The sequence below is a fragment of the Streptomyces sp. NPDC059788 genome, from assembly GCF_042732265.1.
GTDB lineage: Bacteria > Actinomycetota > Actinomycetes > Streptomycetales > Streptomycetaceae > Streptomyces.
Genome location: NZ_JBHWHY010000001.1, coordinates 216,536 through 266,375, shown reverse-complemented (window position 1 = coordinate 266,375; position 49,840 = coordinate 216,536). Strand labels below are relative to the sequence as shown.

The 49,840-nt window shown below is 66.8% G+C and carries 52 protein-coding genes and 2 pseudogenes; 14 read left to right on the top strand and 40 right to left on the bottom strand.

Annotated elements, in window-relative coordinates:
* The 13 genes and pseudogenes from ACFV57_RS01440 to ACFV57_RS01380 all read right to left on the bottom strand — a co-directional run.
* A pseudogene (locus ACFV57_RS01440) lies at nt 1-318 on the bottom strand (hypothetical protein); the annotation flags it as partial.
* 305 nt (nt 319-623) lie between these two features.
* Complete coding sequence (locus ACFV57_RS01435; protein ID WP_385224445.1) at nt 624-1,550, bottom strand: hypothetical protein; 927 nt, start codon at nt 1,548-1,550, stop codon at nt 624-626.
* Nucleotides 1,551-1,697: 147 nt separating this feature from the next.
* Nucleotides 1,698-2,027, bottom strand: a complete 330-nt coding sequence (locus ACFV57_RS01430) for a hypothetical protein (protein ID WP_385224443.1) — start codon at nt 2,025-2,027, stop codon at nt 1,698-1,700.
* Nucleotides 2,028-2,072: 45 nt separating this feature from the next.
* On the bottom strand, nt 2,073-2,717 hold the full coding sequence (locus ACFV57_RS01425) for a hypothetical protein (RefSeq protein ID WP_385224441.1): 645 nt from the start codon (nt 2,715-2,717) through the stop codon (nt 2,073-2,075).
* Between the two features lie 358 nt (nt 2,718-3,075).
* Entirely contained in the window at nt 3,076-3,453 is a 378-nt protein-coding gene (locus tag ACFV57_RS01420; protein ID WP_385224439.1) for a hypothetical protein, read from the bottom strand.
* Nucleotides 3,454-3,875: 422 nt separating this feature from the next.
* Nucleotides 3,876-4,592, bottom strand: a complete 717-nt coding sequence (locus tag ACFV57_RS01415; RefSeq protein ID WP_385224437.1) for a VWA domain-containing protein — start codon at nt 4,590-4,592, stop codon at nt 3,876-3,878.
* Nucleotides 4,593-4,813: 221 nt separating this feature from the next.
* Nucleotides 4,814-4,945: pseudogene (locus tag ACFV57_RS01410) on the bottom strand (bifunctional DNA primase/polymerase); the annotation flags it as partial.
* An 18-nt stretch (nt 4,946-4,963) separates the two neighbouring features.
* Entirely contained in the window at nt 4,964-5,815 is an 852-nt protein-coding gene (locus ACFV57_RS01405) for a hypothetical protein (protein ID WP_385224436.1), read from the bottom strand.
* 125 nt (nt 5,816-5,940) lie between these two features.
* Nucleotides 5,941-6,219, bottom strand: coding sequence for a hypothetical protein (locus ACFV57_RS01400; protein WP_385224434.1), 279 nt, complete (start codon nt 6,217-6,219; stop codon nt 5,941-5,943).
* Between the two features lie 468 nt (nt 6,220-6,687).
* On the bottom strand, nt 6,688-7,188 hold the full coding sequence (locus ACFV57_RS01395; protein ID WP_385224432.1) for a hypothetical protein: 501 nt from the start codon (nt 7,186-7,188) through the stop codon (nt 6,688-6,690).
* Between the two features lie 58 nt (nt 7,189-7,246).
* Nucleotides 7,247-8,212 (bottom strand): hypothetical protein, encoded by a 966-nt coding sequence (locus ACFV57_RS01390; protein WP_385224430.1) that lies wholly within the window; start codon nt 8,210-8,212, stop codon nt 7,247-7,249.
* 696 nt (nt 8,213-8,908) lie between these two features.
* Nucleotides 8,909-9,211: a hypothetical protein gene (locus tag ACFV57_RS01385; RefSeq protein WP_385224428.1), complete on the bottom strand. Its 303-nt coding sequence runs from the start codon at nt 9,209-9,211 to the stop codon at nt 8,909-8,911.
* A gap of 118 nt (nt 9,212-9,329) precedes the next feature.
* Complete coding sequence (locus ACFV57_RS01380) at nt 9,330-9,821, bottom strand: single-stranded DNA-binding protein (RefSeq protein ID WP_385224426.1); 492 nt, start codon at nt 9,819-9,821, stop codon at nt 9,330-9,332.
* A 12-nt stretch (nt 9,822-9,833) separates the two neighbouring features.
* On the opposite strand from ACFV57_RS01380, the gene ACFV57_RS01375 reads away from it, so the two are divergent.
* Complete coding sequence (locus ACFV57_RS01375; protein ID WP_385224424.1) at nt 9,834-10,076, top strand: hypothetical protein; 243 nt, start codon at nt 9,834-9,836, stop codon at nt 10,074-10,076.
* A 191-nt stretch (nt 10,077-10,267) separates the two neighbouring features.
* Here ACFV57_RS01375 and ACFV57_RS01370 read toward each other — a convergent pair whose 3' ends face one another.
* From ACFV57_RS01370 to ACFV57_RS01300, 15 genes are all read right to left on the bottom strand, one after another.
* Nucleotides 10,268-10,585 (bottom strand): hypothetical protein, encoded by a 318-nt coding sequence (locus ACFV57_RS01370; RefSeq protein ID WP_385224422.1) that lies wholly within the window; start codon nt 10,583-10,585, stop codon nt 10,268-10,270.
* A gap of 449 nt (nt 10,586-11,034) precedes the next feature.
* Nucleotides 11,035-11,364, bottom strand: coding sequence for a hypothetical protein (locus ACFV57_RS01365; RefSeq protein WP_385224420.1), 330 nt, complete (start codon nt 11,362-11,364; stop codon nt 11,035-11,037).
* A 346-nt stretch (nt 11,365-11,710) separates the two neighbouring features.
* Nucleotides 11,711-12,175: a hypothetical protein gene (locus ACFV57_RS01360; protein ID WP_385224418.1), complete on the bottom strand. Its 465-nt coding sequence runs from the start codon at nt 12,173-12,175 to the stop codon at nt 11,711-11,713.
* Nucleotides 12,168-12,500: a hypothetical protein gene (locus tag ACFV57_RS01355; protein WP_385224416.1), complete on the bottom strand. Its 333-nt coding sequence runs from the start codon at nt 12,498-12,500 to the stop codon at nt 12,168-12,170. The genes ACFV57_RS01360 and ACFV57_RS01355 overlap by 8 nt, the downstream gene beginning before the upstream one ends.
* Nucleotides 12,497-12,928 carry a DUF6195 family protein gene (locus tag ACFV57_RS01350; protein WP_385224414.1) on the bottom strand — a complete coding sequence of 144 codons (432 nt, stop codon included), beginning with the start codon at nt 12,926-12,928 and terminating at the stop codon, nt 12,497-12,499. Before ACFV57_RS01350 ends, ACFV57_RS01355 begins: the two co-directional genes overlap by 4 nt.
* Nucleotides 12,925-13,158, bottom strand: a complete 234-nt coding sequence (locus ACFV57_RS01345; protein ID WP_385224412.1) for a hypothetical protein — start codon at nt 13,156-13,158, stop codon at nt 12,925-12,927. Before ACFV57_RS01345 ends, ACFV57_RS01350 begins: the two co-directional genes overlap by 4 nt.
* A complete protein-coding gene (locus ACFV57_RS01340) occupies nt 13,155-13,811 on the bottom strand; it encodes a hypothetical protein (RefSeq protein WP_385224410.1) in 657 nt (218 codons plus the stop codon). The genes ACFV57_RS01345 and ACFV57_RS01340 overlap by 4 nt, the downstream gene beginning before the upstream one ends.
* Complete coding sequence (locus ACFV57_RS01335; protein WP_385224408.1) at nt 13,804-14,745, bottom strand: hypothetical protein; 942 nt, start codon at nt 14,743-14,745, stop codon at nt 13,804-13,806. The genes ACFV57_RS01340 and ACFV57_RS01335 overlap by 8 nt, the downstream gene beginning before the upstream one ends.
* Nucleotides 14,742-15,029, bottom strand: a complete 288-nt coding sequence (locus ACFV57_RS01330; RefSeq protein WP_385224406.1) for a hypothetical protein — start codon at nt 15,027-15,029, stop codon at nt 14,742-14,744. Before ACFV57_RS01330 ends, ACFV57_RS01335 begins: the two co-directional genes overlap by 4 nt.
* 211 nt (nt 15,030-15,240) lie before the next feature.
* Complete coding sequence (locus tag ACFV57_RS01325; RefSeq protein ID WP_385224404.1) at nt 15,241-16,497, bottom strand: hypothetical protein; 1,257 nt, start codon at nt 16,495-16,497, stop codon at nt 15,241-15,243.
* 146 nt (nt 16,498-16,643) lie between these two features.
* The gene (locus tag ACFV57_RS01320; RefSeq protein ID WP_385224402.1) at nt 16,644-16,835 is read right to left on the bottom strand and encodes a hypothetical protein; all 192 of its coding nucleotides are present in this window, start codon (nt 16,833-16,835) and stop codon (nt 16,644-16,646) included.
* Entirely contained in the window at nt 16,832-17,206 is a 375-nt protein-coding gene (locus ACFV57_RS01315) for a hypothetical protein (protein ID WP_385224400.1), read from the bottom strand. The genes ACFV57_RS01320 and ACFV57_RS01315 overlap by 4 nt, the downstream gene beginning before the upstream one ends.
* A gap of 646 nt (nt 17,207-17,852) precedes the next feature.
* Nucleotides 17,853-18,152, bottom strand: a complete 300-nt coding sequence (locus ACFV57_RS01310; protein WP_385224398.1) for a hypothetical protein — start codon at nt 18,150-18,152, stop codon at nt 17,853-17,855.
* A 117-nt stretch (nt 18,153-18,269) separates the two neighbouring features.
* Nucleotides 18,270-19,016, bottom strand: coding sequence for a hypothetical protein (locus ACFV57_RS01305; protein WP_385224396.1), 747 nt, complete (start codon nt 19,014-19,016; stop codon nt 18,270-18,272).
* On the bottom strand, nt 19,013-19,636 hold the full coding sequence (locus tag ACFV57_RS01300) for a hypothetical protein (protein ID WP_385224394.1): 624 nt from the start codon (nt 19,634-19,636) through the stop codon (nt 19,013-19,015). The genes ACFV57_RS01305 and ACFV57_RS01300 overlap by 4 nt, the downstream gene beginning before the upstream one ends.
* A gap of 279 nt (nt 19,637-19,915) precedes the next feature.
* Between ACFV57_RS01300 and ACFV57_RS01295 the strand changes: the two genes are divergently transcribed.
* Nucleotides 19,916-20,326 (top strand): hypothetical protein, encoded by a 411-nt coding sequence (locus ACFV57_RS01295; protein ID WP_385224392.1) that lies wholly within the window; start codon nt 19,916-19,918, stop codon nt 20,324-20,326.
* Between the two features lie 305 nt (nt 20,327-20,631).
* Here ACFV57_RS01295 and ACFV57_RS01290 read toward each other — a convergent pair whose 3' ends face one another.
* The 5 genes from ACFV57_RS01290 to ACFV57_RS01270 form a co-directional block, all read right to left on the bottom strand.
* On the bottom strand, nt 20,632-20,877 hold the full coding sequence (locus tag ACFV57_RS01290; RefSeq protein ID WP_385224390.1) for a hypothetical protein: 246 nt from the start codon (nt 20,875-20,877) through the stop codon (nt 20,632-20,634).
* 415 nt (nt 20,878-21,292) lie between these two features.
* Complete coding sequence (locus ACFV57_RS01285; RefSeq protein ID WP_385224388.1) at nt 21,293-21,745, bottom strand: Pycsar system effector family protein; 453 nt, start codon at nt 21,743-21,745, stop codon at nt 21,293-21,295.
* Nucleotides 21,746-21,921: 176 nt separating this feature from the next.
* Nucleotides 21,922-22,176, bottom strand: a complete 255-nt coding sequence (locus ACFV57_RS01280) for a hypothetical protein (RefSeq protein WP_385224386.1) — start codon at nt 22,174-22,176, stop codon at nt 21,922-21,924.
* 165 nt (nt 22,177-22,341) lie between these two features.
* Nucleotides 22,342-22,479 carry a hypothetical protein gene (locus ACFV57_RS01275; RefSeq protein WP_385224384.1) on the bottom strand — a complete coding sequence of 46 codons (138 nt, stop codon included), beginning with the start codon at nt 22,477-22,479 and terminating at the stop codon, nt 22,342-22,344.
* Nucleotides 22,480-22,727: 248 nt separating this feature from the next.
* Complete coding sequence (locus tag ACFV57_RS01270; protein ID WP_385224382.1) at nt 22,728-23,114, bottom strand: hypothetical protein; 387 nt, start codon at nt 23,112-23,114, stop codon at nt 22,728-22,730.
* A 787-nt stretch (nt 23,115-23,901) separates the two neighbouring features.
* Between ACFV57_RS01270 and ACFV57_RS01265 the strand changes: the two genes are divergently transcribed.
* Nucleotides 23,902-24,699 carry a hypothetical protein gene (locus ACFV57_RS01265; RefSeq protein WP_385224381.1) on the top strand — a complete coding sequence of 266 codons (798 nt, stop codon included), beginning with the start codon at nt 23,902-23,904 and terminating at the stop codon, nt 24,697-24,699.
* A 360-nt stretch (nt 24,700-25,059) separates the two neighbouring features.
* Here ACFV57_RS01265 and ACFV57_RS01260 read toward each other — a convergent pair whose 3' ends face one another.
* Nucleotides 25,060-26,751 carry an RNB domain-containing ribonuclease gene (locus ACFV57_RS01260; RefSeq protein ID WP_385224379.1) on the bottom strand — a complete coding sequence of 564 codons (1,692 nt, stop codon included), beginning with the start codon at nt 26,749-26,751 and terminating at the stop codon, nt 25,060-25,062.
* Nucleotides 26,752-27,227: 476 nt separating this feature from the next.
* On the opposite strand from ACFV57_RS01260, the gene ACFV57_RS01255 reads away from it, so the two are divergent.
* From ACFV57_RS01255 to ACFV57_RS01210, 10 genes are all read left to right on the top strand, one after another.
* The gene (locus ACFV57_RS01255) at nt 27,228-27,470 is read left to right on the top strand and encodes a hypothetical protein (RefSeq protein WP_385224377.1); all 243 of its coding nucleotides are present in this window, start codon (nt 27,228-27,230) and stop codon (nt 27,468-27,470) included.
* 187 nt (nt 27,471-27,657) lie between these two features.
* Nucleotides 27,658-28,065 carry a hypothetical protein gene (locus ACFV57_RS01250; protein ID WP_385224375.1) on the top strand — a complete coding sequence of 136 codons (408 nt, stop codon included), beginning with the start codon at nt 27,658-27,660 and terminating at the stop codon, nt 28,063-28,065.
* Nucleotides 28,062-29,219, top strand: a complete 1,158-nt coding sequence (locus tag ACFV57_RS01245; RefSeq protein ID WP_385224373.1) for a hypothetical protein — start codon at nt 28,062-28,064, stop codon at nt 29,217-29,219. Before ACFV57_RS01250 ends, ACFV57_RS01245 begins: the two co-directional genes overlap by 4 nt.
* Complete coding sequence (locus ACFV57_RS01240; RefSeq protein ID WP_385224371.1) at nt 29,216-29,509, top strand: hypothetical protein; 294 nt, start codon at nt 29,216-29,218, stop codon at nt 29,507-29,509. The genes ACFV57_RS01245 and ACFV57_RS01240 overlap by 4 nt, the downstream gene beginning before the upstream one ends.
* 138 nt (nt 29,510-29,647) lie before the next feature.
* Complete coding sequence (locus tag ACFV57_RS01235; RefSeq protein ID WP_385224369.1) at nt 29,648-30,343, top strand: hypothetical protein; 696 nt, start codon at nt 29,648-29,650, stop codon at nt 30,341-30,343.
* Between the two features lie 792 nt (nt 30,344-31,135).
* The gene (locus ACFV57_RS01230; protein WP_385224367.1) at nt 31,136-33,511 is read left to right on the top strand and encodes a DNA topoisomerase; all 2,376 of its coding nucleotides are present in this window, start codon (nt 31,136-31,138) and stop codon (nt 33,509-33,511) included.
* A gap of 49 nt (nt 33,512-33,560) precedes the next feature.
* Nucleotides 33,561-34,166 carry a hypothetical protein gene (locus tag ACFV57_RS01225; protein ID WP_385224365.1) on the top strand — a complete coding sequence of 202 codons (606 nt, stop codon included), beginning with the start codon at nt 33,561-33,563 and terminating at the stop codon, nt 34,164-34,166.
* A 94-nt stretch (nt 34,167-34,260) separates the two neighbouring features.
* A complete protein-coding gene (locus ACFV57_RS01220) occupies nt 34,261-35,160 on the top strand; it encodes a hypothetical protein (protein WP_385224363.1) in 900 nt (299 codons plus the stop codon).
* A gap of 42 nt (nt 35,161-35,202) precedes the next feature.
* The gene (locus tag ACFV57_RS01215; RefSeq protein ID WP_385224361.1) at nt 35,203-37,506 is read left to right on the top strand and encodes a hypothetical protein; all 2,304 of its coding nucleotides are present in this window, start codon (nt 35,203-35,205) and stop codon (nt 37,504-37,506) included.
* A gap of 44 nt (nt 37,507-37,550) precedes the next feature.
* A complete protein-coding gene (locus tag ACFV57_RS01210) occupies nt 37,551-40,859 on the top strand; it encodes a hypothetical protein (protein WP_385224359.1) in 3,309 nt (1,102 codons plus the stop codon).
* Nucleotides 40,860-41,522: 663 nt separating this feature from the next.
* On the opposite strand, the gene ACFV57_RS01205 is transcribed toward ACFV57_RS01210, so the two are convergent.
* From ACFV57_RS01205 to ACFV57_RS01195, 3 genes are all read right to left on the bottom strand, one after another.
* Nucleotides 41,523-41,972 carry a hypothetical protein gene (locus tag ACFV57_RS01205; protein WP_385224357.1) on the bottom strand — a complete coding sequence of 150 codons (450 nt, stop codon included), beginning with the start codon at nt 41,970-41,972 and terminating at the stop codon, nt 41,523-41,525.
* 617 nt (nt 41,973-42,589) lie between these two features.
* On the bottom strand, nt 42,590-43,183 hold the full coding sequence (locus ACFV57_RS01200) for a DNA-binding protein (RefSeq protein WP_385224355.1): 594 nt from the start codon (nt 43,181-43,183) through the stop codon (nt 42,590-42,592).
* A 269-nt stretch (nt 43,184-43,452) separates the two neighbouring features.
* A complete protein-coding gene (locus ACFV57_RS01195; RefSeq protein ID WP_385224353.1) occupies nt 43,453-44,484 on the bottom strand; it encodes a hypothetical protein in 1,032 nt (343 codons plus the stop codon).
* A 1,049-nt stretch (nt 44,485-45,533) separates the two neighbouring features.
* On the opposite strand from ACFV57_RS01195, the gene ACFV57_RS01190 reads away from it, so the two are divergent.
* A complete protein-coding gene (locus ACFV57_RS01190) occupies nt 45,534-45,869 on the top strand; it encodes a hypothetical protein (RefSeq protein WP_385224351.1) in 336 nt (111 codons plus the stop codon).
* Between the two features lie 876 nt (nt 45,870-46,745).
* Here ACFV57_RS01190 and ACFV57_RS01185 read toward each other — a convergent pair.
* From ACFV57_RS01185 to ACFV57_RS01175, 3 genes are all read right to left on the bottom strand, one after another.
* The gene (locus ACFV57_RS01185; protein WP_385224349.1) at nt 46,746-47,294 is read right to left on the bottom strand and encodes a DUF1062 domain-containing protein; all 549 of its coding nucleotides are present in this window, start codon (nt 47,292-47,294) and stop codon (nt 46,746-46,748) included.
* A 211-nt stretch (nt 47,295-47,505) separates the two neighbouring features.
* A protein-coding gene (locus ACFV57_RS01180; RefSeq protein WP_385224636.1) for an IS5 family transposase occupies nt 47,506-48,395 on the bottom strand; the annotation gives its coding sequence in 2 pieces (ribosomal slippage) (nt 47,506-48,042 and nt 48,045-48,395; 888 coding nt in all).
* 195 nt (nt 48,396-48,590) lie between these two features.
* A complete protein-coding gene (locus tag ACFV57_RS01175; RefSeq protein ID WP_385224347.1) occupies nt 48,591-48,920 on the bottom strand; it encodes a hypothetical protein in 330 nt (109 codons plus the stop codon).
* Nucleotides 48,921-49,840 lie beyond the last annotated feature (920 nt).

Below are 49,840 nucleotides of genomic sequence, written 5' to 3'. Positions count from 1 at the left end.
CGGGTAGCTCGGGTGGTCGGAGCACACCACGGCACACGTCCAGGAGCCGGAGTGGCGCTTGCGCGGCATCGGTTCCTCCTCGACGCCCTCAGGCAGAGTGTCCTTCCGGAACTCGATCGGCACCACGACGACGCGGTAGGCCTGGTCGGTGCGCGGCTGCTGCCAGGGCAGTTCGACGAGCAGGTCCTTGGGCCACTCGTCAATGGTCACGGGCAGAGTTGACAGGTAGTGGTTCAGTGAGCCTGCGGGGGCCTGGGCCAGCCGGGCCTGCTCCTGTTCTTCGGTCTCGATGAAGCCGATGCGGCTGAGGAAACTCATAGTGGTCTGTTCTCCTTGATCAGCTCTTGGCCGGGACAGGCGACGTGGAAGGGGCGTAGGCAAGTTCGTCGGGTTCGCCGTCCCACCCAGACGCTTCTGTTTCCGGCCGGGGCAGGCCCCGGACGCGTCGATGGCCCATCCCGGAAGAAGATCGGGCCGATGGGGGGGCGTTGTGTACGGCCTGCCGGGCCGTGTCCCGGATCATGCGGATGCCGATGGCGTTGATGGCCAGCCGGAGGGTGGTGTCGTTACACAGCCAGGAGCCAGAATGACGCTTATGCGGCAGCGGCTCCTCCTCGACGCCCTCAGGCAGAGCGTCCTTCCACGTGGATGGTGTAGCCGGTGTTGTTGAAGGGGCGGACGGTCTCGGCGGTGAACTGTGCTTGCTGCGGAGTCATGCAGGTCACCGTCCGGCGGCCGGGCCCGGAACCGTTGTAGAGAGTGACGCTGTAGTGGGCGTCTGCGGGGACGCCGCCGGGGACGGCCTGAAGGGTGGGGCCAAACCCGCGTGCGGCGCGTTCGGCGTTTGCGACGGGGATGCAGCCAAGGCAGAGGAAGGTTTCCTGGCCGGTGGCATCGTGGGCCCATACGGCGCCGTAGGCCAGACAGGTGGTGCGGGTGCAGCGGATGCCTGCGGCGCAGCGGGCTCGTATATCGGTACGGTGGGCGACTTCCTGGGCGACATGCGCGGGCACGGGGGGCTGGTCGTCGCCAGTCGGTCGGGGAATGCGGGCGCCGGGGGAAAGGCCCCACCGTGCGGCAAGGCCCAGGACGGCCTCGCTGGCCACGTGTTCGTGGCGGGTCCAGCCGCTGTGGGTTGCGTCGACGAGATAACGGCATCGGTCCTCGATGTCGCCGAACAGGACGCACCGCAGGTCGTCGTTGTTCGCGGAGGCGGCGGCAGCCGCCGCTCGGGCCGTGTTGGCGGTCTTGAGCAGCTGAGTGCTGGGGGCGGTCAGAGCGCGTTCGGCGGTGGTGAGGAAACTGAGTGCGTAGGGGGTTTCCAGGTGTTCGGCAACACCCGGGCGGGTGAGGAGCCGGGAGGCGGCCGCGAGAGCGCGGGGGATGCGGATGATGGCGTAGGCGACGTCGTCGGCGGTCGCGTTGGGGTTGGTCAGGATGCGGCCGATGGGCGCTATCCGGTAGGCCAGGTGGTACAAGCGGTGGACCTGCCGGTCGGTCTCCTGAGCGGTGCGGGCGCGGGCTCGCCATTCGTCGAGGATCGTGGGCACGTACGGCTCCTGAAAGAGGCTCATATCCCCCGGCGATCGCGCGGGGTCTGTTCGGCGCCGGAGTGGCCGGAGTCGTCACGGGGAGGGTGCAGTCATGGAGAGGCCCCGGCTGCTGTGCGGGGCGGTGGCCGGGGCCTGAGGGTGGGGTCAGCCCTGCTGGTTCGACCGGGGTGCGGCGGGCCGCTGCGGGGTGGGGGCGTCGGTGTCCTCGTAGCGGGCGTTCAGTTCGGCGGGCAGGAACGCCCAGTCGGTCGCGGGATTGGTGTAGCGGACGACGGCGACGCGGCCCGGCCGGGGCGTCGCGTCTGTGTCGCTTGTGTGGACGGTCGGGCCGAGGTAGGTGATGTGGCCATGGCCGTAGGGCTCGGGGATCGTCTGGCCGGGCGTGATCTCTTCGCCGGTGGTGACGTCGACCAGGCGGAAGCCGGAGTTGGGGTCGGTGAAGGCGGGGATAGTTCGGGCGGTGAAGTTGTTCATGCTGCGCTGCTCTCTGGGCTGGAGGTAGGAGGCGAGAGGAGGGCGTCACTGATTGTCTTCTTGGGTGCGGGGAGCCGTGTCGGTGCGGGGGCCGATCCAGTAGAGCAGCGAGTTTTCGCGTTCGCCGGTCTCCTTGGGGCTCAGCTCCGGCCCCGGCTGTTCGTCCTCTTCGTCCTCTTCGTCGTCGGGGTCGTGGCTCTTGTAGGGGTAGGGGCTGTCGGGGCTGTCGGGGCTGTCGGGGCTGTCGAGGAAGGCTTCGGTGACGAACCGGCGATCGTGGTCGTGGTCGAGTTTGATGTACAGGCGGAGGCGTTCGAAGGCGGCGTGGGCGGCCTGTTCGGCTTCGGTGCGGGTGTAGAGGGGCTCCGGTGCGGCGCCGGGGGCGATGCCGGTGGCCTGTTCGAAGCGGTGGATCGCGTCGGCGGCGGCGCGAGCTGCCTGGGCGGGCTGGTCGGCGGCTGGCTTGAGCAGTTGTAGGGCGTCGAAGAGCTGCTGGCCGGTCTGGGTCCACGGCGAGGTGGAGGTGTTGTCGTTGTGGAGGGCGAAGTAGCCGTACTGCCACATGTCGTGGAGAGAGGCTGCGAGATGGTGGGTGGCCTCGTGGCCCGGGACCGCGCGGTAGGCGGCCAGGGTCATGCGTGCGCGAGTGGCGATGGCCTTGGCGGAGCGGGGGTAGGTGAGCCGGGTCATGGGTCTGGTCTCCCTCTTCTGGGGCGGTCCGGGGCGCCGGGGTGAGGTGAGGCGTAGGAGGGACCTGTCATGGTGGGCCCTAGCTGTGGCCGGGCTGGCCGGTTGCCTGGGGCCGCCGTCGTCCGATCCCGCCACGTAGCTTCATCCGGTCACGGAGCAGTAGCCGGGACAGTCCGGGCGGCAGGGTTCCTCTTCAGGGCCGAGGAAGTTGCCGCCGAACACGCAGGACTCGGACCACTCGGTGACGACCTGGCCGAGGGCGCGTCGCTCGTCGGCGCGCAGGAGCTCGCCGACATTGACACGGCGGTGCAGGGTCCGGGGCGGGCCGGGGTAGGGGACGGGCAGGTTCGCTGGTGAGTCAGGGGCGGCAAGCCGTCGAGGACTCCGCGTCGCAACCCTGGCTGCAGGCGGACGGGGTCACTTCCATGAGCAGGGCCCGCACGGCGTTGGTGCCCGTGGCGCGGCGGGGCTCCTTCGCGTCGTTGCCGTCGATGACTTCGGCGCGCAGGATCTTGCCGCTGGTACGGCCGATGATGATGGAGCCGAACGCGCCGTGCGGGCCGACCGCGTTGAGGATGATGCGGCGGGTGCGGCCGCGGGGCTGGTCCCAGGTGGGGCGCAGCCCCTTCGCCTCGGCGAGGTGCACGATGCCTGCCGTGTACACGGTGACTCCGGTGAGGTCGATCGCTTCGGCTGCGCCGGGGACCTGTTCGACAGCGGCGAGGGTGGTGTTCATGATGGTCGGCTCCGGGGGTGTGAAGGGGAAAGGCGGCGGGGTGCGCGGTGGCCCGGAGCCGGGCAAGTACGGCAACCGACGCGCATGCGCGCGGGCCGGGGTCCGGTCAGGGGATGATGTCGGCGACGAGTGTGGTGGCGTTATTGACGTAGCAGTGTTCGCTGGCGGGGAGTCTCGCGCGGGCCGTGTCGACGGCCAGGTCGACGAAGCTGCGCACGGTGGTGGTCGGTAGTTCGTCGTCGAATTCGACGACCAGGTCGGGCCCTCCCCCCCCGGGGGCCCGGGGGGCACGCCTGGAATCGAGGCCTTATCGAAGGCGAAACGGTGGGAGAAGCAGGGCGCCGGTACCCGCGGGCGCTGTGTACGCCCGCGGGTGCTGGGATGGTGTCGCCCCGGAGGCCCGGAGCCACAGGGAAGCAGGGTCAGCGCAGGATGCCCTGTGCTTCGGCGGCCGCGAGGTAGGGGCCGAACTGCGCGGTGATGCCGTCGTAGAGCGCATCATCGGTCAGACCGTGAGGGTCGGGCGCGTGAAAGAACCCGGTGTTATCGATCCCGCCCGGAAGGTCGTCGATCGCACGCAGGAAGTCGACCTGGTTGCCGAAACCGACGAACGACCAGAACAAGGGCAGCTTCTTGGCGTCGATCAGGGCCTGCACGGCGGCCCTGCGGTCGTCCGGTCCGCCATCGGTCTGGAAGAGCACGAAGCCGGGCTCGGTGGTGTCGGACCCCTGGTAGTGTTCGATGACCGCCCGGATTGCCGCCTCGTAGTTGGTCGTTCCCATGTGCCCGAGCTGTGCGTGGGTGTCGTCGATGCGGCCCGCGTAGTTGCCCAGGTCCAGTTCCGTGGTGCCGTCGACGGTGCTGGAGAAGAACACGACGGGCACGGTCCCATCGTCGTCGAGGGCCTGGGACAGGCCCAGAGCACGCTCACCGAGGTACTGCATCGTGCCGTCCCTGTAGAAGCGCCGCATGGAGCCCGAGCGGTCCAGCACCAGGTATACGGCTGCCTTCCGGCCGCTCAGGCCATGTTTGGTCAGGCTGACTGCGGCCCGCTTGGACAGGTCCGGCACGCTGGTGCGGGTCGCAGGCTGGGCTGCGGGAGCCGAGGCCCCGGAACGGCCAAAGAGCTTGTTGAACATGTTCCTCCGATCAGGGGGTGGCGCCACCGCCGGGGCGGCGGGGCACCGCGTCGTGGTGCGGCCGGTGGCCTGTGGTGCCGGCTCGCACGAAAGTGTCCTGCGGTGTTAGCCGTCCGTGTCCCGGGCATCTTGCACGCGCTGCGCCACACGGCCGCAGGCCGAAGACTGCGACATCAGGACACCGAGATGAGAGCCCCGCGGCCGCTGAGCTGCGAGTCGGCACCGGCGCGGGAGCACCAGGATTCGCCGTGCAGGACGGGGCGCTTGTCGCCGGGCCGCAGGGGGAAGACGTGCCACCCGCGGTCGGCGGCGGCCAGGGCCGCGGCGAGCAGGGGAACCTGCGGGAGATCCACGGTCAGGGGGGGCGGCCATCAGGCGGCCTCCTTCACATCGGCGGGGGTCAGGTGCTGGGCGACGATGCGCTGGTGCCAGCGGATCGCCCAGTCGGGGCAGTTGGCGCAGTTGATGTGCCGGGTCTCGTGTCCGGGCAGCGGGGCGGAGCGGCGGGCGTCCTCGGACCAGGCCATCGAGTCGGCGGAGGTGAGATCGCCGGCGTACTGGGCCAGGCCGAGGGTCTTCACACCGAAGCCGTGCAGCCGGTAGCCCTTGCCGGCGAAGTGCTCGACGATCTCGCGGATTTCGCTGGTGGCCTGGCGGCGGCAGACGGAGCCGAGGCCGACGACGGGCAGCTGGCTGAGGTCGATACCGGCGGCGGCATACATCTCGTCACAGGCCTGGTAGTCGGCGAGGGTGTTGCCCTGCAGGACCGCGATGAAAGGAACCTCGGGGGCCATGGCGGTGAGTTCGAGGTAGTTCTTGACGGTGAGCCGCTGGTGGATGCGCACGGCCATCGTCAGGTCCTCCTCGGCCTCATCGGGTTGCAGGCCCCGGGCCTGGCGGGTGCCGTGGAAGACGGCGCCCCGGGCTCCAGCGCCGCCGCGGATGACGATGTCCTCGCACATCCAGTCCTGCGGCGCGACCCACCGGCACAGGTCCGGTCCCAACCCGTCCAAGTAGCGGCGGATCTCCGCGACGTACTGCTCAGCGGTCAGGGTCCAGCGGCCGCGGCGCTGCAGTTCGGTGAACCCTCCGCTGTCGATGCAGTACGGGTGAAGGGCTTGCGGGACCGGGCTCTTGCGCTGGGCGAGACGGACTCGTGAGACGAAGAACGTGACGCCGCCGAACAGGGCGCGAAGCCTCGCGTCCCACAGCCAGTTGGTCATGTGGGTGCCGAGATACAGCTCGGCCCGCCGGCCGGATACCCTCCTCGGCCGCCGCGGGACACGGCCACAGGTGCCGGAGCAGGCGAGCGGGGGAACCTGCGGAAGGCGCATGGCTAGGGGCGCGCTCATACGGCGGCCAGGTAGGCGTGTCCGGCGCGGGTGAGGCGCACGGGATCGGTCCGGCCGTTGCCCACGTCCACATAGCCAGCGGCATCGAGCGGGTGGAAGGTGCGATCGGCCACCACGTACGTGGTGCCGTCCAGGCGCCAGCGGCCACACGGTGCGGACACGAACGCCACGCCGTCGCCGGCGTCGCGTTGGGCGATCTCGCGCAGCAGGCGGAGTGCGGCCGGTTTCAACGTCGGCGCAAAGTCCGCTCGCGGGCAGGGAGCGGGTTGGGTCATGCTGGAGACCTCCAGTGCTCTCTGTTGAGTTGTGCTGGCAGGCGAGAGCGGCCCCGGTTTCATTGGCGTGAGGTTGGGGGGGCGCTCTCGTGTGCGCGAAGGTTCTGAGCTTGCGCGGTGCTTCCGTCAGCGACCGCGGCGGGGGTGGGGGGCGGGTTTCGGGGGCGGCGCCGCAGTTGCTCCGAGTACATGGCCACGTCTTCCACAGCGTGGGTCAGGTTGGTGGTGCGCGGGTGCGAGGCCCGGTCCGTTGTCGGCTCATGGCCAGGCCTGGCCGGGTGGGTGGTCAGTAGATGAGCCAGGCGGGCATTGGCGATGCGGGGGTCACAGATGGGGTCGACAGCAGCCGTGAGTTCACCGTGTCCGGCGCAGCCCCTGGTGGGTGAGCGCACCGTACGGCGGCGGCCGGCAAGCCCCGCAAGCGGTGACCGGTCGCGGCCCGGGAGCTGCGCGGCACGTTTTCCGCTTTCACCCAGCCGCGTTCGCGGCGGCCAGGCGCTCGGTCAGCGCGAGGACCTGGGCGAGTTGCTCGGGCGTGAGGTGATACCGGCTGGTTTCCCTGTTGTGCGTCTGACCGGAGGCGTCCGCGGAGGTGATCTTCACGGACTTGAGGCCTGCGAGCCGCTCACGCTCGGCCGCCCTGGCCCTGTCCTGCTCCATATCGTCCCACAGAACCGCGGCAACCTTCGCGGTCTTGCCGATCTTCCAGCCGTCGGCGCGGCGGACACTCTGGCCGTCCGGGGCGGTGATGGCGATGGTGCCGACGCGGTCGCCCCACATGCCGGTGAACAGGACGGTGTGGCCGGTCGTCGTGACGGTCTGGACGCGGACAGCGTTTTTGTGCCTTTTGGCGAGGGCGGCGATCTCGATAGCGAAGGCGCTGCGCGGGTCGGCGAGCGGGGTGTCCAGGTCGGGCTTCTCGTGCACGATGCTGTTTCCTGTCTCTTCGAGGTGGGCCAGTGCGGGCACGCGGTGCTGTGTCGGCCGGCCAGCGGGGCCGGGCGATGATTGTCGGGACGGACGGGGGTCAGGCAACTGGCTGCTGGGAGCGGGCGTCGACAGTCTTCTTCGGCTTCGGGACGCGGCAGGCGCCAGGGCCTTCACAGCAGGCGGCCCCGCCGGGGTTGTCCCATTCGCAGTTCGGGCACCGCCAGAGAACGCCAGCCACGAACGCCGCCTCGCGGATTGCCTGCTCCTGGCGGTCATCGGCGGCATCGAGCAGCTTGTTCAGCAGATCCGGCTTGGGAGTGCCCTCGGTACTGTCATCCAGCACCACGGTGTCTTCGACCTCCACGCGCAGCGGCACTGTGCCGTCGGGACGAACCAGGCGGTCTTCCGCGGAGTCTCCGTGTACGGAGACGCGGACGGCACCGGCCTCGTAGTCGAGGTACGCAAAAACCAGGACGCCGTCGATCTCGAGGCAGGGGAGGTCGTTGTCGTCGGTCTGCGGATGAAAGATGGCATCCCGATTTGCCTGCTCGCTCGCACCCTCATCGGGAAAGCGGTAGTCGAGCGGCACGATGCGGGTCCGGCCACGCTTGGTGATGTCCTCCGCGTAGAGTTCGTATCCCTCATCCGGCCTGATTTGGTTGTCGCGCTCGCCGTAGTAGAGCCGCACGGCCTCGCGGTCGTCGGTAGGCGGCTGGTCGGGGACGCCTTCCTCGCCAACGAGGTTGTCCCAGACCCCGCGCACGTACGTGGCGAGAGCGACCAGCGCGGAGTCCTCATAGGCATAGAGCGTCAGCTCGTTCGTGTTCCGGTCCCAGCGTTGCAGCACCCAGGCCTGGCCCACCGGGCGCGGGCTGATGAATGTCACCACTTCGGGGGAGGGAGGCTGCCGGTCAGCATGCTCGGCGATCATGGCATCGCGTGCGCGGTCGAGGGCGTCCTGCTGGTGCTCGGAGAGATCGCTGGGGTCGATTTCCTCCCACAGCTCCACAGCCGTCTTCACAAGGCACTCGATGTCCTGCGGGTTGAAGCGTGCAGCAATCACAGGGCTCTCCTCGAAAAAGAGGTAGGGGGTTGTGGCTCAGATTCAGCACTGCCGTCGCTCCTGTTCATCGCGAGAAGAGCGGCGTGATTGTCTTGGTTCTCGGGTGGGCTGGGCTGGTGGGTGAAGGGCCTACAGGTGCCTGAGTGATCGGCACCCAATTCGCAGTCGGAGGGGAGGAGCAGCCACTCAGCGTGTCTCGCTGTAACCGCACTCGGGGCACGTGTGCGTGACCTTCTTGAGTTTCCTGTTCTCGCGGACGCCGTAGGCGTTCGACTCCATGTCGCTGACGCAGTTCGGGCAGTTCATGGCTCGGCCCCTGGCGTGACGAGGATGCTGTTCAACGCCAGATCCGGATCAGCTCTGCTGATCCCCCTTGTGCACACTGCCTTCACGGGGCAAGTAGGGCAAGCCACGATAGAGAAAAACACAGCACCCCGGCGCAGCCGCTGCCCGAAGGCAGAGCGCACCGGGGTGCTCGGGAAACCGGAGCCGCGGAGATCTCCAGGGACACACCACAGGGATCATCTGCAGCGTTCAGGAATCGAACCTGTTCCGCGGTCGGTCTGCACGGTGTGCCCACTGACGCACGCCGAGGATCAGTCGGCGCACTGCGGATTCGAACCGCTCCGTGCAGAAGTCTGCGGCGGGCCTGTCGTCGATCGCGCGGATCAGCCGTGTGCCCCCGGAGGGGCGGATTTACGAGCGGTGGGCGGCGGTGTTGGGGCATGTGACGCCGTCGGATGTCCCCTTGCCCGAGCAGACGGTACAGCGGGTGTTGAGCATGTCCAACAGCAGTGCGTTAAGGGCCTGGACAGTCACGGCGTGGGTGCGCTGGTCACGGTCGTGCCTGATCGCGGCGGCATCCAGCATCTTGCGGGCGAAGAGGTCGATGGCCTCGCGGACGCCTCCGACGCTGCCCAGGTCCAGGGCGGCGATCTCGGTGTCTAAGGGTCGCCGACGAGGGCGGTGGGCGGGGACGGTCGAGGTGGTGGAGCTCAACGCGGCCTCCTGTTCGGGCGAGTTGGGTGGATGATGCCGGGGTCGGAGGATCCCTCGGCGGGCTGGGGGCAGGTGAGCTCGACCAGACCCGCCGGGATGGGTGAAGTTCTATAGACCGTCAGGCGGCCTGAAAGGGCAGGTGCTCGTCCTGCACGGCGCTGGCGTGCGCGACGGCCGGAGCGGCAGCCGCGACCGGAGTGGGAGCCTGTGCCTGCAGGTTCTGGTTCTGGGCCTCGGCCTTGGTGACGCGCTCGGCCAGACGGGCCTGGGTGGTCGCACGCGACTCCAGGAAGGAGATGTTCTGGATCTCCAGCTTGGTCTCGAAGACCGCCACCCCCTTCTTGATGTAATGCTTCATGCGCGGCTCGTAGCCGAGGGCCACCAGATCACCCCGGTGCACATGCGCGAAGGGGCCGATGCCCGTGGTCTGGGCGCGGACGAAGGCCTCGAACGGCAGGGCGTCGGAGATGCGGTTGCCCTGGGAATCGGTGTAGCCGCGCTCCACGAAGACGGTGAGCATGACCTTCTTGGAGCCGTCCTTGTTCTCGAAGACCTTCGGGTCGTTCGCCGCGCGGCCGATGACGGATGCGGTGCTGTTCGGGTTCGACATGGTGGATTCTCCTTGAATACAGCCCAGCGCGCGTCGACGCCGTCGGTGCGCGCGGTTGGATGGGTTGAGCTGGGATATTCAGTTGTCTGGCATGCCACCATCCGGATCGGCTTCACCGATCAGATGATGTTCTCTTTCAATGCTTCATCCGGATCAGCTGCGCTGATCGAACGCTTCGCCATTCCGGGTTCCGAATCGGCTTCGCCGATCAGACTCGTGGTTCTCGTTGCTTTACCGGCCACTTCCCCGACGTGATGTTCGGATGTCCTGCAGCCCGGTTTCTGCCTGACCCGCTCTGACGGTGTCGCCGGTCTTGCAAGCAAGCCGGTACGAGTGTTCGAGATCCGCGATCTTGGCCCGGTGGAGTCTTGCGATGGTGAGCCAGAACACCAGGACCATTGCGAAGACCATGAGAGCGCCCACGCGGAACTCAGGGGCGGGAGTCTTTACAGCGTCACCCGCACTTCGTAGGCCGTCGAGCGGTAAGGCCCAACGGTGAGTACGTTCACGGGCGTCACGAGACCTGCCCACTCCAGGCGAGCCGTCAAGCCCGAGTGCTCGGACCAGTCCTTGATGAAGACGTTCCCGAGCTCGGGCGTGAGACCATAGCCCTGCAGGCTGATCGAGATGGGCTCGGCGGAGCCTTTGGCCTTTTCGAGTTTCAGCACACGGTTCTTGTCGTCGTGCACGAGCGCTCCAGTCAGCTCGATGCAGCCGAAGTCGACGGTGACGTCGTGCTTCACGGTGATTGTGGACTCAGCCATGGTGGTCTCGCTCTTCTCGTGAGGTGGATGGTGGACGCCCGGCGGGCGCGATCAGCTGATGCGCCCGCTTTCGCATGCTCCGTGGGCCTGAAACACGAGCGATAAGGCGGGGGGGGCGGCAGGCTGGTGGCGCTTCGTGGTCACGGCTGGCCCCCCTGGGGCACGGCGCGCAACCGGGCGGCCAGGTTGGTGTCCTGACCCTCAAGCAGCGCCAGGGCCTGCTCGATGCACTGCTCGGCCGTCAGGCGCCGGCGGCGCTCAGGCTGGGTTCCGGCGCACAGGGGCGGTCAGCGGAGCAGCAGGGCCCGCGTCGTCCCGGTCGCCGGTGCCGTAGGTGCGGGCGGGGGTAGTTGGGGGCCGTGCAGTGCCAGACCCCGCCTCGATCCGCTCAGCCTCGATCCGCCCGGTCACGGTCGAGCAGTCCGGGCACGGCGGCGGAGTGACGGATGTTACGGGCGGCTCCCGTCGTCGGCGGGCAGCTCGGCGAGCAGGGCGGCGCTGCCGGGTCCACCTGCGAGGCCGGTGCTCCGGCAGTGCCCGCAGTAGCCGGTGCCGTCGGAGTGGGCGGCGCGGTGCGTGTCCAGCTCATTCCGTACCAGGTCGGTCACCCAGTCGAGCTGGCCGGGCTGGATCGGGAGCGGGTGCTGCTCGCCGGTCGCCGGGTCGGTGACCGTGACGATCATGGGCGTAGCGCCCTCCGGGTCAGTCGGGTATTCGTCGGCGAGCTCGGCGAGCGCCTGGGCAAAGTCGGCGGCGGCCGTGGTGCTCTCGGTGTTCATGCGTCGGCTCCCGTTCGCTGGGTGATCTCTTCGTCGAGCAGGTACGTCTCGCTGTCATGCCACCATCCGGATCAGCTGCGCTGATCGAATGCTTTGTCATTCCGAGTCCCGAATCGGCTTCGCCGATCAGGCTCGCGTTTCTCGTTGTTCTACCGGCCACTTCCCCGACCAGGCCCCGCCTGGAGGCCGTGGTGCACTGGGGCGGTCACGCCTTGTCCTCTCATGTTGTGGTACGCACCCAGACGCGGCCGCGGCCGACAAGTTGCCGGAGGAGCGGGCCATCAGGCAGCCTCCTCTCGGCAGGTGGTGCCGGCTGGAGCCGTAGCCCCGGCCGGCAGGACGGTCGTCACCAGGCCCTCCCGATCTCGCGGAGGCCGCCGGTGCGCTCCCGCACTTTCTGCACGGCCTCTCCGTCAGCGAAGGGATCGGTGTCGAGGCGGGCGCGGGCGACCAGTTCGCCTTCCACGTGATCCAGAGAGTGACTGAGCCAGGCACGCCCCTTGCCATCGATGTAGATACGGCGGCGCCGGTCGTCCGGGTCGTCGGGGCGGTTGCCGTTGGCAGCCTGCTCGACTGCTGCGACCCATTCCGGCTCGGGCAGCGGCTGCTCCCAGCGCCGGGCGTCCTGGCGGGCCTGGTCGCACAGGTCGCGCACGGCGCCGAGGCAGCTGCTCAGGTGGGCCATCTCCTCGGCCACCGTCGGCTCCTTGCCGACGTATTCCTCCAACTGCTCGATCAGCCAGCGGATATCGGCGAGGAGCAGCCCGGCCTCAAGGCGTTCCTTGATCTGTGTGAGGCGGTCGTCAGCCACGGCGGTCTCCTTCGGCGGCCTGTGCCATCACATAGCGCTGGCACTCCCGCGCGTCGGTGACGGCGGCGAAGGTCCGTACTCGGGGGCGTCCGTCGAGGCGCCACTTCACCTGCCAGCGGTTGCCGGCCCAGACCTTGCGGATCGCGGTGATCCGCCCCTGCGCGACGAGGTTGTACGGCCACGTGATCAGCTCGAAGGGGAAACGGCCTTGCTCGGGGGCGGTGAACCGCAGATGCCGGTACAGGCCATCGGCGTGCAGGACGGTCATCGCGTGTCGTGCCGTGTCGCGGGCGAACCGCTCGGCGATCTCGGGGTACTCGCTCATCGCCCGTCACCGCCCTGAGCGGCGTTCGCGAGGTCCGCGGCCGTTTCGAGCAGGTAGCCGAGGTGGACCAGGTCGCGGACTTCGTCGACCTGGTCGCGCCCGCACGTACCGCACGGCTGCACCAGGGCGAAGGACGCCATCTCGTCGCCGGTGGTGTAGCGGTAGCGCAGGTACTCGCCGCGGTCCTCGCCCAGGCTCGCCGTGGCCTGCTCGGTGTTCGCAGGCAGGCGCTCCGCGCCGGTGTACTGCCACTGAAGCCGGGCGGCGGCCTCATCACCGAGGACACGGCCGGCCCGGTCGTCGGCATCGACGAGGAACCGGGCGCGCGACTCTTTGAACATCGCGTCGCCCCAGGCTTCGCCGTCCGCCTCGACCTGGGCGAGAGCACGGCTGGCGAGGTCGGCAACGGTCAGGGGACCGGTCGTCATCGGACACCTTCCTTGCGGGTGTAGTAGCGGCGGCCGGGCGTCTCATGAAGGGCGAGGAGGCCGTCACGGTGGAGTCGCGCCAGGTCACGGCGCACGGTACGGATCATCGGGGCGGGCCATCCGGCGGCGCGGTAAAGGCGCATCACACGGCGCGTGGTCCACTCGCCCGGCTGTTCGGCGACCGCCTGGGCCAGCAGCAGACGGCGCGTCGTTTCGTTGAGAGCGTTCACCAGCCACCCCCGAGCTGCGGCGGGACATCGCGGGTGGAGGCCAGGCCCTCGATGACACCTGCGATCGTCGCCGCGGGCTGGCTCCGCAGGGCATCACACCACATGCGGTCGACGTCACCGCCGGTCCTTACCAGGTCGCGGGCAGCCGTGTAGGCGGCCATGAACATTCCCGGGTCCTCCGACGCGGCGCAGCGGACGCTGGCCAGGGAGAACGCGGCATCGGCGGTGCGATCTTGATGGTGACGGGGCATGCTGCCCTTGGTGGTGCGGACCATCAGTGCCAGCCGCTCTCGGGCGTCGATGGGTGCGGCCGTCGGCGACGTGGTGCGGGTGGACTCGTCCTTACTGTGCGGGCAGTCGTGTTGCGGGCTCTTGCCGAAGGACGAGCAGCAGCAACCCGGGCGCTGGCACACCGGGCAAACAGGCTGAGTGAACTCGCCCGACGTGCGAGGGTCCTTCCCGGCCCCGTCGGCCAGGCGGCGCAGCACGTCGGCGACGGCCTGTATCGAGTGCGACTCGGTACGCGTCTCCGCCTCGCCGGCGTCAAGCACCAGCGCCGAAGGGTTAGCATCGTCATCCAGCAGTTGTCGGCGCACCTCGTCGCGAACAGTGGTGATACGGAACGGCCCATCAGCGGGCGTCTCCTCAGCCACGGTCGGCACCCCTTTGGCGGGCGTCCTGCCTGGCCTTCATACGGGCTTTGATCTGCTCGTCAGTCGGCCGCACCCACGTGTGGCCACCGACCTCCGTGTACCGCCGATCGTGTGGGCGGCGGGCCATGTCACAGCGGGCGCAGGCGTACGGCTCGGGCAGGAGGGCAGGGCGGGCAGGAATGGGGGCACCAACCCCCGTGCACGCCACCGTGCGCACTCGGTCAAGCTCGGCCAGCAGTTCGGAAATCGCCTCGGGGGCGTCTGCGACGAACAGCGCCAGATCCTGCAACCAGTCGGGCAGCGTCGCGACAACGCCGCCGTTCCGCGCCTTCACCTGGTAGTGCGCACGATTCTTGCCGTCGCCTTCGACGTACTCGGCCGTCCACGGGGGGCCGAACCAGTCGTTCGGTACGGATGCCCGGATCTTCGCCTCACGCTGCGGGGGCAGACTGCCTGCTCGGAGGGGCGAGGCGGCGGCAAGGGTCTCCCGCACCCGCTGCAAACGCAGCGACAGTTCGATGACGCGCCGGCGGGCGCTGTCACGCTCGCTCTTGGCGCTGATCGCGTCGATGAGCAGGCCTTGTAACGCTTCCTGCAACCCCCGGGCGCGAGCGGCGTAGCGGTCGGCCGCTCCGCCGGTGGACAGTGCTCGTGTGCGGGCGAGCTGCCAGGCGGTGCGGTAGCGGGCGCACGCCGACTCCAGCTCGGCGATCCGGGCGCGAGTGCGCCCGCCGTCGGCCAGCAGCACCCGGCAGAGGTAGCGCAGCCGTGCATCCGGCGTCGCCAGGTCGTGGCTCTCCTCCGAGATCATCACGTGCTCGGCCGCCGTCAGGGGCTGGGCGCGCAGCGATTCGGCCAGTGCCGCGGGAGGCATCTGGCCCGGTCCTGCAAAGCGTCCGGCCCGCACCTCGGAGTTAGCGTTCATGTCCTTCATGCCGCACCGCCCATGCCACCCGTATCCGCCGGAGCGTCGAGCAGTGCCCATGCCCGGACCGGCACCTCGTCGATGACGGCGTTTATCGACACGAACGGGCGCGGGTCGCCGTGCCGGAACGGTGCGGTGGTGGCCGATTCGCCGAGCACATGCGCCAGCGCTTCGACGCCGGCCGCCGACTCGTGGTGCACAGACACGCGCGGGCGCGCTGGATCGAGGCAGGTCACCGAGACGGTGGGAGGCAGGACCGGGCTGGTCTTGATGATCGACTCGGCCACTGCCATGGCGGCCAAGTACCGCCGACGCTGGATCTCAGCGTCAGGCGGGGCCGTACTCTGGATGTTCACCGCGGAGCCTCATTTCTCGCGTAGTGGGTGGTGGGGTGAATCGGAAGGGGCCGCGGCCGGCTGCATCCGGTCGTGGCCCCGCAGCCGTCATCCGGGCGAGGGGGATGCCCCTGCAGACCTACTTCCGGATCGACTGCGTCGATCCAGATCAGTCACCAGCCAGCGCCTGCTCGCGATAGAGCTCGCTGATCCGGGCAACGGCTCCAGCTGGAGGTTGGTAGACCGGCGGCAGTTTGCTGATCGCAATGCCGAGGTCTCGGGTATCCGGCAATAGCGCGGGCCGCGGTATCACTGCCCCATGGGCGGTGCTCAGGTAGAGCTCGGTCGCGCGCTCGATACGCCTGTTGCGGGTCAGCACTCTGCCGATGCCGTTGACCTCGTCGAGACCCAGGTAGAGGGTCACCGCCCGGTTGAGCGTCCGGCGCATGCGATCTTCGACGGTGCAATGCACGTTCAGATCGATGGTGTCCTTGTATCCGCGCAGCACCGCGTCGAAGACGCCCTCAATGCTGTCTGGAAGCTGCCAGCCGGGGAGATGCCCCAAGGTGCCGTCGGTCTCGCGGTCGCCGGCGCCGAGCAGACGGTTCCAGTCGTCGCGTCGGCGCTTCCACTCGTCCTTCCGGATCTCCTTCGGTCGGTCACCCTGGTTCTGGTAGTGGTAGTCGACGAAGAGGGGCCGGCCGTTGGCTTCGAGAGCCATGAGCGCGTGGGTGTACGCGCGGTTCCCGGAGAAGGGGTAAGCCAGCCGGCGCGTGCCGCACTCGTCAGCGACTTGGCCGAAGACAATGCTGAAGTGCAGCGGGTCGTGGAACGTCACGCGGTCATCGAGCCCGGCCTGCTCATCGAGCCAGAGCTTCCGGGCTCGGTAGACGAGGCAGTTGTGCAAAGGACCGCCCATGTCGCGTTCGCGTACCTCGGCGTCGTCGACGACGCGGGCGACGTTCCTGGCGATGATGCGTACAGCCAGCTCGCGGAAGACCTCGCGCATACGCTTGGAGATCATGCGGGTGAGTTCGAAGAGGTCGGGCGCGTACGCGGTCAGCCGCATCCCGTCGTACAGCTTGATGCTCATCGGGTTTTCCGTTCTCGGGATGCTCCTAGAGCTGTCAGCAGCTGGAGCGAGATGGTTTTGAGCGATTTCTGTGACCGGTGTGCTGGCCAGGGCAGGGCAGACCTCCGGGCCACGAATCACTTGAGGCAGCGCATGATGTTCTTGGGCCGGCGGGCCGGTCGGGGCGTCCAACTCAGCTGTCTCAGCGCCCAGGGCCTGGTGGCGGCGGGCGGTCCGCGGCACCCGCACCGCCCCGACCACGCCGTCCCGGCGCTTCGGCCTGCCGGCGGCCCGGGCGGACAGCACGGCCGTCGCGGTGGCGTAGGCGTCGATCGGGTCGGACTTGCCCTTCAACCGCCGCGTCTTGCAGTCCGGGTCCGGACGGTTACGTCCACGACGGTGCCACCGGCTGCAGCCAGCAGCCGGACAGACTCCGCGCCATAGGCGCCTGAGTCCCCCGGCCGCACCGGGCCGGGGCACCGGAAGCAGGCGACGTCACCTCAGCGCTCCTCGCTGATCTCGATCAGGTGGGTACGGATCGCGCCCATCGGGTCCGGCGCCTGCACCCGCAGGCGCACCGGCTCGCCGGGCTCGGGCGGGATGGGTTCGGCAATGAGGATGTCGCCGTACCGTGTGCCGGCCTTCTTGTTCAGCGCGGAATGGATCAGTGTGCGCAGCTCGATCGGGCTCATCGGCTGGCTCCCTTCATGGCGGCGCGGTACGTGGCGAGGGCCTTGGTGTGGTGGTCCAGCTCCGCGACGATGTTCTCGACGATGTTGCGGACCTGGTCGGTGCCGCCGAACGTGCCCCAGTGCTTCCAGCTCTTGCGTTCGGTTGGTTGGAAGCGGTCGATGGTGTCGAAGGAGAAGACGTCCTTCGGAGCACCGACGGCCTTCGCCTCGGTGCAGCGGTCGATGATGTAGTAGGCGTTTGAGCCCAGCAGGATGTGCCAGGCAACGATGTGGTGGTAGCCGTGGTTGACGGCAGGGTCCGCGAGGTGCTGCTTGCCGTCGCGCCATTGGACCGAGCCGCCGTAGCGGCTTTGGAAGACGGGGATATTCATGTTTATCCTCGGTGGCGGTGTCGGGAGTGGTGAGCGGGATGTAGAGGCGGCGGCCGTCGAGCGAGCACTTGGAGGAGAATCCGATCAGGTGCGCGGTGCGGTTTGGGTAGATCAGCTCGGCACCGATTGCCTGGACGCAGGCCCAGTCGTTGATCTCGTTCACGGCGGTGCCGGTCTTCGCGTAGTCGTCGAAGATCACACCCATGCGCTGCTTGGCCTTAGCCTCCGGCTTCGGGCTGACACGGGCGGCGACGACGAAGTTCGGGAGCATCTCGAGCAGGGCGTGAAGATCGGGTCCGTGGAAGCACTTGCTGTACCCCTCCTTGGCGTCGGGGTGGTTCTTGTAGAACTCGAACTCGCCTTCCTCCAGCCAGACCTAGGTGACGTGACCTCCACGCGTCCGGTGCGGAGATCACGTCGTTCTCGACAAGGTCACCGGTGCGGAGGTGGGCGGTGGTCCAGAGCTGTCGGGCCGTGGTCAGTTCTCCGGTCGGTAGGCGTGGGCTGCGGAGTAGCGGGTGAGCCAGCCCTCGACAATTGAACGCAGGCGCGTGTGCTCGGACTGGTGGTAGTTCTTGAAGTCGCCGATCTTGCCGGCGAGCAGGCAGGAGACGTGGGGGTCGCCGGCCGCGACGGGAACGTTGTTTCAGTCGGTCGCGCCGAGCTGCTCGAAAGCTGCGGTGCGGTCGTCGATCTGCTGTACGGCGGCATAGTCTTTGCCGTCAGCGACTTCCAGGCGGGCGACGAGGTCCCGCGGGTTGCCGTCTCCGTGCACGGCCCACCACTGGGAGTTGTCGGCGGTGCAGCGATACGCGGCCCACTTTGTCTCGGTCTGATTGCAGTCGACCATGTAGCCGAACCCGCTGATGGTTTCCTCGGGCTTGAGCACTCCGACGTTGTACTTGTAGCGGCCGGGCAGCTCGAGGGCGCACTTGCGCCAGTTCACGCCGTCGAGCGCGGGTGCCTGGGTCTTGCTGGTCGCGGATGCCCTCTCGTCGCTTCGTGCTGGCCGGGCAGCCACCGCTACGCCCCCCCGAAGGGGCGGACGGAAGCAGTCCGGAGTTCAGGTGGGGTTCTTGTCAACGGGCACGCGGGCGTCGTTGAAGCAGTGGGCGACGGCCGGCTCGCCGGGGTGGTAGTCGATCGACTTGATCCGCCAGTCGGCCGGGTCTTCCTGGGTGCCGTCGGCGAAGGCCCGGTTCGCGGTTGCCATGGCCTCGTTGTCGTTGACGAGGTAGCTGTACTCGCCGCTGCACGGGTTGTAGTCGTTGATGTACGTGAACATGAACGAGCCGTCGGCGGAGTACTGGTCGAGGTCGAAGTCGGGGCCTTCGTTCGCCAGAATGTCGAGGCCGTCTCCCGTGTGCTCCAGGAACATCGCCCGGTCCATGATTTCGTGGTAGTCGACCGTGCCGTACACGAAGTGCCGCTGAATGAAGTAGAGCGCCCGTGCGAGCGTCGCGGCGTGGGTAATGAACTTGCCGTCCAGCGTGACGCGGCAGTCCGCGCCGTCGTAGGTGTCCCGAGGCATTTCGATGACGCGGTAGATGACCGGCTGTGCGCCGCCGACCCGGACCTCGTGCTTGGTCGCCTCGACAGATTTCCCGGCGCGGACCCACTCGGTGACGGTGCCCACGATCGACACGGTCGTGCCGCGACGGTCATAGCGGTACTCGGTCATGAAGGCTTCGCCTGTCTTGTAACGCATGGCGTTGAACTCGCTGTCCGAAACCGGGGCGAGACCGAGGCGTTCCAGGCTCTTGTTCTGGGCGGCGCGGAGCTCGGCGAGGCTGATCAGGTTGCCGTTCACGTGGAGACCTCCTCTTTCTCGTCGTTGTCGGCAGAGGCGATCAAAGGGCAGTACGCGTCGCCGCAGTTCGTGCAGGAATCGCAGTGGTCCGTGCAGTGGTGGCTGCTGCACCGGAGGGCCTCGGCGAACGCGGCTCGGACCCGCTCGGGGAGGCACGGGTCGGTGGAGTGCTCGTACATCGAGCAGGCCCAGGCGTGGTCTTCACCGGACCGGCCGCCATCGATGGTGTGGTGATGGATGTTGTGCCGCAGCAGTGCGTCGGTCCGGATGCCGTCGATGAAGGTGACGGTATCGGGATTGCCGTCGGAGTCGACGTAAGTGATGACGTCGATCCGCGGACGCCGCAGGCAGGTTTCCGGCTTCTCGGCCATCGCCTCGACGGTTCGGAAGGTCGGCGGATACATGACGCGGGCCGGGGCGCCGCCGCAGTTCGCGACGACCTCCAGCCTGTCCTTGTGGGTGCCGATGCCGGCCAGGGCCAGCTTGTGCGGCGCGTACTCCTTGTAGAGCACGTCGAAGTAGACCGGGACTCGGACCTCGATAGCCCCCTCGCAGGTGAAAAGCCGACCTTGGAAGCTGTGGATCTGGCGTCCGCAGACGAGTTTTTGGGAGTCGGACATCGTTTTCTCCTCGGAATTGATAACGGCCGACAGCCCCAGCGCGGTGGGCTATCGGCCAGTGAATCGTTACGCCAAAAGGCTAGGCAAAAAGCGCGCCTACGTGTCGCCCTGGTGGGTTACACCAGGCCCTTCGCCGTGAGCACAGCCTGGCTGCTCACAGGTCACCGGGAGGATTCCTCATGATCCGGCAGGTTCCTTCCTGCGCGGCGAGCGGCGCTACCTGTCCCTGGAGAGATCGATTACGCGGACCGCGAGTTACAGCGGGTCTCGTCCCAGCTCATGTCTTTCAGTGTGCGCCGGTACACCGATGCCCACGCGCCGACGAACCGCTCCTACATCGTGGGCTTCCATGGTGGGCACAGCTGGTACGTAAAGGCGGGAAAGGCCACCTCCGACATCTGGGTGAACCGGGTCACGAGGCACCACAGGATCGCCAGGGTCCATCGCTACGTCACAACTGGGCTGTGGGTGTTGCCATGGCTGGATCTCTCACAGATTCACCGCGCAGAGACCCGGGTCCTCAACTCGCTCTACACGGAGTGCATGCGCTTCGCCCACAGTCACGCCATCCCCGAGGAAGACAGGCACGGCTTCCAACGCGACGGCGAATACTTCATCGGCATGCACTTCGACGAGGTCGAACCCGTCGCCGAGGGCATCATCCGAAACCGTGCGGATCGCCCGATGTAGAACGACTGACAGATATCGGCGAGTTACGTGCTCCCTGGTCTCTGAGCCAGGGTTCCCGGCCGGGCCCCGCGCGGAGGGATGGTCAGTGGCGGTCGTTGGTGCATCAGGCGGCGGCGCGCCGGTCGGGGGGGGGTGACGCCGCAGCGGTCACTGAAGGCCTGCGTGAGGCCGGTGTGTTCCAGGTGCCGACTCGCGGCTCGGCGTCCGTTACCGGTAGTCTCTCACGCCGATGTCCTGACAGCAGGGTCTCTGACATGTGCTTACACCGGTCCGTGTAGCGCAGCGGGTGCGAGGCACCCGGAACACTAACTACATTCCTGCGAGTCGGCATATGCCGGCTCGGTGTCCTCGACATCGGAGATGTCGCTGTCGGTGGGCAACGAGTGCTGACCGGCGGCTTCTCGCAGGCGGCGATGCGCTTCTTCGGGAATGAGTTCGCCATGGGTGCGCACGTGGGGAGCGCCGAGGCTGGATGCTGCCAGCAGCGCTTCGAAATCGTCGGTGGGGTCCGTGGCCGTGTTGTGCATGGTCTGGTCCTTGTGAATGCTCATCGTGATCCCCCTCCCCCAGCTGCGCCTAGTGCAGGCCACTGGCGGAGGCCTTGGTGCGGGGCGGGCCAGCCGGCGCTCCAGCGCTTTGGCCGTGAGCCCGACACGGTGCGCGGTCTCGGCCTGGGTGTAGCCGAGTGCCATCCAGCTCAGCGCCTCGCGCAATTGAGGATCGGGCAGCAGGCGGCGCAGGTGTGCGAGGTTGTCGTAGGTAACGGCAGCCTGGACTGGGTCGGTGACCCGCTGGTCAGTTTTGCCTTCTGGTTCATCGCGTACTCCCAATCATGTCGGTGCGGCCAGTCCAGCCGACCGTCCAGGACGTGCATGCCGCCGCTTCGGAGAGCTGCCAGGCGCGGTAGGCACACGGGTCGCAGACGGTGGTAGAGGCGGTGCCGTAGCCGTGCGCGCGGCCGGCGCGTCATGAGACGCCCCCCGCGGTGAGGACGGCGGCCACGACCAGCAGCAGGCCGCCCGCGAGCGTCAGGTCAACGGCGCGGCGCAGACGGCCGTACTTGGCGACCGCGATGCGGGAGAGAACCCGGATGTGCTGCGCCCGGCGGTCGGTGCGCAGCTCGTCGCAGATCTGTTCACCGGTGAGCTTCGCCCACCGCGGGAAGCCTGCCGTCTGGCTGGTCAGGCTGGGGCGGACCGTGCTCAGCAGCACGCCGACGGCCGCCAGCAGCGCGGCCACCCCCAGCGTGCCGATCAGGCGGGCCGCGGGCGGCACGTACACATCCGTCGCGGCCGTGGCGACACCGAGCAGCACCGCCCCATTGAAGGCGAGCAGCGCGGCTACCTCGGTGTCCGTACGGGTAATTTCCGCCTTCACCTCGGCGTGCGCCGCAGTCAGCGCCTCATGCAGCGTGCTCATGCCCCCACCCCGGTGCACTGCGCCGTGGTGCTCAACATCTGTCGGTCCGGCATCGGGGTTCGGTGTACGACCGGGCGCCCTGCGCAGGTGCAGGTGTTGTCCGTCTGCATTCTCTTCACTCCAATCACGACGGAACCCCCGCACATCAGGCGGGGGCTCGGACCATCGGGCGTGGATCACACCTCGTCTTGCTCGACCACCGTGCACGGGGTCATGAGCCGGCCGAACCGGGCCTTCGCCCCAGCCGGCACTTCGAGCGTGGCGCCCCACATGTCCGCGGCCCAGAACCGGGTCTGGTCGTCGGCGATCTCCTCGAAGTGCGGGTACTTGCCCACAACGTCCGGCGGGACCGTGAAGTTGATCTTCTCGGCCTTGGTGGCCCAGTCTCCGGTGCCGTGGCACTTCTCCAGCATGATCGATGCGACGACCATCTAGCCGTCGCGGATTGCGGCGGCGTCCTTGTCGTCGAACTCGTTCACCGAGAACGCCCCCGTCATGTCCGGCAGATGTTCGGCGATCACAATGCGATACATAAACCCTCCTGGAATGCGAAAGGGCCCAGCGAAAACGCCGAGCCCCACCTGAATGCGCTGTGCTCAGTCCTGGTACGTGCGGTCCCTGCCCGTGCAGTCGTGGCCGGTCACCACGGACTCGGACCCGAACCGCGTGTACTCAATGCCAACGCCGTCGGAGAGCTTCTTCGACAGCTCCACCAGGGCGTAGCTGGTGACCATGTCGTGCCGCCACTGTGCGAGCGATTCAAACCCCAGTGTCTGTGCCTTCTCGTCGGTCGGCCCGGCTAGGTCGGCCGTGGTCCAGTCCGCGGGTCAATTCACCGGGCTCGGATTGGGGGGCGGCTCGACGATCTTGTCCATCGGCCTGCGAAGCGCCGTGGTGCCGTTGCCGGCGTGCATCGGCACGTACACCGTTCCGGCTTCGTGTTAACCCCACCCGGTCATGATCGGGGCGCCCTCGTGGTACGTCACGCCTTCTCCTCCTTCGCCAGCCGCGCGTACTCGGTTGCCGCGCCGACGTCCTTGTACTTCTTAGTCAGGCGCTCCCACCAGGCGTTCACCTCACGGATCATCCGCTCGCACACCTTCTGCGCCTGCGCCAGGCCCGTCGGACCGGTCTCGTGTCCCCGCGGGGTGTAGTCGACCGGCATGATCTGCTCAGTGGACACCGTCAGGCCCTCAATGTTGAGCAGCAGCCGGAACGACGTCCCCTCCGGCGCGACCTTCACCATTGTCGCCTCCACCGTCTGCGACCCGTATAGATCGGTCAGGTACTCGAGGGCTATCTCCGACGTAATCGGATCGGTATCCCGGATCCTGTTCTTCACAGCCCAGTTCGCCGGTTCGATATACATGCAGCGCACCTTCTTTCATCGCATTCGCTACCTACTCAACCGGCGGAGGAACCGCACCCCCGCCCGCACCGTGCCGGGCCTCACCTGAATGTGCTGTGCTCAGTCCTGGAGCGTACGTCCCTCGTACACCAGTCGCCGCCCCGACCGCACGTCGAACAGCTTCGCCGCGACGCCGAGCTGCGTCTCGTCACACGTCGCCCTCCCCGCCTTCCGGAACGCCTCATCCGCCGACTCGGCCTGGAACGTGTTGCACCAGCCGTTGTGGCCGAGCGCCGCCGCCTCTCGCTCGATCCGCTCCTCCGACCAGAAGATCCCCGCCCCAATCGAACTCCCCCAGCATCGTGTAGGCCGTCATCCCATCCCCATCTCGTCTTTCATCTCGCCGTGCTCCTCGAAGCCATCGAACATGCGAATCCTGTGCCCTCGAAGACCGCGCCACACGCCGTGCGCAGGGCCCGCTCATAGTGGTCGCCCAGCAAGCCGACCGACAGGGGTCACCCGTAGCCGGCATGCGCAGGCTGTATCGCAGAGCCCCCCGGATCAACTCCGTTGATCCCCACGTGCCAAACAGACCTGCAGGCACTCTGCGCGTCCGGGCCCCGCTCTGCGCATCCTCTGCATCTTCTATCGCGTCGCATACCGACTCATCACGGACTACCATTCAATAGGTATTCGAATAGGATGCTCTCGGAGACCAGTCGATCCAATCGGACTGGTCGGTAACAGGAGGGCGAGGCGAGAAGCGATGAAGGCCCGGAGGACGAGGAAGGCTGGCCCCTCTGCCGCGGTGCTGGCTGCGGCCGCGGGCGTTGTGCTGGTTGGGTGTTCCGGCGGCAGTGGTGGAACGACTCAGGAGGCACAGGCTTCGCCTGCATCGAGCCCGACTACGAGCACTGTCAGGGTCGCCGACAAGCCCCTTGGTGAGGCGCTGGACAAGCTCTCTTTCCAGGGCGCCGGGGGTTCCAGAGAGGACGGCGGGGCCTGCCTGGCCAGCGCAGTGCGGAAGGCGGGACTACCGGAGAAGGCGCTGGCCTTCATCGTCAAGGCCGACAGCGACGACATAGGCGCAGTTATCGACGAACTGAACACGGTGAGCAAGGACGACGCTGCGCTCCTGGCCTCGCGGTCGCTGCGTAGGGACTTCGACGCATGCATCGACAAGGCTGTACTTCCGAGCAGCAGCCTCAAGGCACAGAGCTACATGCCGCCGAAGGCAGCCGCGAAGCCTGCGGCCGGCAAGCCGAACCTGAAGCCGGCATACCCGGTCCGCGCAGATCAGCCGGTCAACTCGTCCATTGAGCTCACCAAGGGTCTGGTCTCGATGTTCTCCTCTTTCGCCCGGGACGAGAGCCAGAAGAAGGCCTACGCGGCGGCCGGCCAGTGCCTGTCGATCTTGGTGTACAACGCGGGCTTCACCCAGGAGGCTCTGCGCTTCTTCGCCGGCGGCGCACCCCTCGGCGCCGGGTCGATCACCGAACACCTGCCGAACGACAAGGACAAGACGATCTGGCAGTCTCCGAGATTCGCCCAGGGGCTTGCTGACTGCACGACGAACGCGACGCCGAGTCCCACGCCCGGCTCCTGAGCGGGAGCCCATCAGACAGACGGAGGACCCGGTGGGGCATGTCGCACCGGGTCCTCTCTCTTCTTGCCGTCACGCGCTCACCAGGCACGCCCACCGGCGCGTGGGCGCCTTCCTGACGGAGCAAGGCAGCGGAGGTGAGGAGAGGGGAGTGCGCCGCGTAGTCGGCCCAGACGTGGCTGCCAAGAGCTGCCGGAAGACCTCGGCCTGATGCGACCCGACAAGGGTGCCGGACGCGATAGCAGGCGTGGCCGCACGGCGCCCGCTTGAGCCCGGAAACGGTCAGAACAGTGCTGGCTGTCTGCGCCCAGCATGCCCCGGAGCCCCGCCGGAAGGGCCAGGGTTCCGGGGCTGTGCAGCAATTCAGGCGGCGTCGCTGTCGCCCGTAGCGGCGTGGACCTGCTGGAGGAGGGCTGCGGCAGCGGCAGCCTTGGCTGCGGACTTCGCCGTTGCCGTGCCAGTAGCGGTCAGGGCATTGCCGTTGTGCGCAGCGTGAGCGGTACAGATGAAGGTCATCTGGTGGCCGGGGCCGGTCGCTGCGAAGTCGTACCGCAGGTCACGGACGGCCAGCATCTGGGCGTACTCGTTGAGCACCGCGACCGGCTGGCGTCCTTCGGCGGCCGCGGGCTGGACAGCCTTCTCCGGCGTCGTTCCATCGTGTGCACGCCTATGGTTTCCGGAGGGATCCGGCAGACCCGCGAGGCTGGCCAGGAGACTGAGCGCGGCCTGATGACGTGCCGCCTTCTTCGACAAGGCCGAACGCTCGGCGCCGACCACCGGGCCCGCTGCCTCCGCGAACTCGGCCCGGGAGGTGAACACGGACGAGTGCGCCTGCCCACTGCTGCGGTCGGTGAACGTCGGGTTCGGAGCCCTGTTGACCTGCGCGTGTACCGACAGCACGCTGACCGCGGTCTCGGGTGCTGCCGCGATGGTCTGCAGGCACTCGGTTCGGGCAGCCTCCCAGGCGTCGGTGCAGGCCACGAGCAGAATCATCTGCAGTTCGAGGGAGGTCAGTTGCTGCTGCTTGGCCCGACGAGCCGCCTCCCGGGCAAGGGAGGCGCTGGCGATGTTCTCCTTGCAGCCCTGCTTCAGGACGGCGTGGAAGTCCCGGCTGTCCAGATGGGAGTAGTCGGCCTCGGCCGCTGCCGCCTTGCGCGCGGCAGCGTGCGCGGAGGACCTCCGGACGTTGTGCTGGGCTTCACGGTCGGCGCGAGCGCCCTCGTTCAAAGCCTCAGCAACGGACAGCAGTTCGGTATCCGCGTACGGACCGGGAGCACCGTCCAGGTGGCTGAAGATGACACGCTGCACGACCAAGTCGGCATAACGACGTAGCGGCGAGGTGGCGTGCACGTAGCCGGGCAGGTTCAGGCCCCAGTGGCCGCTCATGAAGGGCGCGTACTCGGCGGCCCGCAGCACCAGCAGGGTCCGCCGCTGTAGCGACTCAAGGCGGGCACCGGTGCTGTCGGACAGGGCGAGATCGAGGTCGCCGAGGAGCGCCTCGCGCGGTGGAGCGACCTTGGCCGCGGAATGGTTGCGGAACAGGAGCAGCAAGTCGCGCTCGGCGGCCCACTCCGCCACAGCCGTGTTCGCGGCGATCATGCACTCCTGGACGATCTTGTAGGCGACGTTCCGTTCCGCGGCCGCTACCCGGACCAGGCGGCCGTCCTCGTCGGTGGCCCATCCCTTCAGCAGGTCGTACAGGGCCAGCGCACCTTGGTTGCGCCGCCGTGCGAGCAGGGTCTCGCTCAGTTCGGCTGCATCGCGCAGCTGGTGGTGCAACTGATCAGCGGGGTCGCTGACCGCAGCCGCGACCGCGTGGTGGTCCATCGCGAAGGCCCCGCGCATCTGGGCCCGTGCGAGGTTCACACCGACCGGTGTGCCAGCTACATCGAAGGTGACCCGCACGCGCAGGGAGGCGCATGCCCGACCCTCCGCGAGGGTGAGCCCGTCCTCTACGGGGCGGGGCAGCATCTTGGCCGTTCCCCGAAAGCCGCCGTACGTCGACTCCCTGCGCTGGTACGCCTTCCGATCGGCGGTGCTCCCGGGGGGCGACACCGGAGGCGACGTCGGCGATGTACACGGTGAGTTCCCAGCCGTCCGGCAGGCGGCGGACAACGATGGCGTCGTCCCGGTCGAGGCTTCCTGTGCGGTCGATCATGAGGGGAACGGGGTGGACGAGTGCGGACGGGGCGGGAGATGTGTGGGCGGGCAACGCTTCTTCCTTCCGTGTCACGGTGCGGCCGGACGGCGCACGGCCGACGCGAGTTTCATCATCTCTGAAGGTGGTGCCGGCCTGTGCGGTGTCGGCAGAATCACGGTTCGGGGAGGACGGGAGTGTCCGGAGCTCAGATGCGCTCCAGGGTGCTGCTGGCACGCGGACACAGCTTCGGATGTACTCGTAGCAGGTGGACACCGGGGTCCTCGGGTAGCCGGGCGACTCGTACAGTGGCGTGACACTGCCGTCGACCGTGATCAGGCGAGCCCGACAGCCCCGGTGCACGCGCCCAGCGTGCACGGTGTTGTTGCCTGCGATGAAGCAGACGGGGCGCGCCGGCTTCGTCGAATGGCCGGTCTGCGCGGCACATACAGGCCTCGGCCCGACAAGGTCGACGCTCGGTCCAGGTGAGCAATTGTCTGACGGCGAAGGCGAGTTCGGCCATCTCCTGCTTCCCGCGTTCCATGAGGGCACCGTTCGGTCCGTCTGGCATGTGCAGGATCGCCTCAGTGGCCTGGCTTTCGCCCAGCAGAAGGTGGATGCGGTTCACAGCAGCTGAACCCGCCCGCAGGAAGGAAATCGAGCAGGGCCACCTGTTGCGGTGATGCGCCGCCAGGGGGGCGACTGGGGGCGACTGCAACTCTACTGGCATTCCACAGGAAGCATAATGCGCGCCAATGACTTATCGAGTGGCATTGATAAGATGGCCTTGTAGATCAGTCGAATAAGGCAAGGAGAAACCGCACATGGCCGCCGCACAGGAGTCGGAGAAGACGGCGCAGCCCGTGCGCGGTACGAAGAAGAAGCCGCCGGGTGCGACGCGGAGCAGCAGTAATGACCGCCAGGGCATGTTCGTCCGGCTGAGCTCGGTCGACAAGCAGCGCGCGGAGTACTGGGCCGACAAGCGTGGGTTCTCCTCGGTGAACGAGTACGTGGCCGAGGCGGTCGCCGAGAAGATCCGGCGCGAGAACCTCGACTATGACCTGCCGACCCTGGAGATCGCGCGGCTCAATGAGCTTGTCGATCAGGTCGCGGCGCTGTCGAAGAACTCGGCGAACCTCGAACGAGTCGTCACCACGGGCTTCGATTCGCTGATCGGGCTCACCCGCGGCGACAACTACCTGCTCGATGAGGAGGACGGTGAGCTCGCATGAGCCGGGACTTCGCAGAGATGCTGGAAGCGGCCACACCCACCGACGAGGTGATGGATGTGGACACCTCCTTCCTCGACGCCTACCGGCGTGGCGGGAGCGAGGAGTTGAAGCGCGCCCAGGCTCGGGCTGCGCAGCCCGAGGTGGCAACGCCCGAACCGGCGGTGCCATTCGATAAGGCCGGCGGCATCGGTTCTCCACTCAAGGCTGAAGGCCCGCAGGCCGATCTCGACGTGGAAGCCGAAGCGGATCGCCCGACCCCGGAGCCGGATCACGAGCCCGACGCCGGCGACTCCGAGCGGGCCGGCGGATCCCATCAGCGCGGCGGCGGCGGGCAGAACGCCGCCGACGGGGTGCTCCCGGCCGGTGCATCAGCGGGTCCAGTGGCTGATGCTGTTCCGGCTCCCGGGGCACAGCCGGTCGTCGAGGACACCGCTACAGCCGAAGTCGCTGCTCATGCCGTCGTCGCCGTACCGAATGAAGCCGAGCATGCAACGTCCGGCTCGCTGCGGCTCACCGACCATCAGGGTGCCGTGCAGAGCGCGGCCTCGAAGGGCGCTTCAGGCAATGCAGCCGAGACCGCCACGCTTCCCCAGTCGGGCTTCCGGCTCGCCGGCGTGCAGAGCCAGCCGCATATCAAGGCGCTGCCCGAGAGCATCATGAACGCGCTGCGGGAGCAGCTGCGAGCAGCCGCAGTCCGTGAGCTGGGCGTGAACGACAGCGCTGCTCGGGAGTTCAGCCAGAGGCTGAGCCAGGGCACGCTGGTGACGGCGTTCCTGCTGGCGCAGCTCGACCTGCACCTTGATGCCGATCCTGCCACCGAGCGTGCCGTTGAGCTGTTCCGCTCTCGCGACCCGCTGCTGGGCAGCGTGGTGACACGGCTGATGAGCATCGAGGCTGTGGAACACGAGCGGGACGGGTTGTTGCGCAAGCTGCGCGACGAGCTGAGCGAGGTCCGCCAGACCAGTGCGGTGATCGAGCAGGCGCTGGCGTACTCCATCGCCGACCGCACGGAGAACTTCCTGCGGGGCTCGCACAACCTTCATGACGCGCCGATCACGCACAAGGAGGCGATCTATTTCCGGGACAAGGCCCGTGAGGCGACCAGGAAGCAGTTGAGGCTCGAACGCGAGCGGGAAGGACGGCCGATTCGATGACCGCGACGAGCAAGGGGAACTCCTTCCCCACCCAGGACGACGTCAAGCGGGCCATCGCCATCCGCAAGGGGACGCCAGTCCGCTCGATCCACATCGTCCTGCGAAACGTCTTCCTGGCCCTACTGCAGGAAGGCATGATCTTCCGCGATCCCACCCGCGGCTACGTCTTCGCCTGGATCATCAACACCGCGCCTTCCGTACCCTCGTCCTCAGCCACGCACGTCTGGACGAACTCACCTACCGCTGCGCCGTCGCTTGGCTCCGTGAACGTCACCGCCGCTGGCCGGTGACTACCAACCGGCACCTGCTGTTCAATCGATGGACCGAGGTAGACACCACTCACTTGCTCATCGGCACCACGTTCATCGCCATCTGTCGATCACTTCGCCTCGCTCGAGGTGAACAATGAACTGAGGAGCGATGCGCCAATGACCATCGAGCGACTGCCCTTGCACGCCAACGGGCATCTGATCTCTCGCAAGGCCGAGGTGGAGGTGCTTCGGCTCGACGGCCGGGAACCCTACGTTTCGGGCACCGCGTGCAGCTGCGCTGTCTGCGACCGCCAACCGGTTTTCCGGCTCACCGACAGTGCCGTCCACGTGCAGGAGCCCTGCCCCTATCCTGACAGCATCACCACCAAGATCACCATCGACGTGCCTTCCGGAAAACTCCTGGTCACAGACGATCTGCGTCCGGTCTTCAACTGGGACGACAACGTCATCGCCAGCTACAACTCAGCCCTTGGCCAGGCCCAGGCTGTCGAGGCCATGGCTGCGGTCGGCTGCGCCTACGGCCCGGTGGGCAACAGCTGCCCCGGCCTGTACTGCACCGCTCCGGACAGCTACGTCATCGCCAGTCCGCGCTACGACGATGACGATATGCCGTCGCTCCCGGAGAGCATCCACCTGGCGGCCATCTGCACCGACTTGTGGGCTTACTCCATCGCCGACCTTGATCACTGGAAGTCACAGGGCGGTGATCCTTCTGCTCTCGGCTGGAGCGGCACGGTCGTGGACGTGCCGGCCGGGGCGTACCGATTCATCCATCACTCCGGGGAGCGCGGTTTCGACCGCGATGGCGAAGAGACCGTGACTTTCGCTCACGTCGAGCGCATCGTCCGCTGACCGAAGGCGCTCTGTGAAGCTCGATCGGTGGCTGCCAGCCCGTACCTTCGTCTGGCAGCGCTGCAAGACATGCGGCAAGGGTCTGAGCCTCCGTGCCCAGGACCCGGTGTACCTCGACCTGCACTGCACTCCGCGGTGCGCGGGTATGGCCGCGCCTGCCTCGCTGTCCCAGGACGCGCGGCGCGGATGCCGGACGCAGTGCGACGGGACGTGGGCCTTCAAGCGCCGCTACCGGAGCGAGCGAGAGATCTCCGCGAAGCTCCGGGAAGACACGTCGACAAGCGGGTACTGGTGTGAAGAGAGCTGTGGTGCGATCCACGTTGGCCACACGTGCATGGGCGGGCGTGAGAAGTTCCGGATGTTCGAGGAGCTGACCGCGGACCTGCCGAATCTGCTGATCAAGCCCAGGGGGGCAGGCCACGCGCAAGCATGTCGCCGAGGGGGCCGGCGTGCGGCCCATCCGACTCAGGGAGCTGGAGGAAGGCCTGAAGTCTTCGGCGGGACTCAAGATACTCGGCAAGGTGCGGCGGGTGTACCCCGTCCGGCTCGGCGTGGTGTTGTCGTCTGGGCGGTGACGGCGCTCGACAGATGGCGATCCCGAGAAGCTGAGCCTCTCGGGATCTTCTCTTTCTTCGACGAGGGGTGCTTGCTCGAACAGCGCGCCGGCGCCGGCTTTTCTGTGCGCCCATCACATTATTCAAATCCCTTCCATGCGCCTATCGACTCCCATTCAACTGCCCTTTTCGAGTAGACTCGCACTCGCTTCCGAATCAATGGCGAGAAGGAGTGGATATGGTCGCGATTGTCGTCGCAGAGAAGCCGAGCGCCGCGAGGAACATGGCCAGCGCCCTCGGCGGGACGAAGGGGCGCTACAAGGACACGGTCTACGAGGTGGCGAGCCTGCGGGGTCACCTCTATGAGTTCGTCCAGCCACACGCGATGGTGGACTCCTCGCTCGCGGACACCTATCAGAAGTGGGACCTGGGCAATCTGCCGTGGAACCCGCAGGATCTTTCGTGGAAGCGCGAGCCGCAGAAGAAGGACGCGAACGTCATCAAGGCGCTGCGCAGTGCGCTCGGCCGTGGCGATGAAATCGTCATCGCCACGGACCTGGATCCGTCCGGCGAGGGCGATCTGCTTTTCTGGGAGGCGATCGACGAACTCGGCTTCCACGGTAAGCGGTTCAGCCGCATGGAGTTCACCGACGAGTCGAAGGCCTCGATCCGGAAGGCCTTCGAGCAGCGTCGGCCCGTGAGGGCCATGCAGGACGAGGGCGGCTACCGCAAGGCGATGTACCGCTCGCAGTGGGACTTCCTCTCGATGCAGTTCACCCGTATCGCCACAGCGATGGGCCGCCAGTCCGGCCAGGACCTCGTGTTGCGCCAGGGCCGGCTGAAGTCGGCGATGGTCTCTCTCGTCGGCGACCAGCAGAATGCCTACGACGCGTACGTCAAGAAGCCGTTCTTCCAGAACCGCTTCCGCGACGAGAACAACGTCCTGTACACGAACCCGGACGAGCCGCAGTGCGAGCAGAGAGGCCAGGTGCCGCAGCGGTACGGCCCTTCCGCTGTCGTCCTGGACAGCAAGACGGACAAGAGGACCGCGCCGCCGAAGCTACTCGACCTTGCCTCCCTGTCGTCGATGCTCGTCGGCAAGGACGTGAAGGCGAACCTGACACTTTCGACCTACCAGAAGATGTACGAGGACCAGGTTGTCTCCTATCCGCGCACGGAAGACAAGACGATCACGCCTGAGCAGTTCAAGGACCTCGCACCACTGGTCGACACGATCGCCGTCGTGGTCGGCGTCGACGCTGGACTCCTGACGCACCGCCAGCCTCGTTCCACGCACGTGAAGACCCGAGGCGCGCACGGCGCGAACCGTCCGGGACCAAAGGTGCCCTCGTCGCTGGGCGAGGTCGAGCGCAAGTACGGCAAGGCCGGACGGCTCATCTACGAGATGCTCGCGAAGAACTACCTGGCCATGCTGGCCGAGGACTATCTCTACGAGCAGCAGAAGGGTCACGTGGAGAAGTATCCGGACTTCGTCGGCATCGCCAGCGTGCCCAAGAGCCCCGGCTGGAGGACGGTGTTCGATCCGGACGCCGGCGATGACGCGGACGAGGGCGATGGGGACGAGTCCGGCAAGGGCCTGGGCCAGAACGCTGAGCCGTTCACCTTTGAGGGCGCGAACAAGCGCCCCGAGCACCCGACGATGAAGTGGCTCATGAAGCAGCTGGAGAAGTCCGACGTGGGTACAGGTGCGACCCGCACCTCGACGTACTCGGAGGTGACCAACGACAAGGCGAAGTACCCGCTGCTGATCGAGAAGGATCGGAAGCTCAGGCTGGCGCAGGCCGGCGAGATGAGTTGGAGGCTTCTGCCGGGCACGCACATCGGCGATCTCGGGCTCACCGAGAAGGTCTACGCCGACATGCGCGACATCGCCGCCGGAACGGCGACCGCCGAGGAGCGCCTGGCCGTCGTCGCCGACTGGGTGCGCGAGGACATCGTCACGATGACGAAGAACGCCGCGTCCATGCGCGCCGAGCTAGGCCTGAAGGAGCGGGTCGGCGCCGCCCGCGTCGAGGGAGTGTGGCAGGCCGCTCCGGGTGGCCCGAAGAAGGCCGCTTTCAAGAAGATCTGGTCGGGCCACGAGTTCAGCGATGACGAGGTGGCGAAGCTGCTCGCGGGCGAGACGATCTCGTTCGAGGTGAGGCCGAAGGCGGACAAGCCCTTCACGGTCACCGGTGCGCTCGGCGTCGGCGACTTCAAGGGTCGCAGGTTCGTCGGGTTCCAGCTGGAGGGGCTGGACAAGCCGACGAAGTGGTCTGGCCGGACGTTCACGCCGGCCGAGATCACGGTGCTCCTAGCGGGCCAGGCGCTGGAGATCGACAATTTCGTCAGCGCACGGACTGGCAAGACCTTCGGTTGCAAGGTCAGATGGGACGCGAAGGCGAAGAAGATCATCCCTGATTTCGGCTCCGGCGACGAACCGCCTCGGTCCTGGTGCCAGGTGACCTTCACCGATGCGCAGCGCAAGGACCTGGCGGCCGGCAAGACCATCGAGGGCACAGGCTTCGTCTCGGCCAAGGGCAAGACCTTCGACGCCCGCATCTCCTGGAAGGAAGAGGGCGGCACGAAGAAGATCGTCCCGTCGTTTGGTTGATACCGCACGGACACTGACACGCAGCAGCGGGTCCCGGGCTCTGGAGGCTTTGAACAAGCAGCTCGCCCCGCTGGGCGAGCGCCTGCACATCACGCTGGGCGGCCACGAAAACTACGACGTCACCGGCACGTTGTCGCGCAACGGCTCCGGAGCCCTCTGGTTGGGATCGCCTCTGGCACCCCCGCTCTGGTCTCGTGCGCGCCGGTATGTGCTGCTCGCCCACGAGGCGCTGTGGTCCCGGGGCTGGTTGATCCAGCGGGCTCGGCGACGGTCGCAGCTGACACCACGACGCTCTGGCTGGCGTATGCAGGCGGTGCAGCAGGTGCACGCCGCGCGGGCGCTCTCGGTGCGCGAGCCGACCATGGAGACGCTGTGCGTCGCCGGGCACCACCGCTTCCGGCACTCGGAGCTGGCAGTGTTCGAGGGGTTGGTCCGTCAGGAAATCCTCGACGGGACGGCTCAACTGATGCGCTGGCCGTGCTCGACCTGGGCGGCGACGTTCCGCGCTTCGAGGCGGCAGCAATGGGCTGAGCGCCACTGCCTCCGCGGCGCGACTGATCGGTCGGCCGCCCGGACGACACCCGATGACTCGGACCCGCCAGTCCGACTCGCCCGATGCCACCATTCAATAGCCTCTCGTCCTCGATTCGAATAATCTATCCGAGATAGGATGTCATTCACACACCTCACGCATGAGGCCCTTTCGATAGGCCGAGCAATGGCCATTGCGGTCGCAGAGGGAGATGAGAGTGGCGAAACTGTCCTACAAGGTGCCGAGTTCGCTGAACAGGAGCTTCCTCGACCACGAGATCACGCTGAGCAAGGGAGGTTGGGCGGCGAAGCCCTCCCCGATCAAGCAGCTGCTCTTCTTCGGCGGCGGCATCCTCGCCCTGCTGTGGTTCAGCACGTCGACATTCGTTGCGAGCTCGGGCCCGGTCGCCATCACGTTCTTCGTCCTCTGGGGACTGGCGGCGATCGCTTACTTCGGCGGGCTGATGAAGACGAAGGAACTGCGCATCATGCGGGTGCCGGCCTTCCTGGCGTATGTGCCCCGCAAGGCCCGCCACGTCCTCACCCGTCGTACCTCGAACCCCACGGACTTCTACTCGATCGTCGGCATCAACGGGATCGACGAAGACGGGCTGATCCACTTCTCCGACGGCGGCGAAGGCCGGGTCTACCTGGTCGTCGGCTCGGCGAGCTATCTGCTCTTCGACGAGGACCGGACCGGGATCCTCGACCGGGTCGACTCCTTCTGGCGCAAGGTCGAGACGACCTGCGAGCACCACTTCATCACGACGAAGGAGCCGCAGCGGATCTACCACCAGGTGGCGAACCTGGAGCAGCGCAACCAGGCGCTGCAGGCCCGTGACCCTGATCTGATCGAGCTGCAGAACGAGCAGTACGACATACTCACGCAGCACGTGGGCGGGAAGTTCCCCTCAATTCACCAGTACCTGCTGCTCAAGGGCAAGAACGCCGACGCACTGCGCAAGGGGCACCAGGTCCTCCAGGCCGAGGTCGGCGGCTCCACTCTCATGATCAAGGAAGCCACGATGCTCGACCGCGAGGAGGCCGAGCCGATGCTGCGGGTCTTCTACCAGGGCATCGACGACGAACTATCCAGTCCCAAGGCATCGCTGAACTGATCAGCGCCAGGCCGGCCGGCACGACGAGGAACGAAAGACACCATGGCGCTGATGACGAAAGTCCGGGCACAGCTCGGCATCCCGGGAAAGAAGCCTGACGAGACGCATGAAAGCGCGGAGTTTGTGGTCGATGTTCTGCCCGCGGACGACGCTGCTCAGGCTGAGGGTGTGCAGAACACTGCGGCAGCGCATGGCGTGGCCGATGAGGCCGCCGGGCCGAAGAAGCCCTGGTGGAGGCGCCGCCAGGAGGTGAAGCACCTCCAGGGCACGTTCGACGCCTATCCGCATCTGCTCGCGCTGAAGCCGAAGGAGAAGTATTTCTTCCGCTCCGACTACTTCGAGGTCGACGGCTCGGTCGCCTGCATCCTGGCGTACTTCCACGACGACGCAGCGCACGACAACTTCGCCGCCTTCTGGGGCATCGACCGGATTCCGGACGGCCTGGACGAGCGGGTCACCGCGGTCGTGCTTGAGCAGGTCAAGCGGATGGACGACAAGTGGATCGACTCGTATACGAAGCAGTCGGAGAAGCTGGAACGGCTCGATGCCAACGAGCAGGAGGAAACGGGCACGACCTCCTCCCAACGCAAGGCCGCGAAGATCTCCGGTGACCTCGGGGTCACGATCGCAGAGCTCCAGGACGGCGCGGGCTACCTGTCGGTGCACAACCGGCTCTTTCTCAAGGCCCCCGACCTGGCGACCCTGGACGACACGATCGACCGGGTCACGCGCCTGTACATCGACCGCTTCGGCACGCTGAAGGCTGCGCCCTATGCCGGCGAGCAGCGCCAGGAGCTCTCGGGTCTGTGGAAGAACAACGAGAAGAAGAAGGGCAAGGGCTTCCACTTCACCTCGACCGAGCTGGCCGGTTCGTACTCGCTGGTGACCAACGGCCTCAACGACAAGAGCGGCGAGTACGTCGGCTATATGGTCGGCGACGTCAACAACAGCGCCGTGCTCATGGACGTCAATGCCTACGACGACCACGTGATCGTCGCCGACGCCACCCTCAGCGAGTACCTCGACCGCCAACGGGTGGCCAACATGTGGTGCTCGAAAATCTCGCAGGCGACGCTGCTGAACAACGGCCAGGTCGTCCACCTCGTCCTTGACGGAGCGAACCTCGACAAGCTCGGCCCGAAGTTCGAACGGCTCACCTCACGCGTGGACCTGAACCAGGGCGACGTGAACATGTTCGAAATGTTCGGCGAGGAGGAGGACGAACTGACGGTCTTCTCCGCCCAGATGGAGAAGCTCAAGCTGATGTTCGAGCAGCTCTATGAGACCACCGATGGTGCCGTCGGCTCGATCATCCGCAGTGCCCTCGAAGACACCGCCACGGACTTCTACATCGAGCAGGGCATGTGGCGGCACAATGCCAAGGAGCAGCGGCACCGCCTGCGTGTGGTGAACATCCCGCACACCCAGGTGCCGCGTCTGCAGATGTTCGTCTCCTACCTGGCGACCGCCCACAAGACGCTGCTGAGCTCCAGCAAGACCGACGCAGACCAGCTACGGGCGTACAACGTGCTCAAGGGCATCGCCAGCGCGATGCTGAGCACGAACGGTGACCTCTTCAACAACCACACAGCCTCGGCTGTGGACGGGGTTCGGGACTCCCCACGCGTGGTCTACGACTTCTCACGGCTTATTCGCCGCGGCAAGGGCGTGGCGATGGCGCAGCTGGTGAACATCGTCGGCTTCGCGGTCGGCAAGCTGGAGCTCGGCGACACGGTGATCATCCACGGCACCGAGCACATCGACGACCGGGTGAAGAAGTACATCAAGGAACAGTTCGATCACCTGCACGAGCGTGGCGGCCGGGTGGTCTACAGCTACAACGACGTCGACAAGATGCTGGCCGACAGCGACTTCAACAAGTTCGACGCTGCCGACTACACGCTCTTCGGCCCGATGCGCGACGGCACGGTGGCGGAGTACCAGAAGCAGCTGCACCAGCGGATCCCGCCGGATCTCGCCCAGCTCATCACGACCAAGGGCGAGAACCTCACGTACCTGCGCCGGGGTGTCTCCAACGTGGTCTTCCACCTGGATCTGGCACTGGGGATCAACCCCTACCGCGAGGCCCAGCGCAGGCAGGTCCGCCTAGAGGCGGCCAGGGCCGAAGAGACGGCGCGGATGGACGCGATCATGCACGCCAAGCCGGCACCGGGTGCGAACCTCACCAGCATCCGGAAGCACAGCCAGGGCGGCGACGGCGAGACTGAAGCGGGCCACAGCGACGCGAGCAAGCGCCGCAACGGCACGAAAAGCCTGCAGCAGCCCGAGAACGGCGCAAGGCGACCAGAGGAAAGGCCCAGCCCGAAGAAGCTGGTCAAGACATGAACGAGGTCAGCACTGACACGAGGGCGAGGAGTAGAGGAAAGGCGATGAACGGGACGATCACGGCGATGGCGCGGCTGCGCGCCCGGGCCCGCCACGGCAGTGGTGCAGCCCGCCCGGGTGGGCTCGCACGCGGACTCGCCCTCGTCCTCCTGGCCGCGCTGCTCGTGCCGGTCTTCATGATGGCCACTTCTTCGCCGGCGTCCGCGGACGACAAGAAGGAGCGTGACAACTACAGCCTCTACCAACTGGCCTCGAATGCGAGCTCGTACTTCAGCGAGAAGAACTCGCCGGAGAACGACGAAGGCATGCACGAGAACTGGAAGCCGGTCACCTCCAGCCCGGCCTCGGGCGGTTCCATGCTCGGCTACGCCGACCCGGAGTTCAGCCTGGGCAACATCGTGGGCTGGTTCTTCGCCGAGGTGTCGGGGTCCTCGCAGACCGTTACCTATAAGACCCTCGCGGCCAAGGATGACGAGGACAACGCGAAGTATTCGGGCATGCTCGACTACGCGCACTTCGGGGCGGCCAACAACGACCTTGGCCTGGACACGATGTCCTCGGGCATCGGCGGCCAGATCGTGAGCGTGATCGGAGGGTCGATCCTCTGGACCCTCTACGCTCTGGCGCTGGCTGTCGGCACACTGTTCTACGTCATCATCCAGTTCCTGAAGCTCATCAACCCCTTCATGTGGTTCTACAGCGCGGTCGCAGCGGTCAATCCGGCTCTTGCCGAGGGCATGACGGGAGGTGATACCGGAGGCGGCGCGCTCTCGGGTCTGCAGCACTGGATCAGCAGCTGGTACGGCCTGCTCGTCGATATCTCGTGGCAGGCGCTCGTGCCGATCTTCATCAGTTTCCTGCTCATCGGCCTGGTCATGTTCAAGAAGATGGACCGGGGCTCGGCGATCAAGAAGCTCATCGTGCGCGTCGTCTTCATCGGCGTCGGCCTGCCGCTCGTCGGGTCGATGTATTCCAGCGTGCTCGGAAAGTTCGACGACTCCGTTCTTGGTCAACACGCCGGCCCAACGCGCGTCGTGCTGAGCACCTACGTCGACTTCGAGGCGTGGATGATGAACGACCGTCTGGGGATCCCGGGCCAGGCCGCTGTTTCCTGGAACGGTGACCAGGCGAGCCCGGACGCGATGATGTCGGTGCGCACGAGTGCGCTGGCGATCAACAAGCAGTCCCACGGGGCGACGTTCAACGGCATCAGTATCGGAACAAAAGCCGCCGACGCCGAATCGGCGTGGAAGGCCGGCACCGTCTCCGTCACCAGGAACAGCGCCTCGGACGACTTCAAGGCGGTGTTTTCGACCTTCGGAATCATCGGCAAGTACATCGCGAGCCACGAGATCGCAGCCTCCGACTTCGAGTCGGGGATCAAGAGCTCGATCACGCAGCTGGACGAGAGTTCGGATGTCAAGAAGAGCTGGTTTGTCGACAAGAACAGCTACGGCGACGTGGAGGAGTTCGGTGAGGAAAAGGGGCCGAAGCCGGACGATCACCCGGTGATCTCGACCGACGACACGGGTCTGACCTCCTCTCGTCCCGGCAAGGACTCGACAGCCTTCACGACGACGGGGACCAAGGCCGGCTGCGGCTTCACGGTGGACAAGACGCCAGCCTCATGCAACCTGTCTCCCCTGGCGGCATACAACTACCTCAACACCGGATTCAGCCCCAGTTCGCTGACCATGTACTCGTCGAACAACGCCACCAGCGGGTTCACCCGCGAGAACCACATGGCCGTCAGCCAGGTGGGCACGGGGCCGGCGAAGTTCATGTACTGGAGCAACGCGGTCACGGTCCTGGGCTCCATCGTCCTGCTCGGCTTCTGGTACGCCATCGGCATGCTGGCCGGAGCGATCAAGCGGACCTTCGGCCTGGTGGCCGCCGTGCCGTTCGCGGCGCTGGGCGCGCTGCAGGCGATCGCCAAAGTGATCATCTACTCCATGGCGCTGATCCTGGAGGTCCTCGTCACGCTGTTCGTCTACCAGTTCGTCTCGGAGTTCTTGATCTCGGTCCCGGACATCATGGCCGGACCGATGTCGAGCTTTATGAGCCCAGGCGGCCTGTGGAGCAGCGCTGCACTCGGCGGAATCATCGTGGTGATCCTGACCCTGATCTCCTCACTGGTGATCATGGGTATTACCTTCGCCCTGCTACGGGTGCGAAAGACTGTGCTGCAGGCGATGGACGAAGTGGTCACCAAGCTCGTGGACAAGTTCCTCGAGACGAACACCGCGCCGAAGCCGGACAAGGGCGGGCTGATGCCTGCTCTGGCCGCGGGTCTGGGGGCTGGCGCGGGTATGGCTATGGGCAACAAGCTCGCCAACGGGTTCAACAGCAAGACCGGCGGTCCGGCGTCCCCGAACACGGGCAAGCCCGCAGGCAAGACGGCGTCGACGAACGCGGGCGGTACGAACGGTGACGCCATGGCGCTGACCGCCGGTCAGCAGCAACTGGCCCTCGGGGGCGGTGGTCAGGACGGCCCGGACAGCCCCGTGCTGGCTGGTGGTCCTGGCGGTGGTGGCTCCGGCGACGGCAGTGACGGCGTCAAGGTTCTGCCGGGCGGCAGTGGTCCCGCTGGTGCTCAGGGCGCACCCGGTCAGGGCGACGGCCTCGACGACAGGGGTGGCCCGCTGCAGCTGACGAGCGGTGGAGCGGGCAGCTCGCACTCTGACAAGCAGACAGCGCAGGGTCTGAGCGACCAGGGCGGCCTGTCGAATTTCGGTTATACCTCGGGCGGCAACAAGGTCATCCCTGGCGAAGTCCTGACCTCGATCACGGAGCCGTCGAGCTCTCGCGGTGGCGCTCGGAGTCAGAACGGCGCCGGCGGCGCTGGTTCCGTCCCGACCAGTAGAGAGGCTGTCGCCGGTCAGACGGTCCAGACGCAGTTCGGCACGGGTGCCCCGAGTCAGCAGGGCTCCTCGGGCGGGAATCAGCAGGCTGCACCACAGCGCTTCAGCGGTGGCGCTACTCCTGCTCTTGTTCCCGTTCCTGTTTCTGGACAGCAGGCCGCGCCGAGCACGCGGCCCACGCGCTCCGGTCAGGGCGTCTCGGCCCCGAGGCGACCGGGAACCGGCGCGGCGGCCAGCCACCCCCCGGTTACTCCGGAACAGGCTCCGCCTGCGCCTGGTGCACAGGCTCCGGTTCGTACGCAGGCACCGCGCCAGCCGGGTTCGATACAGGCACCTCCGCCGACACCGACGCCGCGCCAGACGCCTACCCCACGGGCTCAGGCTCCGCGGCCGCGCCGGGTTGCCGATCCGACCCCTCAGCGCGTGGAGACCCCGGAGCCGCAGCAGCGGCCGGCCGGTGACCTCCGTCGTCGACGGCACGAGGAGGATTGATCGTCCGGGTCGAAAACAAGCGTGGAGGACTGACGCACTCGGTGAGAAAGATCGATCTCGCCGAGTGCGTCGCCCTTTGAGCAGTGTGGGGAGAAGGAAGGGAGCATGAGGCCCGGATCGAGGCTTCGCGGCGAGTTCTCGCGTGGCTGGTAGCGCTCGACGCGATGGTGGATCACCGGGATTAGTGAGCTGGCACTGAGCGCTGTGGCGACCGTGGTGTTCGTCAGCGAGATGGTGCGCGCCGTGCGGCATCGCAACGAGCCGCGGGCTCTCGCACGCCTGGCCGGCACGTTCGAGGGGTACGTATGGAGTCTTCTGGACAATGGCGCAGGCTTGGGCGTGTTGGGCATCATGGCGACCGAAGGTGATCTGCCTGTGGTGCTGCTGACTGGGTGGTGTGTCTGTCCAACATCGGCGTCAGCGCCGTGGTGTTCGTCACGGGTGCCCCAGCCGAGGACTCGGAGGTAGGCAGCGTGGGCCGAGCCCGATTTCGTCGAGCGGCATGCCCCGAAGTACGGTCGGCCGCCGGAGACGATCGAGGGGTACCGGGCGCAGCAGCTTCAGGAGTTGGCGTCAGAGGCTTGATCAGCTGAAAAGACAGAACCCCTGGACGCGATGTCCACCGGTTCTGAGCTGCTGGGCTGGCCGGGAGAGACGTCGATGCTACTTCCCGCACTTGGTCTTGAAGGCGTCCAGCAGAGCCTTGCCGACATCGGAGTTGTCACGTACGTACGCGCTACCGCTAATGCTGACCGAGGTGCCGCTGGTTGAGACGGGCTCGCTGCCGGTCCGCTTGTTGCGGCTGTCCTCTCCGGCTACCGTCCAGATGATCTGAGACTGATCCTTGTTGAACTCGCCAGTGCTGGTCACGTCCGGCTTCTCGTAGACACCATCGCAGGTGTACTCATGATGCGAGACGGTATTGCCCCTGACGACCAACTGGCCGAGGTCGGAAGTGCCGTTGACGTCCTTAACGTAGTAGGTACCGTCGAGGTCGCCGCCGCTGTCGCTGCTTCCGCTGCAAGCGGTGAGCATGAGTGAGGCCGCGGCCAGGGCCGCGATGAACACGGAGATCTTGGTCTGCGTCGCACATGCGGTCCTGGTGGTGTTCATGACGTTCCCCCTTCGTTTGTCCTGGATAATCGGTTTGGGCCAGTTCTGCGAGGGCTGGACCGACGGCATGCCCGGCATCGACGAGACTGGCGCTCGGGAGCGAGCTGAACGGCCTGAAACTCCGACGTCGTTGGCTTGCGGCGATGCGTCTGCTGGGGCTCAAAAAAGAAGGGCTCCGCGACCCGGAGGGCGGCCCGCTACTCGGCCGTGAGAACAGACGGAGCCTGCCGCCGCGGTGGCACAGCCCAATGCCGATACGTTTCCCTGTGTCTGCAGCTGATCCTCGGTCATGATCGTCTCCGCCTGCTCCCGTTCAGTCCTACGTGTCCAGGTGGCACCCTCTTCACAGAGGTCAGCGTCTCCGCTCCGCATTTCCACACGGCGTCCCCGAGAGCCGGATCCCGACCACACCCGGGAGCGGAAGCTGGCCCCCTTGGCCCCCTTGGGGTCAGCCTGACCGGCTGCCGAGCCATCTTCTCGTACATCAGCGCTTGCGTACGCATTCACAAGCATCCTGCCAGTATCGCAGCTTGATGTACCGGACGTACCACCTAAAGGTAGAAGGCCAGCCCAAGACACCTCTGAGTGAGCGACTTTGCCTAGTCAGGGCTCGCCTGTCAGGTGCCTTCTCGAAGGCCGTCAAGCCGATGCTCAGTCAGCGCCAGGGCAACTTCCGCCTGGTTGAGAGCGTATTCGCCGTCCTGAATACGCCACTGCAGACGTCGCACGAGCGCGGCGTCTGCTTCCCGGACCGCCAGGTCGCCGAGGTCGCTCAGCTCTGCGTACGCGCCCTGTAGCTGCTCCTCGTGGTGTGCCGACCTGACCCTGAGGCGGCCGGCCCGCTCTTTCCACCAGCTCACCCGAGACGCGTGGTCGAGCGTGGTCCTCCCCTCGATCCAGGCACGGAGCTCGGCCTGGTCGACGTCGCTTGGAAGACCTGTGGCAAGGGGCCCCTCGGATCCCGGCATGTCCATGGGGACGTGCGACAGCAGCGCCGCGGGGGTCGTGTCGAGCGCATAGGCGATCGCGACGAGATCGTCGACGGTCACGGGGCGAGCACAACGCTCCATCTCCGCGAGGGCTTCGGCCGAGATCGGGTGATCGAGCATCAAGAGCACGTAGGCCAGCTCGCTGATGGTCAGCTCGCGCAGCTGTCGGTAGTGGGTGATGGCGTCGGACACAGCAAAAGACGTGGGAAGGGGCGACGGCATGCATCGATCATAGGTGCGCTCGGCGCGACCTCCGGATGGTTTGTCGCATAGCTCCTGGGCGTCGTCACATAGATCTGGAATGGGTTCTGAGAGAGGTATGCTCCGCGCCCTTGCGTACCTGGTGACCTGTGGGGTTGCACTCAGAGCGACGCGACTGGGGGCTACCTACCGACGGCAGCCTGCCGCCTCGGGCAGCGTCCGCTGCAGGCGCGGCAAGACCGATGCCGTCGATGCGGAGGCTGCCGGCCGGGAGCGCGCGTTGGCCTGGTCTACTGCTCCGGGTAGGTGGCGAGGTACTGCAGCGCAGCGGAGAACACGGTCACCATGTCGTTCAAGTCCACCGTGCTCCGGAGCACCGCGGAGCTTCCCTGCCCGCCGCCTTTGTATCCGTAGTACCGCGGGTGGCCTTTCCCTCTCGACTTCTTCGTCTTGAATCCGTCGTCTTCCGGTGCCACCACCATCGTCTGGACGGTCGAGCCTGCGTACTGCACGAAGCTACGGCGGGCGAGCCAGCCTCGGTGCTGGTCCGCGAGTTCTCCGTCGGCCTCGGGCGTCGCTCCTTGGGCCCCAACCATGATGCGGATCTCGAAAGGAGTGCCCGTGCCACCTCTCGGACTCCTCGGGTTTTGGCGCTGGATCTCGGCGACAACGTATCCGTCCGCCGTCTTTCGCCAGGCGCAGATGTTCGCAGCTCCGGCCTCAGAGCGCTGCTTCGGCGCGAAGATCGTGCCGGGTGGGGCGGTAGCCTGCGTCATGCTCGCCAGTCGCCGCAGACGCAGTGCGTCGCTCAGTGCGATGGAGGTATGGTTCGCCGGGCCTGTTGCCTCGTCCTCCAACTGCGTGAACTGCTGGAGCGCCCGGACGGACAGGAGCTGGGCGAGGTCATCCGTCGATCGGTTCCAGCCAGCAAGCAGACCGGGGACGGTGAGCCGACGCGTCCAATGGGTCGGCTCGTTGGGGATGGGGTCAGTGTTCGGCCCCACCAGGAAGCGGGCTGATACCGGTATGCCCTTCGCGTCGGCCCAGGCTTCGTACGCCGCGAACTGATTACCGTGAGCACCAGCACCGAGCTTCATCTCCATCACCGCGCGCTCGATGTCGTCCAGCAGGACGATGAAGTCGGCTCGGCCTGCGGGGGCTCCTCTGCCTGCCTTCACCGCGGCCTCCCGCCAGACGGTGATCCTGCCTGGTCCCAGGAGCAAGGCGGACCGGAGCGGCTCAGGGTCCAGCTCGGCGAGGAAGCATAGCAAGTCCGACCAGTCGTGCTCGGTACGCAGCAGGCGCGTCAGTCCGTAAGTCACGCCCGGACGCTACAGGCCGCCCATGACAGCCGATGCCGGGACTGGGGGCGTTGTCAGAGTCGGCTGCCACGATGCTGCCGTGGACAGCACCATGAGTGCGCTGACGCCCGACCAGCGTCTCGCTGTGGCACGTACTGTCCGTTGACGCCGGACAACTGCTCACCTTCGACGAGCGGGAGTATCGCTCGATGCGGTGGTTGACCCTCGACGAGGTTCTCGACCAGCGTATTGAGATCATGGCCCCTCACATGCACCGCTTCATGCACAACCTGCTGGCGGCCTTGTACGCGCAGGCCCGGTCCCGGCCGCGACCTCACTCCTGCCAGGCCCCACTGTCGTCAGCTCACGCCGACTGAAGCCTCGCGGTTGCCGCGTCGATTCGCTCCAATGCCCGCTCCCGGCTCAGTACCTGCACCGACTCAGACAGCGGCAGCCCCGCCGTCCGGCCCGTCTACCGTGCCCCGGACCGGCGCTTGTTCCCGTGCGCTGGTCCTGTTTCATGCGATCTTCCCCGCGGCCCCGTCGTCCCACACCTCATCCTGCGGGGCTCTGGCGCGTGCGGGGCCGTCAGCGCAGAGCGGCCTTGAAACATTTGGTGATCCAGTGAGACAGAGGTGTCGCAGGCGCGTCGCTGACGATGAGGTACGACAGCCCTCAAGCCGGGCCCGAGTGGCGACCGACCACTGGGTAAGAAGCGACACGCATCGGGCAGCAATAGACCTGATTGACTAGTCGAGAAACGAGTCGATAGGCTTTTCGAGTGACTACCAATAGATGGCCTAGGGAGACGTCACTCGCAAGGAATAGACATGCGCCGGCAACCGACTCGACCCATCGCTGCGGCAGGCGGCAGATCGTCAGCAGCACCACACCAAGGCCATCAGGCCACCGCACACGAGACGCAGGATCTCCGGATACCCAAACCGACGATCATGCAGATCATGGATACGCCACTGCTGCGTTCGGCCGGCATCCACGACCTGGCAGGCACACACGCTCCTAGCTAGACCCGCTGAAAGCGGCCCCGATATGATCCGGAGTGTCCAACTGTGCAAAAAATCACCGACGAAGCAATCATCGAAGCCGCAAGGAAGGCCCTTGAACAGGGCGAGATAATGCTGGTTCCAAAGAGCGCCGCCAAAGTCATAGGCTGCGGCGAACGTTGGCTCCGTGACGGGGCCAACCATAACGGCTTCCCTCACCACCGCTTGGGCAAGTTCCTGAAGTTCAGTATCCAGGACTGCCGCGAAATCCTGGAGATGAACCGCGCGAGGGCCAGGCCGTCGGAGTTGACCAAGGCCCGGCGTCGAAAGGCCACCGCGCGCAAACCCCCTGAGGGCGGCCCGGCCAACCTGGCCGCCAAGCCGCTCAAGCCTGCTTCTTAAGGGCAAGTGGTATGAGTGACTGGGCGAGGCCACGAAGTTGAGCGCGGGCACGGACTGGCAAATCGTCCGCGAGGCGTCGAAGTTCGGGATGCGAGAACGGGACCTCTGGTGGAGCGGGAGACCGAGCAAGATCTTCCGGTTGTGAGAGAGGCCCCGTTGCCCTGCCGGCCACCACCACGAGGATAATCAACCGCGACACCACCGTCGCGGACGGTGCTTTCCCTCTCGGGCATCTCGGTGAGCTGACCCAGCACCTGTCTTTCGCCGCGCGAGGCTGTGGTCGAGCTACCGGTGCAGGCCACGGGCGGAGGAGCAGTTCAACGCTACCGAGCCAGGTCGGTTGTGCAGCGGCGCCGGTTCGACGAGCCCGACCGGTACCCGTATGCCGCCCGGAAGCATACCCTGCACCGCGTCACCTGCCCGGAGGTCGAGCAGTCGGTCGGCCGCGCCGCAGGGGACGACTCGATGTGGATGCACGGAGCGCTCACCAGATTCGCCCACGAGGGCACCATCAGCACCGAGTGGGTGACACACATGCACGTGTTGGGGCCCGATGAGGCAGTGACCTGGGCCACCGAGCGCATTGGTCGGCGCGGGGGCATCCGCTACCGGCTGTGCCGGATCTGCACTCCGACGCTGCCTGCGACTGGCTGAAGCGGGGTACCCTCAGGACCGGACCGTGGCTGGCCGAAGCGCTAGAAGAAGAAGCAGTGACCGGGGCCGGGCCGAAGATCCCCGGATCCTTCCTGTTCCTGGGCGGCGGCGCGTGGTGGGCGCCGAAGAAGGCACACCTGTCGCCTCGCCTCGTCACCAGGCCGAACAGGCCTAGGGCCTGTCCGGTGGATCTTGCCGGACAGGCCTAGTCTCGAGGAGGGCTCAGCGCTTGAGCGTGAAGGTGAAGTCGCCGGAGAGCTTGCCGCTCAGCCGGACTGCCGAAACGAGTTTGCCTGCCGTGATCAGTCTCTCGACCTCGGCCCGCGAAAGACCGCACCCTTCAGCGATCAGTCGCACCGGCCGGACAGGGATCCGCGCCGCGAAGCGGACCGAGACGTCGATTACCTCGCGGTCCAGGTGATCCGATCCGCCGGTGTCGAGGCGCCAGGCGTTATCCCAGTCGAGGGCGATGCGATTACGGCGACGCACTACCGGATCCTGGAGCAACTCAGCCGCCAGGCCAGGGTCGTTGTCATGCATCCGATCCAGCAGCTCAGGTCGTACGGAGCGCACGTTCATCCGCTCCAGGACCGTGAGCTTTGCCGTGTCCCCGCAAGCGGTGCAGAGCACGAGGAGCCAGGCGTCGAGGAGCTTGTGGTTTGCGTTGACGCGAAATTTACCGTTCGCCCGGAAGCGGTCGGACGCGCACGCGGGGCAACGGCGGAGAACGGTCGGCAGGCAGGTGGGCATGACCACCCAGTCATTGAGCACAGAAGTACACCGGTTTCAGTGAGAAGTCCGCAGCAAAAAGCAGCGCGGCGCACAGGCGCGACGCGCGGCAGATCAGCACTCGGGAGGTCTCACAGGGTGTACAACGGCACGTCCTTGCCTAGACGACTTGACTCAGCAGCACGGTAATGGCGCACAGCGGCGCTGCTCCACTGGATTTCGAGCGCCTCACTGCCAGGTTCTGCCCGGCGGATCATGGGCGGAGCCAGAGCCAGAGCCGGATCGCGGCGACGGTGACGGTGCCGTGGAAAACGTAGGCCCTCTTGTCGAACCTCGTGGCCACGGCCCGGAAGTTCTTGAGCGCGTTGATCGTTCGCTCGACTTCGTTTCTGCGCTTGTACGAGGCCCGGTCGAAGGCGGGTGGGCGGCCGCCTGCCGAGCCTCGGGCGAGGCGGTGGCGGATCTGGTCCGTCTTCTCCAGGATGCTGTGCGGGATCTGGCGTCGTCGCAGGTAGGAGCGGATACGGCGGCAGCTGTATGCCTTGTCCGCGCTGAGGGCATCGGGGCGGGTGCGGGGGTGTCCGCCGCCCTGGCGGGGAACCCGGATCTCCTCGACGACGGCTTCGAAGACGGTGCCGTCGTGGGTCTGTCCCGGGGTGACGAGCAGGCCGAGCGGGCGCCGTTCGCCTTCGCTGGCGAGGTGGATTTTGGTGGTCAGCCCGCCGCGCGAGCGGCCAAGTCCCTCATCGCTGGAGTGCCGCGCGGGTGGGGCCCCTTTTTTGCCCCGTTCGTCGGGGCGGTCTTGCGGGCGCCAGATGCATGCTGATGGGCCCGGCAGATGGTGGAGTCGACGCTGATCTGACTCCAGTCCACGCGGTCTTCGGCATCCGCGTCAGCCTGAACAGCGGTCAGTATCTTCTCCCAGGTACCGTCCGCCGACCATCGCCGGTGACGCTCGTATATGGTCTTCCATTTTCCGAAACGTGCAGGTAGATCGCGCCAGGGCACCCCTGCCCGCTCCCGGAAGTAGATCCCGTTGATCACCTTGCAGTGATCCTTCCACCGGCCGCCCCGACACCCATAAGCCGGCAGATGCGGCTCTAGCCGGGCCCACTCGTCCTTGCTCAGATCACCACGCCCCATGCCCGGCTTGACGATCAAGGAACCGTCATCGTTCCAAGATCCACCGGACAGGCCCTAGTTGTGACGGTGAGGCGGATGGCGTAGAGGGAGCGCTCCGGTCCTGGGGGCAAAAGAGCTGCTGCTGATTCTGCGGGCCAGCTCCAGCCCTGAGGGCTCGTTCCTCGGCCTCTCGCCGGACGGCGGCGACCGAGGAGGCTAAGTGTCGCGCTCGTCGGCGGGTCGTGCGGTGAGGTACTGGCTGTCTGCGGCGCGTACGCGGCGCTGTTCCCGGTCGCGGCGCAGGTACTGGATCGTTGCGTGCGCGCAGCCGAGGCCAATGCCGATGAAGGCCACGACCATTGCGACCTCCAAGGCTGAATCCACTTCCGGCCAGCTGCCGTCCGCAGCGGGGTGCGTCGTGGTGCGCATCGCGGCGGACACCATCCACGCCGTCGCCATGACAACACTTGGCCCGCTCCACCACAGCGCGACCGTCAGCGGGCGGCGCATCCGCCTCTCGGTGGCCAGCCCCATCTCCTCGCGCATGGCCCGCACCTGGGACTCACTACGGCGAGCGGCGACCAACTTGGCCACCGCTGAGGCGCCGGCCGCCACCGTAAGCACGAGAGCCAGGACAGCGAGAGCAAGGGGCGCAACAGGCAGCTGCAGCAGGAGGGTTGAGATTACGGCGAATGCCGTCACGCCTAGGACCGCGGACAGCGCCTCCCATCTCGGGGCCCACAGCTGGTCGGCTCCACGACGCCAGACGCGCAAACAGCGCAACCCGGCCCCGGCGACCACGAGCCAGCTGGCCGCGCATACGACGAATACCCCCACCAGGTCCTCCTCAGCACCGGCCTGATTCAACGACGTTCTGCCGCAGGTCCGCCCGGCGCGCCTCTTGGCTGCCCTCGTCCCAACGGGCAGCGGTGACGCGGAGGCTAGCCCATGATGAGTCTTCCGATCACCTAACCGAGGAGAAATTCTGTGGCGGACGCATGGAGTGCGCTTGCTGGCCTGTGCGCGGTGGTCGGGTCCATGCATCTTGCCCTCCCGGCATCATCCGCTGGAGCTCCTCCCCTGTCACGGGGCCTTCCTCGGTGCCGGATCCGTCGGGCACACACTGACTACCGCCGAGCGGCGGTCTGGTCCCAGAACCGATTGAGCCACTCCTCACGGCTGGGAGTGCACTCCCCGACGAACGCGGTGGCCCATTCGGGGTTTTGCTCCGCTCAGTGGGCCTGGATTCGAAGAGCTTCCTCGCTAAGCCGCAGTGGGACAGTTGGGCCCCAGCCTTCTTCCCGTGTCTGGCGTTCGGCCGACGCGTTTTGGTTTCCACTCGCCCCCCTGACCCACGGGCCGCTGGGGGCCGATGCTCTGGACCTGCCTGCCCGACCCTGGACTAGTGTCGGCCTGTTGCTCGCTGTAGCGGCGTGCGCCTTCGGCCGCAACGAACCGGTCGGCGG

Bases quoted from the DNA above. Each gene is read 5' to 3' on its own strand.
- ACFV57_RS01430 (WP_385224443.1), bottom strand. From the start codon at position 2,027: ATGAACAACTTCACCGCCCGAACTATCCCCGCCTTCACCGACCCCAAC.
- ACFV57_RS01425 (WP_385224441.1), bottom strand. From the start codon at position 2,717: ATGACCCGGCTCACCTACCCCCGCTCCGCCAAGGCCATCGCCACTCGC.
- ACFV57_RS01420 (WP_385224439.1), bottom strand. From the start codon at position 3,453: ATGAACACCACCCTCGCCGCTGTCGAACAGGTCCCCGGCGCAGCCGAA.
- ACFV57_RS01415 (WP_385224437.1), bottom strand. From the start codon at position 4,592: ATGTTCAACAAGCTCTTTGGCCGTTCCGGGGCCTCGGCTCCCGCAGCC.
- ACFV57_RS01405 (WP_385224436.1), bottom strand. From the start codon at position 5,815: ATGACCAACTGGCTGTGGGACGCGAGGCTTCGCGCCCTGTTCGGCGGC.
- ACFV57_RS01400 (WP_385224434.1), bottom strand. From the start codon at position 6,219: ATGACCCAACCCGCTCCCTGCCCGCGAGCGGACTTTGCGCCGACGTTG.
- ACFV57_RS01380 (WP_385224426.1), bottom strand. From the start codon at position 9,821: ATGTCGAACCCGAACAGCACCGCATCCGTCATCGGCCGCGCGGCGAAC.
- ACFV57_RS01370 (WP_385224422.1), bottom strand. From the start codon at position 10,585: ATGGCTGAGTCCACAATCACCGTGAAGCACGACGTCACCGTCGACTTC.
- ACFV57_RS01365 (WP_385224420.1), bottom strand. From the start codon at position 11,364: ATGAACACCGAGAGCACCACGGCCGCCGCCGACTTTGCCCAGGCGCTC.
- ACFV57_RS01355 (WP_385224416.1), bottom strand. From the start codon at position 12,500: ATGAGCGAGTACCCCGAGATCGCCGAGCGGTTCGCCCGCGACACGGCA.
- ACFV57_RS01350 (WP_385224414.1), bottom strand. From the start codon at position 12,928: ATGACGACCGGTCCCCTGACCGTTGCCGACCTCGCCAGCCGTGCTCTC.
- ACFV57_RS01335 (WP_385224408.1), bottom strand. From the start codon at position 14,745: ATGAAGGACATGAACGCTAACTCCGAGGTGCGGGCCGGACGCTTTGCA.
- ACFV57_RS01330 (WP_385224406.1), bottom strand. From the start codon at position 15,029: ATGGCAGTGGCCGAGTCGATCATCAAGACCAGCCCGGTCCTGCCTCCC.
- ACFV57_RS01320 (WP_385224402.1), bottom strand. From the start codon at position 16,835: ATGAGCCCGATCGAGCTGCGCACACTGATCCATTCCGCGCTGAACAAG.
- ACFV57_RS01315 (WP_385224400.1), bottom strand. From the start codon at position 17,206: ATGAATATCCCCGTCTTCCAAAGCCGCTACGGCGGCTCGGTCCAATGG.
- ACFV57_RS01300 (WP_385224394.1), bottom strand. From the start codon at position 19,636: ATGTCCGACTCCCAAAAACTCGTCTGCGGACGCCAGATCCACAGCTTC.
- ACFV57_RS01295 (WP_385224392.1), top strand. From the start codon at position 19,916: ATGTCTTTCAGTGTGCGCCGGTACACCGATGCCCACGCGCCGACGAAC.
- ACFV57_RS01290 (WP_385224390.1), bottom strand. From the start codon at position 20,877: ATGAGCATTCACAAGGACCAGACCATGCACAACACGGCCACGGACCCC.
- ACFV57_RS01285 (WP_385224388.1), bottom strand. From the start codon at position 21,745: ATGAGCACGCTGCATGAGGCGCTGACTGCGGCGCACGCCGAGGTGAAG.
- ACFV57_RS01280 (WP_385224386.1), bottom strand. From the start codon at position 22,176: ATGGTCGTCGCATCGATCATGCTGGAGAAGTGCCACGGCACCGGAGAC.
- ACFV57_RS01275 (WP_385224384.1), bottom strand. From the start codon at position 22,479: ATGGTCACCAGCTACGCCCTGGTGGAGCTGTCGAAGAAGCTCTCCGAC.
- ACFV57_RS01270 (WP_385224382.1), bottom strand. From the start codon at position 23,114: ATGTATATCGAACCGGCGAACTGGGCTGTGAAGAACAGGATCCGGGAT.
- ACFV57_RS01255 (WP_385224377.1), top strand. From the start codon at position 27,228: ATGAAGCAGACGGGGCGCGCCGGCTTCGTCGAATGGCCGGTCTGCGCG.
- ACFV57_RS01250 (WP_385224375.1), top strand. From the start codon at position 27,658: ATGGCCGCCGCACAGGAGTCGGAGAAGACGGCGCAGCCCGTGCGCGGT.
- ACFV57_RS01245 (WP_385224373.1), top strand. From the start codon at position 28,062: ATGAGCCGGGACTTCGCAGAGATGCTGGAAGCGGCCACACCCACCGAC.
- ACFV57_RS01240 (WP_385224371.1), top strand. From the start codon at position 29,216: ATGACCGCGACGAGCAAGGGGAACTCCTTCCCCACCCAGGACGACGTC.
- ACFV57_RS01235 (WP_385224369.1), top strand. From the start codon at position 29,648: ATGACCATCGAGCGACTGCCCTTGCACGCCAACGGGCATCTGATCTCT.
- ACFV57_RS01230 (WP_385224367.1), top strand. From the start codon at position 31,136: ATGGTCGCGATTGTCGTCGCAGAGAAGCCGAGCGCCGCGAGGAACATG.
- ACFV57_RS01215 (WP_385224361.1), top strand. From the start codon at position 35,203: ATGGCGCTGATGACGAAAGTCCGGGCACAGCTCGGCATCCCGGGAAAG.
- ACFV57_RS01210 (WP_385224359.1), top strand. From the start codon at position 37,551: ATGAACGGGACGATCACGGCGATGGCGCGGCTGCGCGCCCGGGCCCGC.
- ACFV57_RS01205 (WP_385224357.1), bottom strand. From the start codon at position 41,972: ATGAACACCACCAGGACCGCATGTGCGACGCAGACCAAGATCTCCGTG.
- ACFV57_RS01200 (WP_385224355.1), bottom strand. From the start codon at position 43,183: ATGCCGTCGCCCCTTCCCACGTCTTTTGCTGTGTCCGACGCCATCACC.
- ACFV57_RS01175 (WP_385224347.1), bottom strand. From the start codon at position 48,920: ATGCGCGAGGAGATGGGGCTGGCCACCGAGAGGCGGATGCGCCGCCCG.